General features: G+C 71.9%; 47 protein-coding genes and 2 pseudogenes (1 of these 49 running past the window's edge). 25 read left to right on the forward strand and 24 right to left on the reverse strand.

Features of this window, described 5'->3' with window-relative positions:
* From ACFVWU_RS17965 to ligD, 4 genes and pseudogenes are all read right to left on the reverse strand, one after another.
* Positions 1-248 (reverse strand): annotated as a pseudogene (locus ACFVWU_RS17965) (hypothetical protein); the annotation flags it as partial.
* Positions 249-347: 99 nt separating this feature from the next.
* Complete coding sequence (locus tag ACFVWU_RS17970; RefSeq protein WP_387621525.1) at positions 348-998, reverse strand: GNAT family N-acetyltransferase; 651 nt, start codon at positions 996-998, stop codon at positions 348-350.
* Positions 999-1036: 38 nt separating this feature from the next.
* A complete protein-coding gene (locus ACFVWU_RS17975) occupies positions 1037-1630 on the reverse strand; it encodes a class I SAM-dependent methyltransferase (RefSeq protein WP_387621528.1) in 594 nt (197 codons plus the stop codon).
* Between the two features lie 61 nt (positions 1631-1691).
* The gene (gene ligD / locus ACFVWU_RS17980) at positions 1692-2699 is read right to left on the reverse strand and encodes a non-homologous end-joining DNA ligase (RefSeq protein ID WP_387621531.1); all 1008 of its coding nucleotides are present in this window, start codon (positions 2697-2699) and stop codon (positions 1692-1694) included.
* A 66-nt stretch (positions 2700-2765) separates the two neighbouring features.
* On the opposite strand from ligD, the gene ACFVWU_RS17985 reads away from it, so the two are divergent.
* From ACFVWU_RS17985 to ACFVWU_RS17995, 3 genes are all read left to right on the forward strand, one after another.
* A complete protein-coding gene (locus tag ACFVWU_RS17985; protein WP_387621533.1) occupies positions 2766-3836 on the forward strand; it encodes an ATP-dependent DNA ligase in 1071 nt (356 codons plus the stop codon).
* A gap of 358 nt (positions 3837-4194) precedes the next feature.
* Positions 4195-5223, forward strand: coding sequence for an L-threonine 3-dehydrogenase (gene tdh / locus ACFVWU_RS17990; protein ID WP_387621536.1), 1029 nt, complete (start codon positions 4195-4197; stop codon positions 5221-5223).
* 29 nt (positions 5224-5252) lie between these two features.
* Complete coding sequence (locus tag ACFVWU_RS17995) at positions 5253-6446, forward strand: glycine C-acetyltransferase (protein ID WP_387621538.1); 1194 nt, start codon at positions 5253-5255, stop codon at positions 6444-6446.
* Between the two features lie 339 nt (positions 6447-6785).
* Here ACFVWU_RS17995 and ACFVWU_RS18000 read toward each other — a convergent pair whose 3' ends face one another.
* Positions 6786-8162: a hypothetical protein gene (locus ACFVWU_RS18000; RefSeq protein ID WP_387621541.1), complete on the reverse strand. Its 1377-nt coding sequence runs from the start codon at positions 8160-8162 to the stop codon at positions 6786-6788.
* 201 nt (positions 8163-8363) lie between these two features.
* Here ACFVWU_RS18000 and ACFVWU_RS18005 point away from each other — a divergent pair, with 201 nt between their 5' ends.
* The gene (locus ACFVWU_RS18005) at positions 8364-9275 is read left to right on the forward strand and encodes a LysR family transcriptional regulator (protein WP_387621543.1); all 912 of its coding nucleotides are present in this window, start codon (positions 8364-8366) and stop codon (positions 9273-9275) included.
* 26 nt (positions 9276-9301) lie between these two features.
* Here the strand turns inward: ACFVWU_RS18005 and ACFVWU_RS18010 are convergent, their stop codons facing one another.
* Entirely contained in the window at positions 9302-9973 is a 672-nt protein-coding gene (locus ACFVWU_RS18010; RefSeq protein ID WP_387621546.1) for a TetR/AcrR family transcriptional regulator, read from the reverse strand.
* 159 nt (positions 9974-10132) lie between these two features.
* Between ACFVWU_RS18010 and ACFVWU_RS18015 the strand changes: the two genes are divergently transcribed.
* On the forward strand, positions 10133-11629 hold the full coding sequence (locus ACFVWU_RS18015; RefSeq protein WP_387621549.1) for an MFS transporter: 1497 nt from the start codon (positions 10133-10135) through the stop codon (positions 11627-11629).
* 385 nt (positions 11630-12014) lie between these two features.
* Positions 12015-12944, forward strand: coding sequence for a Gfo/Idh/MocA family protein (locus ACFVWU_RS18020; protein ID WP_387621552.1), 930 nt, complete (start codon positions 12015-12017; stop codon positions 12942-12944).
* A gap of 150 nt (positions 12945-13094) precedes the next feature.
* Here ACFVWU_RS18020 and ACFVWU_RS18025 read toward each other — a convergent pair whose 3' ends face one another.
* From ACFVWU_RS18025 to ACFVWU_RS18035, 3 genes are read right to left on the reverse strand one after another with little or no spacing between them, the layout of a single operon-like run.
* A complete protein-coding gene (locus ACFVWU_RS18025) occupies positions 13095-14429 on the reverse strand; it encodes a Dyp-type peroxidase (protein WP_387621556.1) in 1335 nt (444 codons plus the stop codon).
* A 21-nt stretch (positions 14430-14450) separates the two neighbouring features.
* Positions 14451-15461, reverse strand: coding sequence for a hypothetical protein (locus tag ACFVWU_RS18030; protein ID WP_387621559.1), 1011 nt, complete (start codon positions 15459-15461; stop codon positions 14451-14453).
* A gap of 16 nt (positions 15462-15477) precedes the next feature.
* The gene (locus tag ACFVWU_RS18035; protein ID WP_387621562.1) at positions 15478-16011 is read right to left on the reverse strand and encodes a hypothetical protein; all 534 of its coding nucleotides are present in this window, start codon (positions 16009-16011) and stop codon (positions 15478-15480) included.
* A 273-nt stretch (positions 16012-16284) separates the two neighbouring features.
* Between ACFVWU_RS18035 and ACFVWU_RS18040 the strand changes: the two genes are divergently transcribed.
* The 6 genes from ACFVWU_RS18040 to ACFVWU_RS18065 are packed head-to-tail and all read left to right on the forward strand — an operon-like array spanning position 16285 to position 23422.
* Positions 16285-17898 carry a Dyp-type peroxidase gene (locus ACFVWU_RS18040; protein WP_387621566.1) on the forward strand — a complete coding sequence of 538 codons (1614 nt, stop codon included), beginning with the start codon at positions 16285-16287 and terminating at the stop codon, positions 17896-17898.
* A 2-nt stretch (positions 17899-17900) separates the two neighbouring features.
* Entirely contained in the window at positions 17901-19361 is a 1461-nt protein-coding gene (locus ACFVWU_RS18045; RefSeq protein ID WP_387621569.1) for an FAD-binding oxidoreductase, read from the forward strand.
* Positions 19362-19401: 40 nt separating this feature from the next.
* The gene (locus ACFVWU_RS18050; RefSeq protein WP_387621572.1) at positions 19402-19884 is read left to right on the forward strand and encodes a hypothetical protein; all 483 of its coding nucleotides are present in this window, start codon (positions 19402-19404) and stop codon (positions 19882-19884) included.
* A 15-nt stretch (positions 19885-19899) separates the two neighbouring features.
* Positions 19900-21891: a GMC family oxidoreductase gene (locus ACFVWU_RS18055; RefSeq protein WP_387621575.1), complete on the forward strand. Its 1992-nt coding sequence runs from the start codon at positions 19900-19902 to the stop codon at positions 21889-21891.
* Positions 21888-23060: a ferritin-like protein gene (locus tag ACFVWU_RS18060; RefSeq protein WP_387621577.1), complete on the forward strand. Its 1173-nt coding sequence runs from the start codon at positions 21888-21890 to the stop codon at positions 23058-23060. The genes ACFVWU_RS18055 and ACFVWU_RS18060 overlap by 4 nt, the downstream gene beginning before the upstream one ends.
* Positions 23057-23422 (forward strand): putative quinol monooxygenase, encoded by a 366-nt coding sequence (locus tag ACFVWU_RS18065; protein WP_387621581.1) that lies wholly within the window; start codon positions 23057-23059, stop codon positions 23420-23422. Before ACFVWU_RS18060 ends, ACFVWU_RS18065 begins: the two co-directional genes overlap by 4 nt.
* Positions 23423-23511: 89 nt before the next feature.
* Here the strand turns inward: ACFVWU_RS18065 and ACFVWU_RS18070 are convergent, their stop codons facing one another.
* Complete coding sequence (locus ACFVWU_RS18070; RefSeq protein WP_387621584.1) at positions 23512-24378, reverse strand: alkaline phosphatase family protein; 867 nt, start codon at positions 24376-24378, stop codon at positions 23512-23514.
* A 233-nt stretch (positions 24379-24611) separates the two neighbouring features.
* Here ACFVWU_RS18070 and ACFVWU_RS18075 point away from each other — a divergent pair, with 233 nt between their 5' ends.
* From ACFVWU_RS18075 to ACFVWU_RS18085, 3 genes are all read left to right on the forward strand, one after another.
* Positions 24612-24761 carry a hypothetical protein gene (locus ACFVWU_RS18075; protein ID WP_387621587.1) on the forward strand — a complete coding sequence of 50 codons (150 nt, stop codon included), beginning with the start codon at positions 24612-24614 and terminating at the stop codon, positions 24759-24761.
* Between the two features lie 234 nt (positions 24762-24995).
* The gene (locus tag ACFVWU_RS18080) at positions 24996-26876 is read left to right on the forward strand and encodes an endonuclease/exonuclease/phosphatase family protein (protein ID WP_387621590.1); all 1881 of its coding nucleotides are present in this window, start codon (positions 24996-24998) and stop codon (positions 26874-26876) included.
* Positions 26877-26949: 73 nt separating this feature from the next.
* Positions 26950-27459 carry a GNAT family N-acetyltransferase gene (locus ACFVWU_RS18085; RefSeq protein WP_387621592.1) on the forward strand — a complete coding sequence of 170 codons (510 nt, stop codon included), beginning with the start codon at positions 26950-26952 and terminating at the stop codon, positions 27457-27459.
* 28 nt (positions 27460-27487) lie between these two features.
* Here ACFVWU_RS18085 and ACFVWU_RS18090 read toward each other — a convergent pair whose 3' ends face one another.
* The 5 genes from ACFVWU_RS18090 to ACFVWU_RS18110 form a co-directional block, all read right to left on the reverse strand.
* Complete coding sequence (locus ACFVWU_RS18090) at positions 27488-29866, reverse strand: ATP-binding cassette domain-containing protein (RefSeq protein WP_387621595.1); 2379 nt, start codon at positions 29864-29866, stop codon at positions 27488-27490.
* Positions 29867-29956: 90 nt separating this feature from the next.
* Positions 29957-30370 carry a VOC family protein gene (locus ACFVWU_RS18095; protein ID WP_387621598.1) on the reverse strand — a complete coding sequence of 138 codons (414 nt, stop codon included), beginning with the start codon at positions 30368-30370 and terminating at the stop codon, positions 29957-29959.
* Positions 30371-30471: 101 nt separating this feature from the next.
* Positions 30472-31953, reverse strand: coding sequence for a class II fumarate hydratase (gene fumC / locus ACFVWU_RS18100; protein ID WP_387621601.1), 1482 nt, complete (start codon positions 31951-31953; stop codon positions 30472-30474).
* Positions 31950-33623, reverse strand: a complete 1674-nt coding sequence (locus ACFVWU_RS18105) for an NAD-dependent malic enzyme (protein ID WP_387621603.1) — start codon at positions 33621-33623, stop codon at positions 31950-31952. The genes fumC and ACFVWU_RS18105 overlap by 4 nt, the downstream gene beginning before the upstream one ends.
* Before the next feature lie 497 nt (positions 33624-34120).
* Positions 34121-35176: an alpha/beta fold hydrolase gene (locus ACFVWU_RS18110; protein ID WP_387621606.1), complete on the reverse strand. Its 1056-nt coding sequence runs from the start codon at positions 35174-35176 to the stop codon at positions 34121-34123.
* A gap of 373 nt (positions 35177-35549) precedes the next feature.
* Here ACFVWU_RS18110 and ACFVWU_RS18115 point away from each other — a divergent pair, with 373 nt between their 5' ends.
* The 4 genes from ACFVWU_RS18115 to ACFVWU_RS18130 are packed head-to-tail and all read left to right on the forward strand — an operon-like array spanning position 35550 to position 42038.
* Complete coding sequence (locus tag ACFVWU_RS18115) at positions 35550-37256, forward strand: acyclic terpene utilization AtuA family protein (RefSeq protein WP_387621609.1); 1707 nt, start codon at positions 35550-35552, stop codon at positions 37254-37256.
* Positions 37253-38851: an acyl-CoA carboxylase subunit beta gene (locus ACFVWU_RS18120; protein ID WP_387621611.1), complete on the forward strand. Its 1599-nt coding sequence runs from the start codon at positions 37253-37255 to the stop codon at positions 38849-38851. Before ACFVWU_RS18115 ends, ACFVWU_RS18120 begins: the two co-directional genes overlap by 4 nt.
* A gap of 14 nt (positions 38852-38865) precedes the next feature.
* On the forward strand, positions 38866-40851 hold the full coding sequence (locus ACFVWU_RS18125) for an acetyl/propionyl/methylcrotonyl-CoA carboxylase subunit alpha (protein WP_387621614.1): 1986 nt from the start codon (positions 38866-38868) through the stop codon (positions 40849-40851).
* A 14-nt stretch (positions 40852-40865) separates the two neighbouring features.
* Positions 40866-42038: an acyl-CoA dehydrogenase family protein gene (locus tag ACFVWU_RS18130; RefSeq protein ID WP_387621616.1), complete on the forward strand. Its 1173-nt coding sequence runs from the start codon at positions 40866-40868 to the stop codon at positions 42036-42038.
* A gap of 30 nt (positions 42039-42068) precedes the next feature.
* Here the strand turns inward: ACFVWU_RS18130 and ACFVWU_RS18135 are convergent.
* Positions 42069-42512 (reverse strand): annotated as a pseudogene (locus tag ACFVWU_RS18135) (class F sortase); the annotation flags it as partial.
* Positions 42513-42884: 372 nt separating this feature from the next.
* Here ACFVWU_RS18135 and ACFVWU_RS18140 point away from each other — a divergent pair.
* The 3 genes from ACFVWU_RS18140 (at position 42885) to ACFVWU_RS18150 (ending at position 47803) form a co-directional block, all read left to right on the forward strand.
* Positions 42885-44486 carry a 4-coumarate--CoA ligase family protein gene (locus tag ACFVWU_RS18140; protein WP_387621619.1) on the forward strand — a complete coding sequence of 534 codons (1602 nt, stop codon included), beginning with the start codon at positions 42885-42887 and terminating at the stop codon, positions 44484-44486.
* An 85-nt stretch (positions 44487-44571) separates the two neighbouring features.
* Positions 44572-45192, forward strand: a complete 621-nt coding sequence (locus ACFVWU_RS18145; protein WP_387621622.1) for a TetR/AcrR family transcriptional regulator — start codon at positions 44572-44574, stop codon at positions 45190-45192.
* A gap of 145 nt (positions 45193-45337) precedes the next feature.
* On the forward strand, positions 45338-47803 hold the full coding sequence (locus tag ACFVWU_RS18150; protein ID WP_387621625.1) for a SpoIIE family protein phosphatase: 2466 nt from the start codon (positions 45338-45340) through the stop codon (positions 47801-47803).
* A gap of 86 nt (positions 47804-47889) precedes the next feature.
* On the opposite strand, the gene ACFVWU_RS18155 is transcribed toward ACFVWU_RS18150, so the two are convergent.
* From ACFVWU_RS18155 to ACFVWU_RS18175, 5 genes are all read right to left on the reverse strand, one after another.
* Positions 47890-49455, reverse strand: a complete 1566-nt coding sequence (locus ACFVWU_RS18155; protein WP_387621628.1) for an MFS transporter — start codon at positions 49453-49455, stop codon at positions 47890-47892.
* Entirely contained in the window at positions 49452-50078 is a 627-nt protein-coding gene (locus ACFVWU_RS18160; RefSeq protein ID WP_387621630.1) for a TetR/AcrR family transcriptional regulator, read from the reverse strand. Before ACFVWU_RS18160 ends, ACFVWU_RS18155 begins: the two co-directional genes overlap by 4 nt.
* A 166-nt stretch (positions 50079-50244) precedes the next feature.
* Entirely contained in the window at positions 50245-50637 is a 393-nt protein-coding gene (locus ACFVWU_RS18165) for a cell division protein SepF (RefSeq protein ID WP_387621633.1), read from the reverse strand.
* Between the two features lie 272 nt (positions 50638-50909).
* Positions 50910-51425 carry a DinB family protein gene (locus tag ACFVWU_RS18170; RefSeq protein WP_387621636.1) on the reverse strand — a complete coding sequence of 172 codons (516 nt, stop codon included), beginning with the start codon at positions 51423-51425 and terminating at the stop codon, positions 50910-50912.
* 45 nt (positions 51426-51470) lie between these two features.
* The gene (locus tag ACFVWU_RS18175; protein ID WP_387621639.1) at positions 51471-52202 is read right to left on the reverse strand and encodes a TVP38/TMEM64 family protein; all 732 of its coding nucleotides are present in this window, start codon (positions 52200-52202) and stop codon (positions 51471-51473) included.
* Positions 52203-52466: 264 nt separating this feature from the next.
* Between ACFVWU_RS18175 and ACFVWU_RS18180 the strand changes: the two genes are divergently transcribed.
* The 3 genes from ACFVWU_RS18180 (at position 52467) to ACFVWU_RS18190 (ending at position 55254) form a co-directional block, all read left to right on the forward strand.
* Entirely contained in the window at positions 52467-53726 is a 1260-nt protein-coding gene (locus tag ACFVWU_RS18180; RefSeq protein ID WP_387621642.1) for a sensor histidine kinase, read from the forward strand.
* The gene (locus ACFVWU_RS18185) at positions 53711-54358 is read left to right on the forward strand and encodes a response regulator (protein ID WP_387621644.1); all 648 of its coding nucleotides are present in this window, start codon (positions 53711-53713) and stop codon (positions 54356-54358) included. The genes ACFVWU_RS18180 and ACFVWU_RS18185 overlap by 16 nt, the downstream gene beginning before the upstream one ends.
* An 80-nt stretch (positions 54359-54438) precedes the next feature.
* Positions 54439-55254, forward strand: a complete 816-nt coding sequence (locus tag ACFVWU_RS18190; protein WP_387621647.1) for a TIGR04222 domain-containing membrane protein — start codon at positions 54439-54441, stop codon at positions 55252-55254.
* A 13-nt stretch (positions 55255-55267) separates the two neighbouring features.
* Here ACFVWU_RS18190 and ACFVWU_RS18195 read toward each other — a convergent pair whose 3' ends face one another.
* From ACFVWU_RS18195 to ACFVWU_RS18205, 3 genes are all read right to left on the reverse strand, one after another.
* Complete coding sequence (locus ACFVWU_RS18195) at positions 55268-55810, reverse strand: HEAT repeat domain-containing protein (RefSeq protein ID WP_387621650.1); 543 nt, start codon at positions 55808-55810, stop codon at positions 55268-55270.
* A 68-nt stretch (positions 55811-55878) separates the two neighbouring features.
* Positions 55879-56649, reverse strand: a complete 771-nt coding sequence (locus ACFVWU_RS18200) for a dienelactone hydrolase family protein (RefSeq protein ID WP_387621653.1) — start codon at positions 56647-56649, stop codon at positions 55879-55881.
* 98 nt (positions 56650-56747) lie between these two features.
* Positions 56748-57671 carry the 3' portion of an MFS transporter gene (locus ACFVWU_RS18205; RefSeq protein WP_387621656.1) on the reverse strand. It continues 306 nt past the right edge of the window, so 924 of the gene's 1230 nt are visible here — the last part of the coding sequence; its start codon lies beyond the right edge, outside the window — the gene reads right to left on this strand; its stop codon occupies positions 56748-56750.

The raw sequence follows: 57671 nt of genomic DNA on the forward strand, positions 1-57671 counted from the left end.
AGGGCTCGCCCGCCGGGCGGGACGGTGTGGCCGCCGCGCGGGGTGTCGGAGACGATGCCGCCGGGGGTGGCGCCGGGGCGGTAGCAGGCGGTGGCGGTGCCCGCCGCGTTGAACAGCACCTCGACGCCCGGGTCGTCGTCGGTGGTGGTGTCCTCGAGGAAGTCGGGAGCCGGCGTCGGGGCGCCCCACTCGGGGGTGTACTCGACGATCTCGGACGGGTCGAAGCAGACGCCGCCGACGACGGTCACGTCCTTGTTGGCGGGGTCGGTGTTGCGCAGGCAGTGGCCGGCCCGGCCGGGGAGCCGGTTGACGCCGTCGACCTTGCGGCTGACCCGGGTCCGGGCCCGCTACGGCTGCCCCACCACCAGCAGCGCCTCCGCGCCGACCGCCTGGTAGCCCGCTGCCTGGAAGGCGCGGACGCTGGGGGCGTTGCCCGGGGCCTGCTGGGCCCAGACGACCCCGCCCTCCGGCAGCAGGTGCCGGGCGGCGGTGGCCAGCGCGCGGCCGAGGCCGCGGCCCCGGGCGTGCGGGTCGACCTCGACGGCCGCCTCCCAGCGCCCGGCCACGCCGCGGCCGAGGATCAGTACGCCGCCGTCGGCCTCGAACACCCGGACGTCCTCGCGGTAGCGCAGCGCCCGGACCACCCGGGGGTGCTCGCGGTCCTCGACCGGGCTGAGCGGCAGCGGCGGCTCGCCGGGGAGCCGGTCGGCGACGGAGAGCAGGTCGATGTTGTTGACGGTCCGCCCGGTGCGCGAGGCGAAGGCGGCCAGGAAGGGCGGACAGAGCGGCGCTGCCAGCGGGTCGCCCGGGTCGGCGGCCAGGGTGTCGTGCACCCAGGCCGGATCCTCGTCGGTGAACACCACGGCGTGCGCGGCGAAGGACACCACCCCGGCCTCGCGCGGCGAGGGCTGCGGCACCACCGTCACCGACCCGTCCGGCGGCGGGAACACCCCGCCCGCCGCGTCCGCCAGGATCTCGGCCAGTGTCCGTACGCTCATCGCAGTCCCCTCCCGGAAGTGTCGTCCCGCCCAGTTGATCAGCGTGCGCGCCGATGGACCAGCAGATAGCGCCAGAACAGCAGTTGGCGCAGCGTGAAGCCCGGCAGGTGCCGTGCCGCGTACGCCCGTACCTCGGCCAGGGAGGTCGTCGGCATCGCGACCGGGGCTGGCACGCCCGGCCTGGTGCCGCGTTCGCGCAGGTGGACGGCCAGGCGGCAGACGGCGTTCACCGGTACGGCGGCCAGGCCGATCAGCCGGTCCCGGGCCGTCTCCTCCCGGTAGCAGCCGAGCACCACCAGCACCCCGCCGGGCGCCAGCGCCTCCCGCAGCCGGTCGAGGGTGCCGATCGGCAGGTGGTGCAGGCTGGCCAGGCAGGAGATGTAGTCGTAGCGGCCGGGTGGCAGCTCCAGGTCCTCGATGTCCGCCTGGCGGAAGTGGATCCCGGACGCGTCGGCCCGGGCGGCGGCGATCACGGCGGCGTCGCGGTCCACGGCCTCCACCTCGACGCCCCGCCGGGCGAGGGCCCGGGCGAAGGCGCCCGTCCCGCAGCCGACGTCCAGCGCCCGGCGGGCCCCGGTGGGGAGCCTGCGCAGCAGCAACCGGTGGTAGTGGTCGTTGTGGTCGAAGGGCATCGCGCCAGTGTGCCAGGGCCCACCGCCTCCCGCCGCTGCTTTCCGCCCCCACCTCCCGCCGCTACTTCTTCCGAGCCCGGCTCGGCTGCACCCGGGTCGGCTCGCCCTCCGCCTTGGGGTGGTCGGGCGGGTACGGGAGTTCGCCGAGGCCCTCGTCGTGCAGCTGCTTGTCGTAGAGCTCCAGCAGGTCGTCCAGCCGGAACGCGTGCTGCTCCATCTCCGCGTTCAGGTCGCCGAGTTCGGCGAAGCGGGCGGGGACGGTGCGCAGGTCGAGGTCCTCGGGGGAGGCGTCGTCCAGCTCCTCCCAGCGCAGCGGGGTGGAGGCGGTGGCGCGGGGGCGGGCGCGCAGCGAGTAGGCGGAGGCGATGGTGCGGTCGCGGGCCATCTGGTTGTAGTCGACGAAGATCCGCTCGCCGCGCTCCTCCTTCCACCAGGCGGTGGTGACCTTCCCGGGCATCCGCTGCTCCAGCACCCGGCCGAGGGCGATCACCGCGTGCCGCCCGTCGGTGAAGGTCCACTCGGGCACCAGCGGGACGTAGACGTGCAGGCCGCGTCCGCCGGAGGACTTGGGCCAGCCGCGCAGCCCGTACTCCTCCAACAGGGCGCGCAGTTCGTGGGCGGCGCGGACGGCGTCGCGGAAGTCGGTGCCGGGCTGCGGGTCGAGGTCGATCCGCAGTTCGTCCACGTGGTCGGTGTCGGAGCGCCGTACCGGCCAGGGGTGGAAGGTGAGGCAGCCCAGGTTCGCCGCCCACAGCACGGCGGCCGGCTCGGTCGGGCAGATCTCGTCGGCGGAGCGGCCGCTGGGGAAGTTGATCCGGGCGGTGGGCAGCCAGTCCGGCAGGCCCTTGGGTGCTCGCTTCTGGTAGAAGAACTCGCCGTCCACCCCGTCGGGGAAGCGCTGCAGCGTGGTCGGCCGGTCCCGCAGCCCGCACAGCACCCCGTCGGCGACGGCCAGGTAGTACTGCGCGACGTCCAGCTTGGTGAAGCCGCGCTCGGGGTAGTACACCTTGTCCGGGTTCGACAGCCGGACGGTCCGCCCGGCGACTTCCAGTTCCACGGCTGAGCCCATGGCTCACACGCTAAGCGCGCCGCGCCCGGCGCGCGTCCCGAGGTGAACCCGGCGAGGATCGGTCGCATGGACCTGCCCGTGATGCCGCCGGTGGCGCCGATGCTCGCCAAGTCGGTGCCCAAGATCCCGCCGGGGATGCAGTACGAGGCCAAGTGGGACGGCTTCCGCACCCTCGTGTTCCGCGACGGCGACGAGGTCGAGCTCGGCAGCCGTACCGGCAAGCCGCTGACCAGGTACTTCCCCGAGCTGGTCGAGGCGTTCAAGCGCGAGCTGCCGCCCCGCTGCGTGCTGGACGGCGAGGTGGTGATCGCCCGGGACGGGCGGCTGCGCTTCGAGGAGCTCCTGGAGCGCATCCACCCCGCGGCGAGCCGGGTGCGGCTGCTCGCCGAGCAGACCCCGGCCTCCTTCGTCGCCTTCGACCTGCTCGCCCTCGGTGACGACTCGCTGGTGGACGAGCCGCTGTCGGTGCGCCGCCCGGCCCTGGAGGCGGCGCTCGCCGGGGCCGCAGACCCGGTGTTCACCGCCCCGGCCTCCACCGACCGCGACCTCGCCGGGACCTGGTTCGCCGAGTACGAGGGCGCCGGCCTGGACGGGGTGGTGGCCAAGCCGCTGGACCAGCCGTACCGGCCGGGGGAGCGGACCATGTTCAAGATCAAGCACGAGCGCACCGCCGACTGCGTGGTGGCCGGCTACCGCGAGCACAAGAGCGGCCCGGTGGTCGGCTCGCTGCTGCTCGGCATCTACGACGGCGAACGCAGGCTCCAGCACGTCGGCGTCTGCGCCGCGTTCTCGATGGCCCGCCGTCGCGAACTGGTCGAGGAACTGACGCCGTTGCGGATGGACGACCTGGCCGAGCACCCCTGGGGCGCCTGGGCGGAGGAGGCCGCCCACGCCGAGGGGCGGCTGCCGGGCGCGGTCAGCCGCTGGACCGGCGGCAAGGACCTGTCCTGGATCGCGCTGCGCCCCGAGCGGGTGGTCGAGGTCGCCTACGACCACATGGAGGGCAGCCGGTTCCGGCACACCGCGCAGTTCCGCCGCTGGCGGCCGGACCGCTCGCCGGAGAGCTGCACCTACGCGCAGCTGGAGGAGCCGGTCTCCTACGACCTCGGCAAGGTGCTGGGTGTCCGACGCATGTGACGGCTCATCAGAGGCGCCAGGGGCCTGACCCGGTGGACCGGGTCAGGCCCCGGAACGCGACGCCGCGGTGGCGAGCAGCCCGGTCGGGGCCAGGGCGGCGGCGGTGCCGCGGACGGCGCCCCGCGCTCGGCCGAACGGGTGAGCACCGGCATGCCGCCCCCATCCCGGGCCCCAGCTCGGGCACGATCGTTTAGCCCAGCTGTGGCCGCCCTTAAGAATTCCTCGATGGACCGCACCCGCCCTGACCAGGCAGATTTCTGCCTGCCCGGAGTGCGCCCGTCAACGGCGGTCGAACCGGGCCACTCGGCCTGCCCGACCCTCGAAGGCCGTCCCACCCGCACGTCAGGAGCCGTCGCCCGTGAAGGCACTCGTCAAGCAGAAGGCCGAGCCCGGTCTCTGGATGATCGACGTCCCGAAGCCCGAGATCGGCCCCGGCGAGGTGCTGATCAAGGTGCTGCGGACCGGTATCTGCGGGACCGACCTGCACATCCGCAAGTGGGACGGCTGGGCGCAGCAGACCATCAAGACCCCGCTGGTGCTCGGCCACGAGTTCGTCGGCGAGGTCGCCGAGATCGGCGCCGGCGTCGCGGACATCGCGGTCGGCGACCTGGTCAGCGGCGAGGGCCACCTGGTCTGCGGCAAGTGCCGCAACTGCCTGGCCGGCCGCCGCCACCTGTGCCGCAACACCATCGGCCTGGGCGTCAACCGCGACGGCGCCTTCGCCGAGTACGTGGCCCTGCCCGCCTCCAACGTCTGGGTGCACCGGGTGCCGGTCGACCTGGACGTGGCCGCGATCTTCGACCCGTTCGGCAACGCCGTGCACACCGCGCTGTCCTTCCCGCTGGTCGGCGAGGACGTGCTGGTCACCGGTGCCGGCCCGATCGGCATCATGGCCGCCGCCGTGGCCAAGCACGCCGGTGCCCGCAACGTGATGATCACCGACGTCTCCCCGTACCGCCTCGACCTGGCCCGCCAGGTCGGTGTGACGCTGGCGCTCAACGTCGCCGAGCACACCATCGAGGAGGGCCAGCAGAAGCTGGGCCTGCGCGAGGGCTTCGACGTCGGCCTGGAGATGTCCGGGCGCCCCGAGGCGATGCGGTCGATGATCGCCAACATGACCCACGGCGGGAAGATCGCCATGCTGGGTCTGCCCGCCGAGGAGTTCCCGGTGGACTGGGCCTCGATCGTCACCTCGATGATCACCATCAAGGGCATCTACGGCCGCGAGATGTTCGAGACCTGGTACGCGATGTCCGTGCTGCTGGAGGGCGGCCTGGACCTCAGCCCGGTGATCACCGGCCGCTACTCCGCCGACGCCTTCGAGGCCGCCTTCGACGACGCGGCGAGCGGCAACTGCGGCAAGATCATCCTCGACTGGACCGCCTGAGCACCCCGCTGACGCAAAAGGAGCCTGTTGTGTTCGACAACGTGCGCGCCGACATCGCCGCCACCCTCGACGAGATCCGCGAGGCCGGCCTGTTCAAGCCCGAGCGGGTCATCGGCACCCCGCAGAGCGCCGCGGTCACCGTCACCGGCGGCGGTCGCCCGGGCGAGGTGCTGAACTTCTGCGCCAACAACTACCTCGGCCTGGCCGACCACCCCGAGGTGCTGGCCGCGGCCAAGGACGCGCTGGACCGCTGGGGCTACGGCATGGCCTCGGTCCGCTTCATCTGCGGTACCCAGGACGTGCACAAGGAGCTGGAGGACCGCCTCTCGGCGTTCCTCGGCCAGGAGGACACGATCCTCTACTCCTCCTGCTTCGACGCCAACGGCGGCGTTTTCGAGACCCTGCTGGACGACCGCGACGCCGTCATCTCCGACGCGCTCAACCACGCCAGCATCATCGACGGCATCCGGCTCAGCAAGGCCCGCCGCCACCGCTACGCCAACCGCGACATGGCCGACCTGGAGCAGCAGCTCAAGGAGACCCAGGACGCCCGCCGCCGCCTGATCGTCACCGACGGCGTGTTCTCGATGGACGGCTACGTCGCCCCGCTGCGCGAGATCTGCGACCTGGCCGACCGCTACGACGCGATGGTCATGGTCGACGACTCGCACGCCGTCGGCTTCGTCGGCGCGGGCGGCCGCGGCACCCCGGAACTGCACGGCGTGATGGACCGGGTGGACATCATCACCGGCACCCTCGGCAAGGCGCTCGGCGGCGCCTCCGGCGGCTACGTCGCGGCCCGCCGCGAGATCGTCGCCCTGCTGCGTCAGCGCTCGCGCCCGTACCTGTTCTCCAACTCGCTGGCCCCGGTGATCGCGGCCGCCTCGCTGAAGGTGCTCGACCTGGTCGAGCAGTCCAACGAGCTGCGCGAGAAGCTGGCGGCCAACACGGCGCTGTTCCGCGGCAAGATGACCGAGGCCGGCTTCGAGATCCTGCCCGGCGACCACCCGATCGCCCCGGTGATGATCGGTGACGCGGCCAAGGCGGGCCGGCTCGCCGAGCTCCTGCTGGAGCGCGGGGTGTACGTGATCGGCTTCTCCTACCCGGTGGTCCCGCACGGCCAGGCCCGGATCCGGGTGCAGCTGTCCGCGGCGCACTCCACCGAGGACGTCGAGCGCGCCGTCGCGGCCTTCGTGGACGCGCGCGCCGCACTGGGGGAGTAGTCCCCGCCGGGCCCGGCAGGGGCCCGCACCGACTGCCCGCGGGCCGGACCGCTCGGAACCGGACCGGCCCGCGGGCGAACAACCGCCGTGCGGTGGAGGCGAATCGTCTCGCCTCCGCCGCGCGGCCCACCAACCACCTGCCGCACCCTCCCGCCACGGGGGTGGGGCGCCGGCCCGCACCGGCGCCCCACCCCCGTTCGCGGTTTCCGGGATCAGTCGTCCCGCCTTGGCCGTGGGCCGCCGGTCAACAGCTGAGATGGACTCGGTCGGAAAATACGTCAACTGTCGTAAGCGGCGCGAGGGCCGGGCCGGCTTCAGGCCCGGTCCCGAACCGGGAGATCACAGGCGGCGGAGGAACACGTCCGTGAAGGTGTTGGTGTCGCCCGCCACCAGGTTGCCGTCCTCCGCGTCGAAGACCACGGTGTCGCCGGTGGCGTCGATGCGCGGGTTGTAGGAGCCGCCGGTGGCCTGCGCGCCGTCCTCGGTGAGGCTGACCCGCTCGATCCGGCCGGTCCACAGGTCCCGGCGGAAGACGTCGGTCTGCTGGTTGGTGTCGCCCGGGACCAGGTTGTCGGCGTCGGAGTCGAAGTAGACCCAGCGGTCGTCGGAGGTCATCACCGGGTCGTAGGAACCGCCGGTGGTCGTGGTGCCGGGCAGGAAGGTGTTGATCCGGGTGCGCTTGCCGGTGGCCGGCTCAAGGGCGTAGAGGTCCATCCGGATGCCGTGCGAGCCGGGCTTGCCGGCGCCGTGGACCGGCAGGCCGTAGAGGGCGTAGCGGCCGTCGGCGCTGATCCGGGCGTCGATGCCGGTGCCGGTCAGGGCGCCGGTGTCGTCCAGGCTGGCGCCGGTGGTCCTGCCGGTGTCGGCCTTCCAGACGAAGTACGGGTAGAACCGGGGCCCGGCCAGTTCGGCCGTCGCGGCCGGGGTGGTGGTGCCGGCAGCGGGAGGCGGGACGAGGTTGCCGGCCCGGGAGGTGAAGCCGACGGTGCTGCCGTCGGCGCTGATGGTCGGGCCGAAGGAGTTGTTGTCGGCGGTGTTGCCGTCGAAGCCGGTGGTGATCAGCCGGGTGGTGTGGGTCCAGCGGTCGGTGACGAAGATGTTCTCCTTGCCGCGCCGCACGCCGGGGGCCAGGTCGGTGCGGTTGGAGGCGTAGGCGATGTAGCGGCCGTCCCGGCTCAGGGTGGGATTGTCGGCGCCGCGGACGGTCTCGTCGTCGGTGGTGGTGAGGTCGCCGGTGGTGATCAGCTCGGTGCGGCCGGTCCAGCGGTCGCGGACGAAGACGTCGCTCTGGTGCTTGGCCTGGCCGGGCACCACGTTGGTGGCGGTGGTGGTGAACGCGACGTAGCGGCCGTCGCCGCTGATCGAGGCGTCCGAGGTGGGCGCGTTCAGCCGCGCGCCGTCGTCGGCGACGCTGACCCGCTCGATGTGCCCGTTGCGAAGGTCCCGTACGTAGACCTCGCTGGCGTTCGGGGTGCCGTCGACGGGCAGCAGGTCGGTCGCGGCCGACGAGAACAGCGCGGAGCGGCCGTCGGCGCTCAGGCCGAGCGTGTTCGACAGGCCGTTGAGCTGCTCGCCCGTGGTGCCCTCGCTGACCCGGGCGGTGTCGCCCTTGGGCGGGCGGGCCTCGGCGGCCGGCATCGCGGCGCCGGCCACGACGGCGGCCGCCAGCACGCAGCCGGTACGGGCCAGCCGGCGGCGGGAACGAGCGGTGGTCATGGACATCCTCCCCTTGATGACGTGTGCCGGGCCCTCGAATCCCCGTGATCCCCAGCGGCCCGGCCCGGCCATGAGCCAAGCGTCGATCGAGCACGACGGTCAACGGGCCGAAGCGATCTCCGCCCGAAATACGCCACCGGTGGTACTGCCCCCGAAACGGCTCCCGGACGGTCCACTCCGTCGCGCTGGCAGAATTGGCCTGTGATCGACGCACGACGGCTGCGGACCCTGCGGGCCGTGGCGGACCACCGCACCGTGACCGCCGCGGCGGCCGCCCTCTACCTGACCCCCTCCGCGGTCTCCCAGCAGCTGGCCGCCCTGGAGCAGGAGACCGGCCATGACCTGCTGGCCCGCGAGGGCCGGGGCGTGCGGCTGACCGCCGCCGGGGAGATCCTGCTCGGCCACGCGGACGCCGTGCTCGCCCAGCTGGAGCGCGCCGAGGCCGACCTCGCCGCGTACAGCGCGGGCGTCGCGGGCGAGGTCACCGTCGCCTCCTTCGCCACCGGCATCTCGCACGTGCTCGCCCCGGCGATCGGCCTGCTCGCCGAGCGCGCCCCGGGCGTGCGGCTCAAGGTGCTGGACGCCGAGGGCGACGCCAGCCTGCCGATGGTGCTGGACGGCCGGGCCGACCTCGCCGTGGCCGTCGAGTACCGGGGCGCTCCGCGCGCCGACGACGCCCGGCTCACCCGGGTCCCGCTCTACGCCGAGCCCTTCGAGGCCGTCCTGCCGCTGGCGCATCCGCTGGCCGCCGAGCAGGGGCCGCTCGCCGTGGCCGCCCTGGCCGGCGATCCCTGGATCGGCCCCTACCCGGGCAACCCCTGCCACGACGTGGTGCTGCTGGCCTGCGAGCACGCCGGCTTCCAGCCCCGGCTGCTGCACTCCTCCGACGACTTCCGCGCCGTGGTCGCGCTGGCCTCGGCGGGCTCCGGTGTCGCCCTGGTGCCGCGGTCCGCGCTGCGCGGCGTGGACCTCTCCCGGGTCGCCGTCCGGCCGGTGGACAGCGAGCTGGCCACCCGGCGGGTCTTCGCCGCCGTCCGCGCGGGGGCCGACGGGCACCCGCTGATCCGCCCGGTGCTGGACACCCTCGCGGCGGCGGCGGCCGCCGGGGCCTGACCAACTGGCCTACGGGCGGAGGAAGTTCAGGGCCGTAGCGTCGCCAGCAGGCCGTCCACGATCGCGACCAGCCCCTCCTGCCGGGTGTCGGCGGCGGTCAGCTCCTCCCAGTCGCCGGCCAGCGAGGTGAGCCGGGGGAAGGCCGCCGGGTCGAGGGCGGCGAAGGCCTCGGCGCGGTACGGGCGCCCGGCCGGATCGGCGCGGCGGCGCCGGCGGCCGAGCCGGACGGTCAGCTCGCCGGCCGTGTAGTACCAGAGCACCCGGTAGACGTGGACGGCCTGTTCGGGGGTGAGCCCGGTGGCGATCGCCGCGTCCAGGATGTTCTCCACGATCCACAGCGCCGAGACCGCGAGCAGGTCGTCCGAGGCCAGCACCTCCACGATCCACGGGCACTCGGCCAGGATGTCGTACAGCACCCGGGCCGTGGCGATCAGCCGCTCGCGCGGGTCGGCGGGCAGCTCGGGCCGGGGGAAGGCCGAGGCGTGGCTCTCCAGGAGGAGCAGCAGCAGCTCGTCCTTGTCCTTGACGTGGTGGTAGAGCGCCATCGGGGTGCTGGAGAGTTCCTTGGCCAGCCGCCGCATGGACAGCTGCTCCGGCCCCTCCTCGGCCAGGATCGTCCGGGCCGCGGTGAGGATCGCCTCCCGGGACAGCTTGGGCGGTCGGCCGGTCCGGCGACCGGTCGGTGTGCTCTGTTCCATGCCCACATCCTCTCCTGTCCGCGCCGCGGCGGGTGCTGACGTCCCCTCCCCTGCCCGGCTGGCGGTCGCCCCGGTCTCCGGCTATGGTTTTCGTACGCGTAAGTTATACGCGTATAAAAACTATCGGAGGGGTCGATGGGATCGATGGGGGAGACGGAAGTGGCCAGGAACCACCGGGGGAGGGCGCTCGCCGCGGTGGCGCTGGCCCAGTTCATGGTCACGCTCGACATGACGATCGTGAACGTGGCGCTGCCGAGCATGGCGACGGGGCTGCACATCGAGCGCTCCCACCTGCCCTGGGTGGTCAACATCTACGCCCTCTGCTTCGGCGGCTTCCTGCTGCTCGGCGGGCGGATGGCGGACCTCTACGGGCAACGCCGGATGCTGGCCTGCGGCACGGTCGCCTTCGCGCTCGCCTCGCTCGGCGGCGGGCTGGCGCAGAACGAGGCCCAGCTGATCCTGGCCCGCGCGGTCCAGGGCGTCGGGGCGGCCGTCCTGGCGCCCGCCGCGCTCGCCGTCCTGACGCTGACCCAGCGCGAGGGCCGCGAGCGCACCCGGGCGCTCGGCGTCTACGCCGCCGTCTCGGCGGTCGGCGGTGGCGCCGGGGTGCTGATCGGCGGGTTGCTCGCCGAGTACGCGGGCTGGCGCTGGGTGATGTTGGTCAACCTGCCGATGGCGGTCGGCGCGCTGGTCCTGGCCCTCGGCGGGGTGCCCGGCGGCACCTTCGGCCGCCGCCGGGGCCGGCTCGACCTGGTCGGCGCGGTGCTCGCCACCGCGGGCGTGGGCCTGCTGATCCTCGGCGTGGAGCGCACCGGGCAGGTCGGCTGGGGCTCCGCCGTCACCCTCGGGACGCTGGCCGCCTCGGCCGTACTGCTGCTCGGCTTCGCGCTCTGGGAGCAGTACGGGCCGATGGCCGATCCGCTGATCCGGCTCGGCCTGCTGCGCCGACGCAACGTCCTCGGCGCCAACCTGTTCATGGCGCTGCTGGTCGGCGGCCAGTTCGGCGCGTTCTACTTCTCCACCCTGTACCTGCAGACCGTGCTCGGGTTCAGCGCGGCCCGGGCCGGGCTGGCCTTCCTGCCGCTGACCCTGTGCGTGGTGGTCGCCATCCAGATCTCCACCCGGCTGATGCGCCGGGGCGTGCCGGTCCGTCTGCTGCTGGTCCCCGCCGGGCTGGTCGGCGCCGCGGGCTTCGCCTGGTGGGCGGCACTGGAGCCCTCCGGCGGATACCTGGGTGACGTCCTCGTCCCCTCGATGGTCGCGGGCCTCGGCATCGGCTTCTCCTTCGTCCCGCTCACCGCGGCCGCCACCGGCGGACTCCCGCCGCAGGAGGCCGGGACGGCCTCGGCGCTGCTCAACTCGGCCCGGCAGATCGGCGGCGCGATCGGCCTCGCGGTGCTGGTGACGGCCGCCACCGCCCGCACCGACCACCGACTGGCCGCCGGGGCCGAGGCCAGTGCGGCGGCGACCGACGGCTACTCGCTCGGCTACCTGCTGGCGGCCGGCTTCCTGGCGGCCGCCGCGCTGGCCGCGGCGGTGGTCCTGCCCGGGCGGCGCACGCGGACGGCCGGCGTTCGCGCCGAGCCGGCCGGTTCGGAGTCGACCGCTTCCGGCCCGGCCGCCGAGCGCCGACCGGTGGGTGACACGGCCCGTTGAGCCCGGCTGTGCGGGGCCTCGGAGGAGACCCCGCACAGCCGATCGGTCGTCACGGCGCGATGGCGTGGCAGAAGCTCACCGCCGGGGTGGAGCTCTCCTCAGGCGGCCGGAGGAGCTGAAGCCGCACCGGAGGCCGAGTGAGAGCCGCCGGTTGAACGACGTCCGGAGCGGCTGATCACCGGCGAGTTCCGGCAGGGCTCATGAGGCGTCGTCCGCGGAAAGCCGTGCGGGGCCCGTGGAGAGAGCCTCCGCCTGCGTGATCCACACCCTGGCCAGGGAGGTGATCGCGCCGAACGAGGGGGGTGCCCGCGGTGGGTTGGTGGCGCAGGGGAGCTGGTGAATAGGGTGGGGGTGATGGTGTCGGCGCGCATTCGTGGAGAATCCGATGATTTCGCTCTCTGTTCCTGACGGCCTTCTTCCGGTGGGAATCGTCGGGCTTGGTGACATTGCGCAGAAGGCGTATCTGCCGGTTCTGGGCGGGTTGCCGGGGTTGGATCTGCGGTTGATGACCCGGGACGGGGCGAAGCTGGACCGGATCGGTGATGCGTACCGGATCGGCGCCGAACACCGGTTCACCGACCTCGGTGAGCTGATCGGCAGCGGCATCCGCGCCGCCTTCGTGCACGCCGCGACCGACCAGCACGTGCCGATCGTCGAGCAGCTGCTCACCGCCGGGGTCGACGTCTACGTGGACAAGCCGCTGGACCACACCCTGGACGGCGCCCGCCGATTGGTCGGGCTCGCCGACCGGACCGGCCGCTCGCTGATGGTCGGCTTCAACCGGCGCCACGCGCCCGGGTACGTCCAGGCCAAGGAACGGCCGCGTGACCTGATCGTGCTGCAGAAGAACCGGGAGGGCCTGGCCGAGGCCGCCCGCTCACTTGTCTTCGACGACTTCATCCACGTCGTCGACACCCTGCGGTTCCTCGCCCCGGGCGAGATCGAGCACGTGGACGTTCGCTCCCGCACTCGCGACGGTCTGGTCGAGCACGTCGTCCTGACTCTCGCCGGGGAAGGCTTCACGGCGCTGGGCCTCATGAACCGGGTCTCCGGTTCGACCGAGGAGGTCCTGGAGGTCTCCGGCGGCGACTCCAAGCGCGAGGTGCGCAACCTGGCCGAGGTGATCGACCACCGCGGCCAGCCCACCGTCCGCCGACGCGGTGACTGGGTGTCCGTCGCCCGCCAGCGCGGTATCGAGCAGTGCGTGACCGGCTTCCTGGACGCCGTCCGCACCGGGAAGACGATCGACGCCCACGACGCCCTGCGCACCCACGAACTGTGTGAGCAGATCGTCGAGCGCATCGAGACCGTCTGAGGCTGGTGGTGCGGCGGCGGCCGTCCAGCAGCCCGGCTTGGCCCGGCGCGTCCGCGCCCGCGCAGATGCCGGCGACCGTGCCGCCCGCCGCGTGGTGGGCGGCCGGCTTCTGCAGGGTGGCCGGGCTGTCCATGGCGCTGGTCCGCCCTGTCAGTCGTGGAGGTCTCCGAGCCAACGCATGGCGCTCAGGCTCGGCAGGAAGCAGTACTCGCCTCCGCGGGTGACGACGAAGCGGGGCAGTGGGGCGAGTCGGCGCCGGACGGGCCGCCGGGGGATGGTGTAGCCGGTCTGTCCGTCCGCGGCGCCGACGACGGGGTCCTTCGTGCTGCCGGCCCCGAAGAAGACGCCGTCGTTCATCCACTCCGACTGGACGAACTCGAACTGTCGGCCCAGGTGGGCGCCGATGAACGCGAACATCAGACCGCGGTCCGCTCCGTCGTCCTCCAGCACGCCTTCGGGCAGTGGCGGTCCGTAGACGGCGCCGCGCCGGATCATGCGGTGCAGCCGTACCTCGCCGGCCACCGAGGCGTCGCGCGGGTTGGCCCGGCGGATGTGGCAGCCGCCGGGAGTGGTGAATCCGATCGGGTCGTCCTGCTCGTACAGGAAGGTGTTGCGGCGGTGGCGGTCGGCGCCGAGGGTGGGGTCGTCGTGCTCCGGGGCGAGGGCCAGAGGAGCCCCGCTGCGCCACCGGCCCATGATCTTCGCGGCGATCAGTTCTTCGTCCTGGGCGCCGGTGGAGTTGTCCTTCAGGTAACGCCTGAACGCGGCGACGTCCTGGTGGAGTTTACGGAAGACCGCGTAGCTGCCGTTGCGCCCGAGCACGGCCGGCTGAGGTGTCTGGACACCGCCGATCTCATCCGGGTAGCCGAGGACGAACTCCCCGCTCTTCAGAGGCACTTCCAGCCCATTGGACCCTGGAATGCCGCTTCCTCCGACGGCCGGATGGCTGACGCCGTCGAGGTAGCCGAAGTGTTCCTTCTCGGTGGGCAGCGCGTAGCAGTCCTGTCTCCAGATCGCCGCCACGCCGGGCAGGCGGTCGTAGGCGGGCCGGGCGCGGTCCATGGCTGCCGCCAGGCGCGGGGGGTCGGGCGCGACCGCCGTGATCACCACATGGACGTCGCGGGTGCCGAGGGGTGCTTCCCAGTGCTGTGGGCTGCCGGCGCCCTCGTCGCGCAGTGCTCGTGCGCGGGCCGCCATGCCCTGCCGGAACTCCCAGGCGAACGACTCCAGCGATGAGCGTGGCACCCCCAGGGCCTGCAGACCCCAGTAGGTGACGGCGACACTGACCCAGGTGTCCCCCAGGGGGCTTGAGGTGTCGCCGGCGGAGGTCGCCGCCGCGCTCGCGCGCCGCATCAACTCCCGCCCCTGGGAGCGGTCGTCGATGCGGAAGACCAGGTACGTCGCCGCGTACGGCGTGGGGCGTGGGCTGAGGACCCCGCGCTGGATGTCGTCGAGTTCGAGTGTGACGTCCGTGGGTGCGCTCACGTCGGCCTCCCTGCGGCATCGCTATGAGACGAGGTTGCGCCAGAAGTTCCGCAGGCTGTCGTCCGCGCCGAAGAGCGTGCTGAAGATCGTGGAGTCGGCCAGCAGCACATCGGCCGCGCGATCGTCGCCAGGGGGCATCCACAGGAACATGTTGAACTCGGTGTTCCCGTCCTCGGTGAACGGATGGGGCCGGGAGGTGTCGATCGGCTGCCGGGCCAGCACGTGGATGGCCGTCGCCTCATCGGTCGTCACCGCGTAGTGCGGCAGGTGCATGTGGAAGTTGAAGTTCGTGACCCCGTTCAGCCACCCCCTCTCATCCAGATCCCTGACGGTCGACAGAGGAGCGATCCGGTTGTCCTCACCGATGGCGGGACGCAGCCCGTACCGGTTGATGACGGGCACGTCCAGGCCCTTCATCAGGTCGCGGACGTAGGTGGCGAACCGTTGCTGGCGAGGCACCAGGGGATCGCCGTGGTGGCGGTACTCCACCTCCCGCACGGACAGATCGTCCGACGCACCGACGTCGTGATGGGGCCCCAGGACCAGGCGGGCGTCCTCCCGCGCGAGGAAGGCCCGCAGTGCCTCGATCTCCCCCGGCTGCGCCTCCTGCCTGGTGATCATGTGGTCCAGTCCGAAGACGAACAGGACGTCCGTGTCGTCGAGTACCCGCTCATCGAGCGGGGTGTGGAAACCGGCCTGGTCGATGCGCTGGTAGACGGGGACGGGATGTCCGGTGACCTCTGCGGCGAAGTCCTGGAACGGCAGCCAGGCCCAGAAGAACAGCTCCAGCGATCCCGCGATGGTCTGCTGGAACCGATAGGGGTCCGACCACTTCGGGTCCTCGTAGGCCGGCCACGCCACCCGTCGGACCTCGGTCATGGTGGAGAACCGGTTGTCCAGCTCGGCGGCGTTGCGGCCCGCCTCGGCGGGATAGCTCCACGAGACGTAGACGCTCACACGACGCCCGGCAGGGGTGTACGTCCGGGGAATGTGCCGCTGGTTGTAGACCCGCGCTGTTGTGGCCTCGCTCATCGCCCAACTCCCAGCCTCACTGCATCTGGTCGAGCATCTCCGACAGAGCGCTCTTGATCCGAAGGGCCTTCTTGATCTCGTCCGCCGTCACGTACGGATACTCCCCGTACTCGATGAAGCTCGGACAGTGGTGCTCGCGGACGAATCTGACGAACGCCTCCGGATTGGTCCGCCAGTCCTCCGGGAACCCCTCCAGATGCTCGAACGCCGTGCTCACGCCCGCTTTCGAGAACAGAGCGACGGCGTCCTCGGTGTACTTGTCGAAGTCGGTGTCGAAGATCCCCTGGTACATGAAGCGGGTGTCGTCGTCGAAGAGGACCCAGCGCAGGTAGTGCAGCTTCAGCGGCGCCAGAAGGTACGGATCCTGTTCCAGCGCCTCGGCCAGTGCGGAGCCGTACTGGCGCATCGCATCGGCGTGGCCGGACTTGACCCGCGCGACGATGGTGAACCCGTAACACGCCGGAGTCCTCGGGAAGACGGGCCCGTACTTCCCCTGTTCGAGATGATCCGTCTCCTTGGGGAGGACGACCGCCTGGGGCTTGATCTCCATGTGCACTCCTCCCGCCGACCGGTGGGCCGGGACGATCCCATCTTCCCGCCCCATCACCAGGCGCGCCTGCCGAACGACACCTGGCTCAAGGGCCTGGGGTCCCGCGAGTTGCGCTGCGCGAGTGGTGTTGCGCGCCGGACCTTCGCGCCCGTCCGTATCCAAACAAAACCGCACGTGGAAGCCGTTCTGTCGCCCCTCGCACATGCCGTCGGGAAGCGTGTCGCCGTGCTGCGCTCGGCTGCGGTCGGCCGCGCTCGGCTCCATCGTGTGGGTATGGCCATCGACCTGAAGCAGACCGCGATCGATCCCGACTTGCCGACCGTCCCGCCGACCCGCAACACCCAGGAGGCCGTCCGGGCGGCCCTGGGAGACACCCAGGGAAACATCCTCAAGAGCCACGGTCGCGACCACAGCCGCCACCTGTTCATCACCTTCGCCACCGGGAACGCCGACGACCGGCAGAAGGCGCGGCAGTGGCTGGCCTCGCTGGCCCGACCCGAGTACGTGACCTCGGCCCTGACGCAGTACGAGGAGGCGAACAGGTATCGGGACACGCTGAAGACGATCGCTCGGAACGGCGCGGTCGGCCCCGCTGACCGGATGGCGATGATCCTCTCCGCCAGCACGGTCTTCGTCGGCGCGATGGTCTCGGCCGCCGGGTACCGGGACCTCCGGCTCGGTGCGGACCTCACGCCCGACGACCCGTCCTTCGGAGCCGGGGCCAAGAGCAGGGTGACGATCCTCAACGACCCGCCGGTGACCGCGTGGGAGCCCACTTTCCAGTCCACCCTGCACGCGCTCGTCATCGTCGCCGACGACGATCCGGCGCAGCGCATCGACCCGCTCGTGGCGGAGCTGAAGCGGCAGCTCGCGGCGATCGGCGCCACGGTCGCCGAGGAGACCGGCACCGCCATGCGCTTCGACGCTCAGGGCGACCCCGGTCCCACCGGGACGGTCCACGAGCACTTCGGCTTCGCGGACGGGGTGAGCCAACCCCTCTTCTTCGCACGGGACATCGAGCAGGCGAGGACGCGGGGCGGCGGCATCGACAGGTACGACCCGAGTGCGCCGCTGGACCAGGTGCTGGTCAAGGACCCGGCGGGCGGGAGCGACGGCTACGGCTCCTACTTCGTGTACCGCAAGCTGGAGCAGGACGTGCCGGGCTTCCGCGACGACGAGAAGGCCCTGGGGCTGGAGATCGCCAAGCAGATCGATCCCAAGGCACAGGAACCCGCGGACGCCGACATCGCCCTGGCCGGGGCGTACATGGTCGGCCGGTTCAAGGACGGGACCCCGGTGGTGGACCAGCGGGTGCCGGGGCTGGCCTCGCTGCCGAACAACTTCACCTACGACAGCGACGTCGACGCGGTGCGCTGCCCTTTCGCGGCCCATGTCCGCAAGACCAACCCGCGCGGCGACAAGCAGCGCCAGTTCGGGGTGCCGCTCACCCAGGAGCGGGCCCAGCGGATCGCCCGTCGGGCCATCAGTTTCGGTCCCGCGACGCTGGACCCGGCGCCCACCGACAAGGTGGGACTGCTGTTCCTGTGTGCGCAGAGCAGCATCGCGGACCAGTTCGAGTTCATCCAGGCGATCTGGTCGGACTTCGAGGACTTCCTGCGCCCCGGCACCGGACTGGACGCGGTGATCGGCCAACTGCCCGCCGGGCAGCCGCGGGACAAGGCGGTCGAGCAGCCCTGGCCCAAGGTGTACGGCTCCCACAACCAGCTGGACTTCTCGGTGCAGCCGCCGGTGCCCACGGACTGCTTCTTCCCGAAGCGGGTCGGCCAGTGGGTGACCATGCGCGGCGGCGAGTACTTCTTCGTGCCGAGCCTGAGCGCCCTGAAGAGGTTCGGCACCGTGGTGGAGCCGGCCGGGAACGGGGCCTGACCGTGTGCAGCCACCAGGGGGCCGTCGACGAACTCGCCCGGAACCTCAGTGGATACGTCTGCGAGCCGGGCAGCCCCGATTACGCCAGGGCCGTGGAGATCGACAACGGCCGCACCCGGACGCCCCCGGCCAATGTCGTGCGGGCCAACTCGGTCGCCGACGTCGCCCGGACCATCGCGTTCGCCCGGGAGCTCGAACTGCCGATGACCGTCCGCGGCGGCGGCCACAGTGCCGCCGGGTACTGTCTCAACCGGGGCGGTGTCGTGCTGGACCTCGGGCTGATGAAGGCCATCACGCTGGACCGGGACAGCAAGCGGCTGCGCGTCCAGATGGGCGCCATCTGGAGCGACGTGTACGGGTACGTCGCCCGCGACGCCGCCCCGCTGATCCCGGTCGGCGGCGGCTGTCTGACGGTCGGCCTGCCCGGCTTCCTGCAGGGCGGCGGCTACAGTTTCGTCTCCCGCTCCTACGGGCTGGGCAGCGACAACGTCACCGAGATCAAGCTGGTCGACGCCGCGGGCCGCCTGCGCACCCTGACCGCCGACGCTTCCGACGAGGCAGACCGGGACCTGTTCTGGGCCTGCCGCGGCGGGGGCGGCGGCAACTTCGGCGTGGCCGTCGAGATGACCCTCCAGCTGCACACGCCCGCGGCCGCGACCGTGATGGGCGGCGAGCTGTCCTACCCGCTGGAGCGCGCCCAGGAGGTGATCGCCGCCTACGACGCGTGGGCGAAGGACGTCCCCCAGGCGATGGCCGCCTACGGCTACGTCGGCCGCGATCCCGACCCGGCCGAGCCGACCCGGAAGATCCCCACCTTCCGGATCACCCCGGTCTTCAACGGGGAGTACGCCGACGGCGTCGACCTGCTGCAGCCGATGCTGCGGCTGAAGCCCTTCAACGTGAGCATCTACTCGATGCCGCTGCCGACCTGGGAGGCCACCATCGGCCGCTCCACCCTGGTCGGCGACCGCCAGGCCTACATCCGCTCCGGGATGATCGGCGAGGGCGGCTGGCACAGCGACATGATCGAGGCCGTCGAGGACGCGATGCGCAAGGCCCCCTCGCCCGACAGCTTCGTCGTGTGGACCCACGGCCGCGGCAAGGTCCGCCACCCGGACGGCGACAACCACGGACCCTACCCGCACCGCGACAAGCGCTACGTCTTCGAACTCAAGGCCATCTGGAACGACCCGGCCGACACCCGCACCAACGTGGAGTGGGCCTTCGACTTCGGCGAGGCGCTCAGCGCCGACTTCCACGGCGCGTACGTCAACTACATCGACCCGCTGCAGAAGGACTGGGCCGTGGCCTACTACGGCGACAACCTGGCCCGGCTGAGGGCCGTCAAGGCGGCCGCGGACCCCAGCGGCTTCTTCCGCTTCCAGCAGTCGGTCGACTCGACCTTCGAGCCGGACCTCAGCCGCCCGCTCGACCTGAGCCCGATCAACCGCACCATCTGCTGACCCGCAGTCCCCGGGAGAAACCCGTGACCAGGAGCAACTCGTGACCAAAGGGAACCCGACCCCCGATCCCCAACAGATCTTCACCGAACTCTCCGTGGCGCTGACCGGCTTCGACCGGGCGGAGCTGGCCGGCACCGGCCTGATCGAGACCTACTACACCACCCTGCTGCGGATCATCGGCGAACGCGAGGCCGGACACCTGTTCCAGGCCGCCGCCGAGGCCCTCGCCGCAGACCGGAGGAACCGCGACGGCGAGGCCCTGCGGACGCAGGTCGTCGAGAACCCGCGCTACTCGCCCGTCATCGTCAGCCTGATCAAACTCTGGTACCTCGGCAGTTGGTACCCGCTCTCCGGTGGCTACCGCGACGTCAACGGATCGACCGCCGACGACGTCGAGCACGTCGTGTCGCCCCAGGCCTACCGCGAGGGCCTGGCCTGGGTCGCTGCCGGAGCCCACCCCATGGGTGGCAAACCGCCCGGCTTCGGCTCCTGGGCGGAACCGCCGACCCTGCCCGTCTGCTGAGCCCGAGGAAGCGCCATGAGTACCAACGACTACGACATCGTCATCGTCGGCGGCGGCATCTCCGCGGCCACTCTCGCCAAGACGGTCATCGAGAAGGCCGCCGCCCAGAACCCGCCCAAGCACCCGCGCATCCTCATCCTGGAGGCCGGCCGGGCCACGGCCATGAGTGCCGACAAGTACGACACCTATGTGGAGGCGTACCAGGAGGTGGTCGCCAAGGTTCCCAACTCTCCCTACCCCGCGAGTGGTTCCGCGCCGCAGCCGGACGTGCTCGACATCGGTCGGCCGATCATGGGCCCGGACGGCGAGACCAGAGTGCCCAGCGACAACGGGTACTTCGTCCAGATGGGCCCGCTGCCGTTCGGGAGCGACTACGCCCGCTCCCTCGGCGGCACCACGCTGCACTGGCTCGGCACCTGCCTGCGGATGCTCCCCAACGACTTCAGGATGCGGGACACGTACCAGCGCGGCGTCAACTGGCCGTTGAGCTACGAGGACCTGAAGCCCTACTACGAACGGGCCGAGTGGGACATCATCGGCGTCTCGGCCGACGTCGAGGACCAGGTCTACCCCGGAATCGGCGGCGACCCGAAGAAGTACTTCAAGAGCGCCGACACCGAGAAGTTCCCCGACGGGGTCTACCACTTCCCGATGGAGCGGATCCCCAGCAGCTACCTCGACCAGTACCTGGCCAAGAAGACCGCCGGCCTGGTGGTCGAGCTGACCGACGAGCACGGCAGGCCGCACTCCTTCCCCATCGAGATCAGCAACACCCCCGTCGGCCGCAACTCCCAGCCCAACCAGGGCTACCAGGTCGTCGGAGCGGTCGGGAACTTCGACCACGGGCAGCGCTGCGAGGGCAACTCCAGCTGCATCCCGATCTGCCCCGTCCAGGCCAAGTACAACGCGCTCAAGACGCTCTACCAACTGATCATCAAGTACCCGGACCGGGACCCGGAGGAGGGCGGCCCGCTCAAGGCCAGGGTCGCCATCCGCAGCCAGTGCGTGGTCTCCCGCGTCCAGCACACCCAGCAGAAGGGCAGGACCGGGACGGTCACCGGGCTCACCTACCAGACGTACTTCGACGACGGCAGCGCGCCGGTGGAGCACACCGTCACCGCCGACACCTACGTCCTGGCCGCCAACGCCATCGAGAACGCCACCCTGCTGCTCGCCTCCGACGCCGCCAACAACAGCGACCAGGTCGGCCGCAACCTGATGGACCATCCGCTGCTGCTCACCTGGGGCCTGCTGGAGGACAGCGTCGGCGCCTACCGCGGCCCCGGCTCCACCTCCGGCATCCCCGCCTTCCGTGACGGCTCCTTCCGCTCGGAGCGCACCGCCTTCCGCGTCGAGATCGGCAACTGGGGCTGGAACTTCCCGGAGAACGCCCCCTACGACACCGTCCACGACCTGGTCGGCGGCGGGGAGAGCGGAAAGGTGGGCCTCTACGGCAGGGAACTGCGGGAACGGCTCGGCGAGATCCTGCCCCGCCAGTTCCGGATCGCCTGGGAGCTGGAGCAGGACCCCGAACCGACCAACCGGGTCACCATCGACGACCGCTACAAGGACCGGTTGGGAAACCACCGCCCCGTCATCCACTACGACCTCTCGCCGTACATGCGCGCCTCACTGCCCTGGGCCGCGGAGGCGAGCCGGCAGCTGTTCACGCAACTCGGCATCGGCGACAAGGTCCGGCGCCCCGACTACCGGCCCGGCGACTACACCCACTACGACCCGAACGACCCGTCGGCCGTGACCTACGAGGGCGTGACCTACTGGGTGCGCGGTGCGGGACACGTCGTGGGCACCCACCGGATGGGCGCCGACCCGGCCACCTCGGTGGTCGACAGCCACCAGCGCAGCCACGACCTGCCCAACCTCTACATCGTCGGCTGCGGCAGCATGCCGACCCTGGGCACCTCCAACCCCACGCTCACCATGACCGCGCTGGCCATCCGAACCGGCGACCGGATCGCCGAGCAGCTGAAGGGGAAGGACGCATGACCGAGCCCACCAGGATCACCGACCTCAAGGACCTCAAGGCCGCCCTGCAACTGGCCATCGGAGTGGAGCTCAGCACCATCCCGGTCTACCTCACCGGCCTCTACTCCATCGAGGAGGGCCGCAACACCGACGCGGCGCAGACGATCCGCAGCGTGGTCATGGAGGAGATGCTCCACATGACGCTCGCGGCCAACGTCCTCAACGCCCTCGGGGAGGTCCCCAGCCCCGAGCCGGTCGACTTCCAGGACCACAGGAACCTCAGCCCGATCCCCGCCTACCCGCTGGACAGCCCGTTGATCTCCGGCATCGGCACACTCGAACTGCTCCCGCTCACGCCCCAGGCCGTGGACAGCTTCGTCCGGATCGAGCACCCCCTGCACGGCGCCGCCACCCTGAGCGACATCCCCGTCGAGCCGGGTGGCTTCCGTACCATCGGCGAGTTCTACGACGCGGTCGACGCGGCCCTGAGCGACCCGGCGATCTGCCCGGACGACATCTTCGCGCCCGTCCGCCAGATCCCGGACAGCGACTACTACGGCGGAGCCGGCCACGTCATCGAGGTGAAGGACCGCGCCACCGCGCGCGCGGCCGTCCTGAAGATCATCGACCAGGGTGAGGGCCTGCCCGAGGAGTACCTGCGCCTGCCCGCGAAGACGGTCACCGACGCGGACCGGCTCGGCTCCGGCTGGCAGATGTACTCCCACTACGCCCGATTCCGCGAACTCCAGACCGGCCGCAGGTTCCGCACCGACCAGTCGGCCGACCAGAACCCCGAGGGATCCATGCTGCTGGTCGACTACAGCGCCGTCCAGCCGGCGCTGTACACCCCGCGCAACGGCGAGTCCGACGGCAGCCCCGAAGGCTCCGCCCTGGACACCTTCGACCTGGCGTACTCGCAGCTGGTCGACTCCCTCTACCGCGCCTTCGCCGGTGAGCCGACCAAGGACGTCGACCCGCTGGAGCGGAACGCCGATCGGGAGCGGCCCTCGCTGCGGCGGGCCGTCCACGCCATGTACGCGTTGAAGAACACGGCGATCGCCCTGATGCGCACCCCGAACCCGGCGAAACCCGGGCACACGCTCTGCCCCCGCTTCTCCTACGTGCCGCCCGGCGGAGACCGGGACAAGCTCGTCCAGCACGTCGAGGGCCGAGGAGGGCAGTACCGGTGATCTCCATCGTCACGAAGTGGTGGTGCGTCCCCGGCCGGGAGCAGGAGGCGGTGGCCGCGCTGACGGACCTGGTGCGGCAGGTGGAGGACGGCGAGCCCGACACCCTGATGTACTGCCTGCACACCGCCGAGGTGGAGGGCTCCCTGCCGCCGCCCACCCCGAACGAGGTGATCTTCATGGGCGCGTGGACGAGCCGCGAGGCCTTCGACGACCACCGGAACGGCAAGATCTTCACGGACTGGCTGGAGCAGCACCTCGATCTGTTCGTCCAGAACGACAACAGACTCTACGTCAGCGCCGAGTTCGCCAACCGCTTCGCCGGCTTCGTCCGCGGAGCGGCCATCGGGGAGGGGAAGCCGTGAAACCTGTACAACTTGCCGTGTGACGCCGGGACTCGGTGGTGTGGTGACAGGCCGCGCTTGGGACTTGGGGGTCGTGGCGGAGCCGGCTGTCAGTTCCAGATGCCGGTGATGTCGGAGGCGGTGGCGGCGTTCGCGGCGTGCGTGCTCAGCCCGGTGAGATCCTCCAGAGTGCGCAGCACGTTGTAGTGGGTGCACCGGGTCGCGGTGGAGCTGCCGGGGGCCACGTGCTGGCCGTAGAGGATGGTCGGGATGTGGTTGGCGGCCTTCAGGTCGTCCTCGTCGAAGGTGACGACCAGAAGGCTGTTGTGGGTCCGCGCCCAGGCCGCGTAGGCGCCGAGGTTGTTCTTGACCCAGCTGTCACCGGTCGTCACCGGGCAGTTGTGCATGTCGTCGCAGAGGTTCGGGATGACGAAGGACACCTCGGGCAGGGTGGTGTAGTCGGTCGGGAACTGGGCGAGGGTGTGGGCAGTGCCGAGCGGCACGTTGCTGAAGCCGAACCACGGGGCGTGCTTCTGCGCGTAGTCGCCGCTCTTGCACACCGACGAACCCTGCTCCGGCAGGCTCTCGTTGTAGCTGCCCCAGGTCTTGCCGGCCGCCATGAGCTCGGAGCCGAGGTTGGTGGCGGAGCTGAAACCGGGGGTGACGCAGTTGTCGTCGGTGACACCCTGGGTGGAGCCGGAGAACAGGGCGTAGTAGTTCGGCTGGCTCGGGTGCGTGATGCCGTGGGACTCGGTGAGGTGGGCCCCGCCGGCCATGAGTGTGTTGAGGTAGGGGGCGTCGGGGCTGCCGACGATCTGGTTGTCGGCGTGGTTCTCCATCACCACGACCACGACGTGGTCAGGAGTCGGTAGCGCGGCGGCCTGTGCGGCACTGCCGCCGGCGGCCCACAGGCCGATCGAGCCGGCGGCGAGGCCGAGGGCTGCCAGGGGGTGTCGCAAGAGTCTCCTGGAATGCATGGCCGACCTTCCGGGTGGAGGGCTGGGGTGCCGCGCTTGATGCCGTACGGCGAGGGGCGGCGACGGGCCCGGCTGTGCGAGCCTGGATTCTCCGTCGGCGGTCAGGCGCGTCCACTTGGGCGGGACGTCGCGACGCTCCGGACGGCGGCACGCCCGCTGCCGGCGCGGACCGTTCCACAAGGGCAGTGCGGTTGCCGCCTTCCAGCACAGCACAGACCTCGACGAACGGCACGGTGAGCTGTCAGCAGTGCGTGACCGGCTTCCTGGGCGCCGTCCGCACCGGGAAGACGATCGACGCCCACGACGCGCTGCGCACCCACGAGTTGTGCGAGCTGATCGTGGAACGGATCGGGCAAAGCCGAGCAAAAGCCAGGGAAAGCTGAGGGAAAGCTGGAAGCTCGCTGGGAGTGGGCTGAATTGACGTGTCATCAAGTCACCTGGCCGGAACCGACAGTTCATTGACGGGGTCTTGTCGGGGCTTTTTCTACGCGCGTATCTTGAGGGCGTCGCGGGGGGCGGGTGTTCGTCCCCCGCTTTCTCTCCCCCCTCTCTCTACGCGAGTAGTGCCCGCTACGCGAGCCGGTAGCGCCCGCTGCACGAGCTAGGAGTCATGCCCGGTGACCACCGCCCCCGCACCCCGCCCCCGCAGAGCCGCCCTGCTGCGCGCCGCGATCCTCCCGGCCGCGCTGGCCGCCTCGCTGGTGCTCGTCCCGCTGCCGGTGGCCAACGCGGCCGGCGCGGCGACGCCCGCCCCGCCCGCCCCGACCGAGGCCGGGTCGCTGCGGATCCACGACATCCAGGGCGCCACCCGGATCTCCCCGCAGGTCGGCAAGCCCGTCACCGGCGTGCCCGGCATCGTCACCGGCCTCCGGGCGTACGGCAGTTCCAAGGGCTTCTGGATGCAGGACCCGAACCCGGACGCCGACCCGGCCACCAGCGAGGGCATCTTCGTCTTCACCGGCGCCGCCCCGACCGTCAAGGTCGGCGACTCGGTACTGGTGAGCGGCAAAGTCACCGAGTACTACCCGAACTACTCCGGCGGCTCGCAGTCCGTCACCGAGCTGTCCGGCCCGGCCGTCACCGTCGTCTCCTCCGGCAACCCGCTGCCCGCCCCCGTGGTGGTGGACACCCGCGACATCCCCGGCACCTACGCCCCGTCGGCCGGCCCCGACGGCACCGTCGACTCGGTGCCGCTCAACCCGGAGAAGTACGCCCTGGACTTCTACGAGTCGTTGGAGGGCATGCTCGTCCAGGTCAAGGACGTCCGGGTGATACAGGCGACCGACAAGTACAACGAGCTGTGGGTCGCCGCCGACCGGCAGGACCAGCGCAGCAAGCGCGGCGGCGTGCTGTACGAGTCCTACCGCGAGCCCAACGTCGGCCGCCTGATGGTGCAGCAGCAGGCGCCGGTCTCCCAGCAGCCCTTCCCGGTGGCCAACGTCGGCGACGAGCTGACCGGCACCACCACCGGCCCGCTGGACTACAACGCCTTCGGCGGCTACACCCTCGTCGCCGGCACCATGGGCACCCTCAAGGACAACCACCTCCAGCGCGAGGTGACCGCCAAGGCCGGCGAGCGTGAACTCACCATCGCCACCTACAACGTGGAGAACCTGGCCGCCACCAACCCGGACGCCAAGTTCGCCGAGCTGGCCCAGGGCGTCGTCACCAACCTGCGCTCGCCCGACATCGTCGCCCTGGAGGAGATCCAGGACGACAACGGCGCCAAGAACGACGGCACGGTGGACGCGAGCCAGACCGTCGCCAAGTTCCTCGCCGCGATCAAGGCGGCCGGCGGCCCGGCCTACGAGTGGCGCTCGGTCGACCCGCAGGACGGCAAGGACGGCGGCGAACCCGGCGGGAACATCCGCCAGGTCTTCCTGTTCAACCCCCAGCGGGTCTCCTTCACCGACATCCCCGGCGGCAACGCCACCACCGCCGTCGGCGTGACCGGCACCGGTGCCGCCACGGCGCTGACCGCCTCGCCCGGCCGGATCGAGCCCACCGACGAGGCGTGGACCAACAGTCGCAAGCCGCTGGTCGGGCAGTTCTCCTTCCGTGGCCAGAAGGTCTTCGTGATCGCCAACCACTTCAACAGCAAGGGTGGCGACCAGGGCATCGACAGCCGCTTCCAGGCCCCGACCCGCAGCTCCGAGGTGCAGCGGATCAAGCAGGCCACCGTCGAGCAGGCCTTCGTCGCCAAGCTGCTGGCCGCCGACAAGGAGGCGCGGATCGTCTCGGTCGGCGACTACAACGACTACCAGTTCTCGCCCGCGCTGGCCGCGCTCACCAAGGACGGCGTGCTGCGCGACCTGGTGAACGAGCTGCCGGAGACCGAGCAGTACTCGTACGTCTACCAGGGCAACTCCCAGGTGCTGGACCACATCCTGGTCAGCCCCGAGGTCGGCTACGCCAAGTACGACGTGGTGCACATCAATGCCGAGTTCGCCCAGCAGGCCAGCGACCACGACCCGCAGGTGGTCCGGATCAAGCCCTGACCCGAGCTGCGGCTATCCTGCCTCCGCCGCCGGTGACCGCCGGCGGCGGAGCTTCTGACGGGGGTCGACGAACGTGGAGTACCGGATCGAGCGGATCGGCCGGGAGGACTGGCAACGCCTGCGGACGGTGCGGCTGGCCCAACTCCTCGACACGCCCATGGCGTTCGGCGAGCCCTACGAGTACGCGGAGCATCAGGGCGAGGGCAACTGGCGGGCCCGGACGAACTGGCTGAACGAGCCCGGCAAGATCGGCCTGGTCGCGGTGGACGATTCGGACGAGTGGGTCGCCACCATGCTGTCGATCCCCAGCAAGGAGCGGGCCGGGGCGGTCGATCTGATCGGCGTCTGGGTCGACCCGGCCCACCGCGGCCGCGAACGCGGCGTCGCCGACGCCCTGTTGGACGCCGTCATCGACTGGGCCCGCACCGGCGGCGCCGAGCGGATGCTGCTCGGGGTGCACGAGGAGAACCACCGCGCGGCCGCCTTCTATCTGCGGCGCGGCTTCACGTACACCGGCGGCGAGACGCCGTACGTGCTGGACCCGGAGGCCCGGATCCTGGAGATGGCCCTCCCGCTGGACTGACATCCCGTACGGGAGGGCCCTGGGCGCCTCAGCCGGCGACGTACTCCGCCAGGTGCTCGCCGGTCAGCGTGGACCGGGCCGCGACCAGCTCGGCCGGGGTGCCCTCGAAGACCACCCGGCCGCCGTCGTGCCCGGCGCCCGGGCCGAGGTCGATGATCCAGTCCGCGTGCGCCATGACCGCCAGGTGGTGCTCGATCACGATCACCGACTTTCCGGAGTCCACCAGCCGGTCCAGCAGCCCGAGCAGCTGCTCGACGTCCGCCAGGTGCAGGCCCGTGGTCGGCTCGTCCAGGACGTAGACCCCGCCCTTGTCGCCCATGTGGGTGGCCAGCTTCAGCCGCTGCCGCTCGCCGCCGGACAGCGTGGTCAGCGGCTGGCCCAGGCTCAGGTAGCCGAGGCCGACGTCGGCGAGCCGCTCCAGGATCCGGTGCGCGGCCGGCAGCCTGGCCTCGCCCGCGCCGAAGAACTCCTCCGCCTCGGTCACCGACATCGCGAGCACCTCGCTGATGTCCCGGCCGCCGAGGTGGTACTCCAACACCGAGGACTGGTAGCGCCTGCCCTCGCAGTCCTCGCAGGTGGTGGCCACCCCGGCCATCATCGCCAGGTCGGTGTAGACCACGCCCGCGCCGTTGCAGGTCGGGCAGGCGCCCTCCGAGTTGGCGCTGAACAGGGCCGGCTTCACGTCGTTCGCCTTGGCGAAGGCCTTGCGGATCGGATCCAGCAGGCCCGTGTACGTTGCCGGGTTGCTGCGCCGCGAGCCCTTGATCGCACCCTGGTCGACGTACACCACGCCCTCGTCGGAAGCCCCTGACTGTTGACCCAGCGAGCCGTGGATCAGCGAGCTCTTGCCGGAGCCGGCGACGCCGGTGACCACGGTCAGCACCCCGAGCGGGACGTCCACGTCCACGTCCCGCAGGTTGTGGGTGTTCGCGCCGCGGATCGCCAGCGTGCCGCCGGGCTCGCGGACGGTCTGCCGCAGCGCCGTCCGGTCGGCCAGGTGGCGGCCGGTGACGGTGCCGCTGGTGCGCAGCCCGTCCACGTCGCCCTCGAAGCAGACCGCGCCGCCCGCCGCCCCGGCGCCCGGGCCGAGGTCCACCACGTGGTCGGCGATCGCGATGGTCTGCGGCTTGTGCTCCACCACCAGCACCGTGTTGCCCTTGTCGCGAAGGCGCAGCAGCAGGCCGTTCATCCGGCTGATGTCGTGCGGGTGCAGGCCGGTGGTGGGCTCGTCGAAGACGTACGTGGTGTCGGTGAGCGAGGAGCCCAGGTGGCGGATCATCTTGACCCGCTGTGCCTCGCCGCCGGAGAGCGTGCCGGAGGGGCGGTCGAGCGAGAGGTAGCCGAGGCCGATCTCCACGAAGGAGTCCAGGGTCTGCTGGAGCGCGGTGAGCAGCGGCGCCACCGAGGGCTCGGCCAGGTCGCGGACCCAGTCGGCGAGGTCGCTGATCTGCATCGCGCAGGCGTCGGCGATGCTGACCGCCCCGATCTTGGAGGAGCGGGCGGCCGCGCTCAGCCGGGTGCCCTCGCACTCCGGGCAGGCGGTGAAGGTCACGGCGCGCTCGACGAAAGCCCGGATGTGCGGCTGCAGGGCGTCCTTGTCCTTGGACAGCATGGACTTCTGGAGCTTGGGGATCAGGCCCTCGTAGGTGAGGTTGACGCCGTTGATCTTGACCTTGGTGGGCTCCCCGTACAGGAAGTCCTGTAGCTCCTTCTTGGTGTACTTGCGGATCGGCTTGTCCGGGTCGAGGAAGCCCGAGTTGGCGTACACGCCGACCGTCCACCAGCTGTCCGGCTTCCAGCCGGGGATGGTGATCGCTCCCTCGGCGAGCGACCTGGAATCGTCGTAGAGCTGGGTGAGGTCGATGTCGGAGACGCTGCCGCGGCCCTCGCAGCGCGGGCACATGCCGCCGGTGATGCTGAAGCTGCGCCGCTCCTTGACGGTCTTGCCGCCGCGCTCGACGGTGACGGCGCCGGCGCCGCTGATCGAGGGGACGTTGAAGGAGTACGCCTTGGGGGAGCCGATGTGCGGCTTGCCGAGCCGGCTGAACAGGATGCGCAGCATCGCGTTGGCGTCGGTCGCGGTGCCGACGGTGGAGCGCGGGTCGGCGCCCATCCGCTGCTGGTCGACGATGATCGCGGTGGTCAGCCCTTCCAGGACGTCCACCTCGGGGCGGGCCAGGGTGGGCATGAAGCCCTGGACGAAGGCGCTGTAGGTCTCGTTGATCAGCCGCTGCGACTCGGCTGCGATGGTGTCGAAGACCAGTGAGCTCTTGCCCGAGCCGGAGACGCCGGTGAACACGGTCAGGCGGCGCTTGGGGATGTCGACGGTGACGTCCTTGAGGTTGTTCTCGCGCGCTCCGTGCACGCGGATCAGGTCGTGGCTGTCGGCGACGTGCGGCTCGGCCATCGTTGTCTTCGCTCCCTGGCTGTCGGTCGGGTTGTGCGGTGGGTCGATCGGGGCCCGCCCCGAGGGGTCACCCCCGGGGCGGGCGGAGGCTCAGCGCACCTCGTTGAAGCGGATCATGTTGCCCGCCGGGTCGCGGAAGGCGCAGTCGCGGATGCCGTAGGGCTGGAGGGTCGGCTCCTGCACGAGTTCGGCGCCGCCGGACTTCAGCCGGTCGAACACCCCATCCAGGTCGGCGGTGGCGAGCACCAGCCGGGCGTAGGTCCCCTTGGCCATCATCTCGGTGATGGTACGCCGCTCGTCCTCGGTGATGCCCGGATCGGCGGTCGGCGGCTCCAGCACCAGCGAGACGCTCGGCTGCCCGGCCGGCCCGACGGTGATCCACCGCATCGGGCCGCCGCCGACGTCGTTGCGCACCTCGAAGCCCAGCAGATCGCGGTAGAAGGCGAGCGAGGCCTCGGGGTCGGTGTGGGGGAGGAAGGTCCAGTGAATGGTGATGTCGTCCATGCCTGCAACGCTAGGGGCGTCCCCGGCCCGGGCGCTTCTCGAATCCTGATCGGTCCGTCCGGCCGGGTCGTGACCGGTCCGCCCCGGCCACCGGGGCTGTCCTACGCCTGACCGACCATGGCGGCGGGTCGGACGATGCGGTCGAACTCCTCCGCGCTGATGTAGCCGGAGGCCAGTGCCGCCTCGCGCAGGGTGCTGTCCTCGTCGTTGGCCTTGTGGGCGATCGCCGAGGCCCTGTCGTAGCCGATCACGGGCGAGAGGGCGGTGACCAGCATGAGTGACCGGTCGACGTAGCTGTCGATCTGCTCCCGGTTGAGCTGGGTGCCCTCGATGCAGAACTCGCGCATCTTGGTGCAGGCGTCGGCGAGGATGGTCGCGGCGTGCAGGAAGTTGTCGATGATGACCGGGCGCATGGCGTTCAGTTCGAAGTTGCCCTGGGAGCCGGCGAAGGCGATGGCCGTGTCCTCGGACAGCACCTGGATGCAGACCATGACCATCGCCTCGCACTGGGTCGGGTTGACCTTGCCGGGCATGATCGAGGAGCCCGGCTCGTTCGCCGGGAGGATGAGTTCGTCGAGGCCGCAGCGGGGTCCGGAGGACAGCCAGCGGATGTCGTTGGCGATCTTCATCAGCGGCACGGCCAGGGCCCGCAGCCCGGCGGAGGCGCCGACCATGGCGTCCAGGCCGCCCTGGGCGGCGAACTTGTTCTGCGCGGTGATGAACGGGTAGCCGGTCGCGGTGGCGATCTCGGCGGCGACCTGCTCGCCGAATCCGGGTGGGGCGTTCAGCCCGGTCCCGACCGCGGTGCCGCCCATGGCGAGTTCGTTCAGGCCCTCGGCGGACCTGGTGACCTGGTTGATGGCTTGTTGCAGCTGGCGGGCGTAGCCGGACCATTCCTGCCCCACGGTGAGGGGAACGGCGTCCTCCAGGTGGGTGCGGCCGATCTTCACCACGTCGTGCCACTGCTGTGCCTTGGTCTCGATGGCTTGTCGCAGCGCCCGCACGCTGGGCAGCAGGTGCTCGTGGATCTCCTTGACCGCAGCGATGTGCATGGCGGTGGGGAAGGTGTCGTTGGAGGACTGCCCCAGGTTGACGTGGTCGTTGGGGTGGATCGGGGACTTGCTGCCCAGCTCTCCGCCGAGGAGTTGGATGGCACGGTTGCTGATCACCTCGTTGGTGTTCATGTTGGACTGCGTACCGGATCCGGTCTGCCACACGAACAGCGGGAAGTGATCGTCCAGTTCGCCCGCGATGACCTCGTCGGCCACCCGCTGGATCAGGTCGGCCTTCCAGGCGGGCAGCCGCCCGGCGCGCCCGTTGACGCGGGCGGCTGCTTTCTTGACGTAGCCGTAGGCGTGATAGACCGCTTTGGGCATCCGGTCGTCCCCGATGGAGAAGTGGATCAGGGACCGTTGCGTCTGGGCGCCCCAGTAGCGGTCCGCGGGGACGTCGACGGCGCCCATGGAGTCCGTCTCCCGCCGGGTCCCGGTCGCCGGCAGTCCGACGGGGAGGTCAAGGATCCTCGGGGCTTCGTCCTGACCGGCCGACCCGGTCCGGTCCACGCCGTGGTGCTCCGCGGTCATGACGTCGCTCCGTCGGCGTAGACCGGCTGCCACATGGCCTCCCGGACGGCCTTTGCGGCGTCGGTCGGCTTACAGGTGGCCACGCCGTCGTCGAGTGCCGCCTGGACCACCGCGGTCGCGGTGATCGCCGAGGACTCCCGGAGGTTCTTCACGGGAGGCAGCAGGGAGGCGCCCGGCCCCGACAGGTCGACCTGGTCGGCGACAGCCTGCGCGGCCGCGAGCAGCATGCCCGCGGTCACCTGGGACGCGCCGGAGACGATCGTGCCCAGGCCGAGTCCCGGGTAGAGCAGCGCGTTGTTGGCCTGCCCGATCCGGTAGGTCACACCGTCGTGTTCCACGGGCGGGACGGGGATGCCGGTCGCGACGAGCGCCTTGCCCCCGGACCAGGCGATGACGTCGGCGGGCATGGCCTCGATGCGGGAGGTGGGGTTGGAGATCGGGAAGATGACCGGCCGCTCGGTACCCTCGGACATGGCCTCGACGACCTCGCGTGTGAAGGCGCCGTGCACGGTGGAAGTGCCCAGCAGGATCGTCGGGTTGACCCGCCGAACCGTTTCCAGGAGCGGGATCGAGCCGTCGTGCCGCTCCCAGTCCGCGACCTCGGCCGGATCGCGCGCGTAGGTCTGCTGGAAGTCGCGCAGGTCGGACATGTCCCGGGTGAGCAGCCCTTGCTTGTCGATCAGCCACACCTGGGCGGTGGCCCGCTCCGGATCCGCGCCGTCGCGGACCATCGCGTCGCGCAGCTGATCCGCGATGCCCACCCCGGCGGTCCCGGCGCCGAAGACGACCAGCTTCTGGTCCCGCATCCGCACACCGGTGACCTTGACCGCGGACAGTGCCGCGGCCAGCGTGATGGCTCCGGTGCCCTGCATGTCGTCGTTGAAGATCCGATAGCGGTCGCCGTACTGCTCCAGGATCCGCCGTGCGTTGCTGGGACCGAAGTCCTCGAAGTGCAGGAGCGCATCGGGGAACGTGGACGATGCCGTCTCCAGGTACTTCTCGATGAACGCGTCGTAGTCGGCGCCGCGGACCCGGGGGTGCCGGTTGCCCAGATACAGCGGGTCCTCCAGCAACGATGTCCGATCCGTGCCGACGTCCAGCGACACGGGAACGACGCGGCGCGGGTCGATGCCGGCGGCCGCCGTGTACACCGCGAGCTTGCCGACCGAGATCAGGATGCCTCCCACGCCCCAGTCACCGATGCCCAGGATCTCCTCCGCGTCGGTGCACACGATCAGGTCGACGTCCTGGGGCCCGAGTTGAAGCGTGGCGAAGGCCCTCTGCATGTCGTCGGGCCGGTCGATGGACAGGAAGATGCCACGTGGGCGCCGGTACTCGTGGGAGTACTTCTCGATCGCCTCGCCCACGACGGGGTCGTAGACGATGGGCAGCAGCTCTTCGATGTGCTCGGTGAGGAGCTTGAAGTAGAGGGTTTCGTTGCGGTCGTGCAGCTGTTCCAGGTAGACGTTCTTGGCCAGGTCGTTCCCCTGGACCTGCAACTGCCGGTAGGCACGTTGAGCCTGCCGGTCGAGCGCGAGCACTCCGGAAGGCAGCCGTCCGGTGAGGCCGAGGGCTTCCCGCTCCTCCTGTGTGAAGGCGACGCCGCGGTTGCGCAGCGGATCCACCAGGACGCTGGGGACAGCGGGGGCCCGCACGTGGCTCTCGGTCATGAGGTCCTCCTCCATGCGCATGCCGTCTCGTCTCCGACCGGGATGACCGGGGGACCGGGATGACTGAGGGGGTACGAACACCCCCGTGCGCAGATGTTCGGTTCCGGGCGCCGCCGGACAGTCGGCATTGCCGCCGCCGGTGGCCGGCGGTCCGGAACCGCCCTCGTTATCGCCGTCGTAATCGCCTTCGTCATCGCCGTCGTCGAGCCCGGAGCGCGGGCTCGGTCGGCAGGCACGCGCAGACGTGGCCACCGCCTCACGGCCCGGCGGAGCACGGGTTCAGCAGGGTGAAGGTTCGTCAGGACGGCGCGGCGCCGGTTGCTCGACCGCTCGCAGGAGCGCCGCGCGGCGAGACGCCTCCGATGTCGCCGCGGCGCCTCATCCGCGACTCTGTCTTCAGGCTAACCACCAGCCGACCGGCCAGCGACTTCAGCCAGGACGATGTCGCTGGTCGTGGTGCAGCCGATCATGCGACTCTCCGAAGTCCAGTGGCGCGGTCAGAAGCCGTCGACTTCGACGACGGCCGCCGCGAAGGCCTTCGGCGCCTCCTGCGGGACGTTGTGCCCTGCGTCCAGGGTCTTGTGCGCGTATTTTCCGGTGAACTTCTTGCGATAGGTCGATCCGTTTCCCGGGGGTGTGAACGGATCGTGCGCACCGTCAATGGTGATCGTCGGCACCTTGATGACGGGGGCTGCGGCGAGGCGTTCCTCGAGGGCGTTGTAGCGGGGCTCACCCTTGGTCAGGCCGAGTCGCCAGCGGTAGTTGTCGATCACGATTTTGACGTAATCCGGATTGTTGAACGCGGCGGCCGTGCGATCGAAGGTCGCCTCGTCGAAGTTCCAGGTCGGGGAGTTGAATTTCCACACGAGCCTGGCCAGGTCGCGTCGGTACTCCTGGAGGCCGAGCACGCCCCTGTCGGTGGCGAAGTAGTACTGATACCACCACGCCCATTCACTCTTCGGTGTCGTCGGCAGCTTGTTGGCCTCGACGTTGACGATCAGGTACCCGGTCGTGGAGATCAGTGCCTTGCAGCGCTCCGGCCACAGGGCCGCGATGATGTCGGCCGTCCGTGATCCCCAGTCGTATCCGGCGAGGATGGCCCGGTCGATCCTGAGGGCGTCCATCAGGGCGATGAGGTCGAGAGCGAACGCCGACTGTTGGGCATTTCTGGGCGTTTCACTCACAAGGAACCGCGTCGTGCCATGGCCGCGCAGATAGGGGACGACCACCCTGTACCCCTTCGCCGCGAGCAGGGGCGCGACCGCGACATAGCTGTGAATGTCGTAGGGCCAGCCGTGCAGGAGTACGACCGGCCGTCCGTTCGCGGGTCCGGCTTCGACGTATCCCACGCTCAGGTCGCCCGCATTGATCTGCTTCACCGGACCGAGGAATCCGCTGCTCCCCGGACCGGTCGCGGAAGGCGCCGCAAGCCTTCCCGTTTCGGACTGCGCATGTGCGTCACCGGTCATACCGAGTTGGGCCGCCACGGCGGTCGCGGCAGCAGCGCCAAGGAATTTACGACGGCTCTGGCTGATTCCCTCGGGCATTTCCATCGATGAACCTCCTCGCCTGAGGCGACACCGGCGGGCCGCCGATCGCGCGACGCGGTGAACGTGGCACAGCGAATCGGCCGGCCGGCGCAATTCGGCTGACGTCCGTTCCCGGTTTCCGTCATTTTCGTGGGCCCTCGCGCCGGCGCCTCGCCTCTGCCATGCAACACCCGTCGGAGTGACGTCGCAACAGCGGTGAGTGACGTACGGATCGCGGGGGCGCCCCAGGCGGGAGGCACAGCCCGAGTCGCCCGGGCCGTGGCTGAGACGGCAGCAAAACAAGCAGGCATGATTGCTTTTTTTCGTGGCCGGTGCCACGCTGCTGCCCGGCGGCGCTCGAGCGGGGTGTCGCCAACACACCGGCAGGGGAGGCGCATTGGCGCGCGCACGCTCGGTACTGCGGATCGGCAATGCCTCGGGGTTCTACGGGGACCGCTTCGCGGCGGTGCGGGAGATGCTCACGGGCGGGCCGCTGGACGTGCTCACCGGGGACTACCTCGCCGAGCTGACCATGCTGATCCTGGCCCGGGACCGGCTGAAGGACCCGTCGCTCGGGTACGCGAGGACCTTCCTGCGCCAGATGGAGGAGTGCCTCGGCCTGGCGCGCGAGCGGGACGTGAAGATCGTGGTGAACGCGGGCGGTCTCAACCCGGCCCGACTTGCCGACGCGCTGCGGCAGCTGGCGGAGCGCCTGGGCATCAGGGCGGCCGTCGCCCACGTCGAGGGTGACGACCTGCTGCCGCGCCGGTCCGAACTGGGCCTGCCCGAGGGCCTGTTGGCCGCCAATGCCTACCTGGGTGGCTTCGGCATCGCCGCCTGCCTGGCCGAGGGCGCGGACGTGGTGGTCACCGGACGGGTCACCGATGCCGCGCTGGTGGCCGGGCCCGCGATCGCCCACTTCGGCTGGACGGCCGCCGACCTCGACGCCCTGGCCGGGGCGGTGGTGGCCGGGCACGTCCTGGAGTGCGGAGCGCAGGCCACCGGCGGTAACTACGCCTTCTTCCGCGAGCACGACGTGACCCGCCCCGGCTTCCCACTGGCCGAACTGCACGCGGACGGCTCCAGCGTGATCACCAAGCACCCCGGCACCGGCGGCGCCGTCACCGTCGGCACCGTCACCGCCCAACTCCTGTACGAGACCGGCGGATCGCACTACCTCGGCCCGGACGTCACCGCCCGACTGGACACCGTCCGGCTCGCCGAGGAGGGCCCGGACCGGGTGCGGATCTCCGGCGTGCGCGGCGAGGCCCCGCCACCCACCCTGAAGGTCGGGCTCAACCGCCTCGGCGGCCACCGCAACGAGGTGGTCTTCGTGCTCACGGGTCTGGACATCGAGGCCAAGGCCGACCTGGTGCAACGGCAGTTCACCGCCGCCCTGCCGCCCGGGGCCCGCCCGGCCGAACTGCGGTGGACCCTCGCCCGCACCGACCACCCGGACGCGGCCACCGAGGAGACCGCCTCCGCGCTGCTGCGGCTCACCGCCCGCGACCCGGACCCGGCCAAGGTCGGCCGCGAACTCGGCAAAGCCGCCGTCGAACTGGGGCTGGCCGGATACCCGGGCTTCCACCTCACCGCCCCGCCCGGCCCGGGCGCGCCGTACGGCGTGTTCACCGCCGCGTACGTCGATGCCAAGGCAGTCGAGCACACCGCCGTCCTGTCGGACGGTCGCCGGATCGCCGTCCCGCCCGCGCCGGCGACCTCCCAACCGCCGGAAGCCGCCGCGGAGTTGCCCGAAGCGCTGCCGACCGGCCCGACCCGCCGCGCCCCACTCGGCCTGGTGGCCGGCGCCCGCAGCGGGGACAAGGGCGGCGACGCCAACCTCGGTGTCTGGGCCCGCGGCGAGGACGGCTGGCGCTGGCTCGCACACACCCTGACCGTCGACAAGCTGCGCGAACTCCTCCCCGAAACAGCGGGGTTGACCGTCACCCGGCACCTGCTGCCGAACCTTCGGGCGGTCAACTTCACCGTCACCGGGCTGCTCGGCGACGGCGTCGCCGCCCAGCACCGCTTCGACCCGCAGGCCAAGGCCCTGGGGGAGTGGCTGCGCTCCCGCCACCTCGACATTCCGGAGGCCCTGCTGTGACAGTCCTGACCACCCGCGTCGACCCGGCCGGGCCCGACTACGCCGAGCACCGCGCCGCGATGGTCGCCAAGCTCGCCGAGCTCGACGCCGAGCACGCCAAGGCGCTGGCCGGCGGTGGCCCCAAGTACGTGGAGCGCCACCGCAAGCGCGGCAAGCTGCTGGCCCGCGAGCGGATCGAGCTGCTGGTCGACCCGGACTCCCCGTTCCTGGAGCTGTCCCCGTTGGCCGCCTGGGGGAGCGACTACCCGGTGGGCGCGGCCCTGGTCACCGGCATCGGCGTGATCGAGGGCGTGGAATGCGTGATCACCGCCAACGACCCGACGGTGCGTGGCGGCGCCAGCAATCCGTGGACCCTGCGAAAAGCCCTGCGGGCCAACGAGATCGCGCTGAACAACCGCCTCCCGTTGGTCAACCTGGTCGAGTCCGGCGGCGCCGATCTGCCGAGCCAGAAGGAGATCTTCATCCCCGGCGGCGCCCTTTTCCGGGATCTCACCCGGCTCTCGGCCGCCGGAATCCCCACCGTGGCCGTGGTGTTCGGCAACTCGACGGCCGGCGGCGCCTACGTGCCGGGCATGTCCGACCACACCGTGCTGGTCAAGGAGCGCGCCAAGGTGTTCCTCGGCGGCCCGCCGCTGGTGAAGATGGCCACCGGCGAGGAGGCCGACGACGAGTCGCTGGGCGGCGCCGAGATGCACGCCCGCGTCTCCGGGCTGGCCGACCACTTCGCGGTGGACGAGGCGGACGCGCTGCGGATCGCCCGTCGGATCGTCGCCCGGCTCGACCACCGCAAGCCCGGCCCGGGCGCGGACCCGCTCGCCGAGCCGCCGAAGTACGACGAGGAGGAGCTGCTCGGCATCGTCCCGGGCGACCTCAAGGTGCCCTTCGACCCGCGCGAGGTGATCGCCCGGATCGTCGACGGCTCCGACTTCGACGAGTTCAAGCCGCTCTACGGCACCAGCCTGGCCACCGGCTGGGCCCGCCTGCACGGCTACCCGGTCGGCGTCCTGGCCAACGCCCAGGGCGTGCTGTTCAGCGCGGAGTCCCAGAAGGCCGCCCAGTTCATCCAGCTGGCCAATCAGCGCAACACGCCGCTGCTGTTCCTGCACAACACCACCGGCTACATGGTCGGCAAGGACTACGAACAGGGCGGCATCATCAAGCACGGCGCGATGATGATCAACGCCGTCGCCAACTCCACGGTCCCGCACCTGTCCGTGCTGATGGGCGCCTCCTACGGAGCGGGCCACTACGGCATGTGCGGCCGGGCCTACGAGCCGCGCTTCCTGTTCTCCTGGCCGAGCGCCAAGTCCGCGGTGATGGGCCCGCAGCAGCTCGCCGGGGTGCTGTCGATCGTCGCCCGGCAGTCGGCCGCCGCCAAGGGGCAGCCGTACGACGAGGACGCGGACGCGGCGATCCGGGCGATGGTCGAGCAGCAGATCGAGGCCGAGTCGCTGCCGGTGTTCCTGTCCGGCCGGCTCTACGACGACGGCGTGATCGACCCGCGCGACACCCGTACGGTGCTCGGCCTGTGCCTGTCCGCGATCCACAACGCGCCGGTCGAGGGCGCGCGCGGCTACGGCGTCTTCCGGATGTGAGAGGGCTACCGACGATGACTTCCAAGACTCCGATCACCAACCTGCTGGTCGCCAATCGAGGCGAGATCGCCCGCCGGGTGTTCCGCACCTGCCGGGAGCTCGGCATCGCGACCACGGCCGTGCACTCCGATCCGGACGCCGCCGCCCCGCACGTGCGGGAGGCCGACGCCGCCGTCCGGCTGCCCGGCGCCGCGCCCGCCGACACCTACCTGCGCGGCGAACTGATCGTGCGCGCCGCGCTGGCCGCCGGGGCCGACGCCGTCCACCCCGGCTACGGATTCCTTTCCGAGAGCGCCGAGTTCGCGCGGGCCGTGCTGGACGCGGGCCTGGTCTGGGTCGGCCCGCCGCCGGCCGCGATCGCCGCGATGGGCTCGAAGACCGCCGCCAAGCGGCTGATGGCCGAGGCCGGGGTGCCCGTCCTGGGGGCGCTGGCGGAGCCGACCGAGGCCGACCTGCCGGTGCTGGTCAAGGCCGCGGCGGGCGGCGGCGGTCGCGGCATGCGGGTGGTCCGTCGACTGGCGGACCTGCCCGCCGAGTTGGCGGCGGCCCGGGCCGAGGCGGCCAAGGCCTTCGGCTCGGACGAGGTGTTCTGCGAGCGCTACCTGCCCACCGGGCGGCACGTCGAGGTCCAGCTGCTGGCCGACGCGCACGGCACGGTCTGGGCGGTCGGCGACCGCGACTGCTCGCTCCAGCGGCGGCACCAGAAGGTGGTCGAGGAGGCCCCGGCCCCCGGTCTCCCGGCGGACGTCCGGGCCGCGTTGCACACGGCGGCGGTGAACGCCGCCCGGGCGATCGGCTACGTCGGCGCCGGGACGGCCGAGTTCCTGCTCGCCGAGGACGGCCGGTGCTACTTCCTGGAGATGAACACCCGCCTCCAGGTCGAGCACCCGGTCACCGAGGCGGTCACCGGACTGGACCTGGTGGCGCTCCAACTCGCCGTCGCCGAGGGGGAGGAGCTCCCCGGGCCCACCCCGCCGCCGACCACCGGCCACGCGATCGAGGCCCGGCTGTACGCCGAGGACCCGGCCAAGGACTGGCAGCCCGCCACCGGCACCCTGCACCTTCTCGAACTTGCCCACGACCACCAGGAGTTCACCGGAGCCGGACCAGGGACAGGTGCCGGAACCGCCGTCGGCTCCGGCCTGCGCCTGGACTCCGGCGTCGAGTCCGGCAGCGAGATCACCCCGCACTACGACGCGATGCTCGCCAAGGTGATCGCCTGGGCGCCGACCCGCGCCGCCGCCGCCCGCAAGCTGGCCGACGCGCTCGCCCGCGCGAGGATCCACGGCCCGTCCACCAACCGGGAGTTGCTGGTCCGAGCGCTGCGGCATCCGGCCTTCCTCGCCGCACGCCTGCACACCGCCTTCCTCACCGAACACGCGGCCGAGCTCACCGCCCCGGACACCAAGGGCGTCGGACGCGCCGCGCTGGCCGCCGCCCTCGCCGACGCCGCCGCCCGTGCCACCGCCCTGCCCTCCGGCTGGCGCAACCTGCCCTCCCGGTCGCAGGTCAAGCGCTACCGGGCCGCCGACGGCACGGAGTCGGAGGTCCGCTACCGCCACACCCGGGCCGGCCTGCTGGCCGAGGACCACCCGGACGTGGAACTCGTCGAGGCCACCGCCGAGCGCGTCGTGCTGCGCGAGGGCGAGGTCCGACGCCCCTACCGCGTCGCCCGCTACGGCGGCCGGGCGCAGCAGGTGTACGTCGACACCCCGACCGGCAGCACCGCGCTCACCGCCCTGCCGCGCTTCCCGGACCCGACCGCCCAGACCGACCCCGGCGCCCTGCTCGCCCCGATGCCCGGCACCGTGCTCCGCACCACCGCCGCCGTCGGGGACGCCGTCACCGCCGGGCAGCCGCTGCTCGTGCTGGAGGCGATGAAGATGGAGCACCGCGTCACCGCCCCCGCCGACGGCATCCTCGTCGCACTCCTCGCCACCCCCGGCCGGCAGGTCGAACTCGGCACCCTGCTGGCCGTCGTCCAGACCACCGAAGCCTGAGGAAGGACCCCCGCATGTCCGCCATCGGCAGTCAGCTCCTCGAAACCCCCGAACGCAAGGCCCTGCGCCAGGCCGTCGGCGACCTCGGCCGCCGCTACGGCTCCGCCTACTACCTCGCCAAGGCCCGGGCCGGCGAGCCCGCCGAGGAACTGTGGGCGGAGGCCGGCAAGGCCGGCTACCTGGGCGTCAACCTGCCCGCCGAGTACGGCGGCGGAGGCGGCGGCATCACCGACCTCGCCATCGTCCTGGAGGAACTCGGCACCGCCGGCTGCCCGTTGCTGCTGCTGATCGTCTCCCCGGCGATCTGCGGCACGGTGATAGCCCGCTACGGCACCGAGGAGCAGAAGCGGCGCTGGCTGCCCGGACTGGCCGACGGCAGCCGCAAGATGGCCTTCGGCATCACCGAGCCGGACGCCGGCTCCAACTCGCACCGGATCTCCACGGTCGCCCGCCGGGACGGCGAGGACTGGCTGCTGACCGGCCGCAAGGTGTTCGTCTCCGGCATCGACCACTCCGACGCCGTGCTGTTCGTCGCCCGTACCGAGGACGCACGCACCGGCAAGCTCAAGCCCTGCCTGTTCGTCGTCCCGCGCGACACCCCCGGCTTCGAGTACCGGGCGATCCCGATGGAGCTCGTCGCCCCGGAGAAGCAGTTCCAGGTCTTCCTGGACGACGTCCGGCTGCCCGCCGACGCGCTGGTCGGCGACGAGAACGCCGGCCTGCTCCAGCTGTTCGCCGGCCTCAACCCGGAGCGGATCCTCACCGCCGCCTTCTCGCTCGGTCTGGCCCGCCAGGCCCTCGGCAAGGCCGTCGAGTACGCGAAGACCCGGACCGTCTGGTCCACCCCGATCGGCGCCCACCAGGGTCTGGCCCACCCGCTGGCCCAGTGCGCGGTGGAGATCGAGCTGGCCCGGCTGATGACCCAGAAGGCCGGGCTGCTCTACGACGTGGGGGAGGACCTGGCCGCCGGGGAGGCCGCCAACATGGCCAAGTACGCCGCCGGGGAGGCCGCCGCCCGTACCGTCGACCAGGCGGTGCAGACCCTCGGTGGCAACGGCCTCACCCAGGAGTACGGGCTGGGCGCGCTGCTGGCGGCCACCCGGGTCGGCCGGGTCGCGCCGGTCAGCCGGGAGATGGTGCTCAACTACGTGGCCCAGCACACCCTGGGCCTGCCCAAGTCGTACTGACCGTCCTGGGCGCCGCTGTCCCGGTCGGGGTCACCGCACCGCGGTCAGGTGGGCGAACGCCACGGTGTCGGACTCGTACCCGGAGTGCCGGTCGGACCTCCCGCCGCAGGTGATCACCCGCAGCTCGGCCCGGGTGCCGCTGCCGCCGTACACCTGGGCGTCCGGGAAGTCCTTCTTCGGGAACACCTTCACGGAGTCGACGGTGAACACCGCGGTGCGCCGGTCCTCGCGGGCCACCTCCACGGTGTCGCCCGGGCGCAGCAGCCCGAGCCGGTAGAACACCGCCGGCCCGCTGCGGGTGTCGGCGTGCCCGACCACGATGGCGTTCCCGGCGGCGCCGGGCGCGGCGCCGTCCCGGTACCAGCCGGTCAGGTTGCGCTGCTCCACCGGCGGGGTGTTCAGCTGCGGGGCGGCGTCCAGCCCGAGGCCGGTCACCGTGGCGTCGACCTTGATCGCGGGGATCCGAATCCGGGTCGGCGCCGACGACCAGCGCCGTGCCGGCGATCACCTCGGCCGTGTTGGCCCCGGAGGTTCCGCCGCCACCGGTGCCGACGTCGCCGTGCGGCTCGTGACGGGTCGGCGAGGCGCGGGCGGACGCCAGGGAGGAGGAGGTGGGTCTCACGGGGGGTTGCTCCAGGGGCCGGGGCCGCACCCGGGGGCGGGCGGCCGTGGTGCACACCGTCCGGGTGGGCGCCCCCGGGAGCAAATGTGCCACGCAAGCCCCGCCCCCGGTTCTCCACAATGGACGAGCGACTCCCCTGACTGTCCGTATGCTCCTGAGCGCGCCCCGTACCGACTCCGTCACTGGTTTTGTTGCTGCATCAACTTCCTTGCTGGAGGCTCACCTTGGTGTTCCGAAGTGAATTCCCGGACGTCCCCGTGATCGACCTGCCGATCCACGACGCGGTGCTCGGCTCCGCCGCCGAGTACGGCGAGCGGCCGGCCCTGATCGACGGCCTCACCGGGGAGCAGGTCAGCTACGCGCGGCTCGCGGCCTCGGTCGAACGGGTCGCCGCCGGACTGGCCGGAGCAGGGGTGCGCAAGGGCGACGTGGTCGCCCTGTTCAGTCCCAACTCGATCGTCTATCCGATGGCCTACTACGGCACCACCCGGGCCGGCGCCACCGTCACCACGGTGTCCTCCCTGTCCACCCCCGTCGAACTGGCCGGACAGCTCCGCGACAGCGGCGCCCGCTGGCTGATCACCGTCTCCCCGTTTCTGTCGACCGCCCGTGCGGCCGCCGAACAGCTCGCCGCCGACGGCCGCCCGCTGAGCGAGATCATCGTGCTGGACGGCGCCGACGGCCACCGCTCGCTCGCCGACCTGCTCGCCGCCACCGGCCCCGCCCCGGAGACCGCGATCGACCCGGGCGAGGACGTCGCCGTGCTGCCCTACTCCAGCGGCACCACCGGCCTGCCCAAGGGCGTGATGCTCACCCACCGCTCGATCGCCACCAACCTCGCCCAGACCGACGCCCTCTACCGCCCCGCCGTGGGCGAACGGGTGCTCGCCGTGCTGCCGTTCTTCCACATCTACGGCCTGGCGGCCCTGCTCAACCAGCCGCTGCGGTGCGGCGCCACCGTGGTCGTGCTGCCCCGCTTCGACCTGGAGCAGTTCTGCCGCGCGATCGAACAGCACCGGGTACAGGCCCTGGTGGTGGCCCCGCCGATCGCTCTCGCCCTGGCCAAGCACCCGGTGGTGGAGCGCTTCGACCTCTCCTCCGTCGAGTACCTGCTGTGCGCGGCCGCCCCGCTGGACCAGGCCCTCGCCGAGGCCTGCGCCCGCCGCCTGGGCCTGCCGCACCTGCTCCAGGGCTACGGCATGACCGAGCTGTCTCCGGTCACCCACGTGGTCTCCCCGACCGAGCGCGACCCCTCGCCCGGCTCGGTCGGCCGGATGGTCCCCTCCACCGAACTGCGGGTCACCGCCCTGGACGGCAGCGGCCGGGACCTCGGCGCCGGCGAGCGCGGCGAGCTGTGGATCCGCGGCCCCCAGGTGATGAAGGGCTACTTCGGCCGCCCCTCCGACACCGCCGCCGTGATCGACGCCGAGGGCTGGCTGCACACCGGCGACATCGGTTGCGTGGACGAGCGCGGCTACCTGCACATCGTCGACCGGGTCAAGGAGCTGATCAAGTACAAGGGCTACCAGGTCGCCCCCGCCGAGCTGGAGGCCGTGCTGCTCGGCCACCCGCAGATCACCGACGCCGCCGTGATCGGCGTCCCGGACGCCGACGGCACCGAGTGCCCCAAGGCCTTCGTGGTCCGCGCCCCCGGTAGCGACCTGACCGCCGAGGAGGTCACCGGCTACGTGGCCGGGCAGGTCGCCCCGTACAAGAAGGTCCGCGCGGTGGAGTTCGTCGACGCCGTCCCCAAGTCCGCGGCCGGCAAGATCCTCCGCCGCGAGCTGCGCGCCCGCGAGGCCGCACGGGCCGAGGCGGCGAGCTGAACGGGGGCCCTGACCGGCGAAGACCGCGGCCCGTCTGTGAGGATCGACCCGCCGCGCCCCGACCGGAACAGGAACCGCCCCCGCCATGACCAGCCACCCCGCCGTCCGCACCCCCCAGCAGGACCGCAGCCGCGCGACCCGGGCCCGGCTGCTCGCGGCCGCCGTGGACTGCCTGGCCGAGCTCGGCTGGCAGGGCTCCACCGTCGCCATGGTCGCCGAGCGGGCCGGTGTCTCCCGGGGCGCCGCCCAGCACCACTTCCCGACCCGGGAGGACCTCTTCACCGCGGCCGTCGAGTACGTCACCGCCGAGCGGCTGGCAGCCGTCCGCGCCCACGCGGACGACCTGCCGGCCGCCGGCCCCGACCGCACCCGGGCCGTGGTCGACATGATCGTCCGCCTCTACACCGGCCCGGACTTCCGCGCCGCCCTGCACCTGTGGACCGCCGCCGCCACCGAGGAGGCCCTGCGCGAGCGGATCGTCGCCCTGGAGGGCCGGGTCGGCCGGGAGGCCCACCGGGCCGCCGTGGAGTTCCTCGGAGCCGACGAGACCCGCCCGGGCGTGCGCGAATCGGTGCAGGCCACCCTCGACCTCGCCCGCGGACTGGGCCTGGCCAACCTGCTGACCGACGACAGTGTTCGACGTTCCGGAGTGATCCGGCAGTGGGCGGGCCTTCTGGAGAGTACGCTGCGCCCGGTACGCCCATGACGCCCGTACATCCGGAGCGGCCGGACACCCCTGACCAAGGGGTCGCCGGGCGGCCGATGTCCGTGCAGTCTGGAGAAGAAACCCGGCCGGCACCGACCGCGAGGCCCACCCGGCCGGGCACGAGCCGAACCGGGGTGCTGCCTGAATGCACGGACACGAGTGGGACGCGACCGACGCCGCCGGCCTCGCAGCGGGCGGCGCCTCCGCGCGCCCGGAGGGCCACCGACTGGTCCCGCTCGCGACGGCCCTGCTCCAGAGCGACGGCCTGATCCTGCACTGGAGCGATGACGCCGAGGCCCTGCTCGGCTACACCGCCGAGGAGGCCGTCGGCAGCTACGCCGCCCGGCTGCTCGCCGACGACACCGACCGCCCCGAGGTGCTCGAGATCTTCCAGCGGATCATGGCGGGCACCGGCACCTCCTTCGTCTTCCCGGTCCGCCACCGCGACGGCCACAAGGTCGAGCTGGAGTTCCGCACCTACCCGATCGCCGGCCCGAACGGCACCCTGCTGCTGCTCGCCACCGCCTCCGACACCCGCGCCCTGCACGAGATCGAGGCCGACCTCGCCGTCCTCGACGGCATCTTCGGCCGCTCGCCGATAGGGATGGCCGTCTACGACACCCAGCTGCGCTTCGTCCGGATCAACGAGGCACTCGCCCGGATGAACGGCGTCCCGGTCGCCGGCCACCTCGGTCGCCGGATATCCGCCGTCCTGCCCGGCATCAACACCGTCGAGCTCGAGCAGATCATGAGACAGGTCCTCAAGACCGGCAAGCCCGTCGTCGACGCCCGCTCGCACGGCCGCGTCCCCGGGGACCCCAAGCGGGACCACGCCTGGTCCGCCTCCTACTTCCGGCTGGAGGACTCCACCGGAAAGGTCTTCGGCGTCGCCTCCTCGATCATCGACGTCACCGAGCGCTTCCAGGCCGAGGCCCGCGCCGCCCGCGCCCAGGAACGGCTGACCACCATCGCCGAGGCCACCGCCCGGATCGGCACCACCCTCGACCTCCAGCGCACCGCGGAGGAACTGATCGAGGCCGTCGTCCCCCGGTTCGCCGACTTCGCCACCGTCGACCTGCTGGAACCCGTCCTGCGCGGCGCCGAGCCCACCGCGATCCCCTCCGACCGGTCCGTCACCCTGCGCGCCGTCGCCGTCGGGGAGAGCTACGAGTCCGGCCTCGTGCACGCCGTGGACGTCGTCGGCGAGACCTCCGAGTACGCCCCCGACCGCAGCTACACCCAGTGCCTGCGCAGCGGGAGGCCGCTGCTGCGCGCCCACGTGGACGAGGAGGTGCTGCGCGGACTGGTGTCCAGCGAGGACCGGGTCGCCCCCGGGATGGCGGCCGGCATCCACTCGTACCTGATGGTGCCGATCACCGCCCGGGGCATGGTGCTCGGCGGCTCCGAGTTCATCCGGATGCGCAACCCCGAGCCGTTCACCGACGCCGACGTCGCGCTCGCCGAGGAACTGGTCGCCCGCACCGCGCTGGCCCTCGACAACGCCCGGCTCTACCGGCGCGAGCGGGAGACCGCCCTGACCCTGCAGCGCAGCCTGCTGCCGCAGGAGATCCACCGCACCCTCGGCCTGGAGATCGCCTACCGCTACCTGCCCAGCAGCGTGGTCAGCGAGGTCGGCGGCGACTGGTTCGACGTGGTGCCGCTGTCCTGCGGCCGGGTCGCGCTGGTGGTCGGCGACGTGATGGGCCACGGCATCCGGGCCGCCGCCACCATGGGCCAGCTGCGCACCGTCGCCCGCACCCTGGCCACCCTGGACATGCCGCCCGAGCAGGTCCTCACCCGACTGGACGAGACCGCCTCGGGCATCGGCGAGGGCCAGTTCGCCACCTGCATATGCGCGGTCTACGACCCGCTGGAGCGCACCGTCCAGGTCGCCTCGGCCGGGCACCTGCCGCCGGTGTGGGTCGACACCGACGGCACCGCCCGCACGATCGAGGTGCCGCCCGGCGTGCCGCTGGGCGTCGGCGGGGTCGCCTTCGAGTCGATCGGGTTCACCCTCCCCGAGGGCGGCATGCTCGCCCTCTACACCGACGGCCTGGTCGAGCGGCGCGGCCAGGACCTGGACGACGGCATCGACCTGCTCGCCCGCACCCTGTCCCAGACCGGCCGGACGCTGGAGGAGAGCTGCGACGCCGTGCTCGGCGCGCTGGTCACCGACGGCACCGAGGACGACATCGCGATGATCATGGCGCGGGCGCTGCCGGTGGCCGCCGACCGGATCGCCACCCTCCCGCTCGCCGGCGGCGGCAAGCTGCCCGGCAAGGCCCGCCGCTTCACCCGCGCCACTCTGGAGGGTTGGGGCCTGAGCGCGCTCTCCGACTACGCCGAACTCATGGTCAGCGAGCTGGTCACGAACGCCCTGCTGCACGCCGAGGCACCGCGCCGACTGCGGCTGTTCCGCGACCGGGTGCTGACCGTCGAGGTCTCCGACGCCGGCGGCCAGACCCCGCAGCTGCGCCCCTTCGCCGAGCAGGACGAGGGCGGGCGCGGGATGTTCCTGGTCAGCGAGCTGGCCCAGCGCTGGGGCAGCCGGCTCACCCGGGACGGCAAGGTGGTCTGGGCCGAGCTGGAGCTGCCCTTCGGGGCGTCCTGAGGCGTGCACGCAGGCCCCCGGGAACGGGCGTTCCGCAGACGAGAACGGCCGTTCCCGGATGGAAACGGCCGTTCTCGTCCGCGTTCCTACGCGCCGACCTTCTGCGGCTCGGCGACCTCGACCGGCTCGGCCGCCGTCGGGGCGGACAGCCCGCGCAGCAGTCGCCAGGCCAGGACGGCCGCGCCCACCAGCAGCACGCCGGCGACCATCCCGGCGCTGTTCATGCCGTGCACGAAGGCGTCCTTGGCGCTCGCCAGCAGCGGCTGGGCCACCTCAGCCGGCAGCCCGCGCGCCTCCTCCACGGCCGAACCGAGCGACTCACCGGCCCGGGCCGCGGTCTCCGCCGAGACCCCGGCCGGCACGGACAGCCCGTTCGCGTAGATCGAGCCGACCACCGAACCGACCAGCGCGATGCCGAGCGCGGTGCCCAGTTCGTACGCCGTCTCGGAGGCCGCCGAGGCGGCCCCGGCCTTGTCGGCGGGCGCGGCGCTCAGCACCAGGTCGGCGCCGAGCGTGTAGACCACGCCCTCGGCCGTGCCGGTCAGCAGGAAGGAGACGGCCAACAGCAGGTAGGTGGTGTCCTGTTGCAGCCAGCCCAGCACGCCCGCGGCCAGACCCATGGCGAGCAGACTGGCCGCCAGTGCCTTGCGGACGCCGAAGCGCCGGGCGATCCGGGCGGTCAGCAGACCGCCGACCACCGAGCCGGCGAAGGCCGGAAGCTCCGCCAGGCCCGCCTGGAGCGGCTCGTAGCCGCGGACCAGCTGGAGGTACTGCGAGACCACGAAGATCACGCCGCTCAGGCCCACCAGGGAGATCAGCGAAGCGGTGACGGCGGCGGTGAACCGCCGGTCGCGGAACAGCCGGACGTCCAGCAGCGGGGTCTCCAGCCGCAGCTGGCGGCGGACGAAGACGGTCAGCGCGGCGGCGCCCAGGAGGAAGGTGACCGGGATGTCCCAGCGGGCGGGGCCGTGCGCGGCGCCCTCCTTGACCGCGTACACCACGCCGATCACACCGGCCATCGACAGCGCGACGCTCAGCACGTCCCAGCGGCCCGGCTTCGGGTCCCTGGACTCCGGCAGCAGCCAGGCACCGGACACCAGCAGCAGGAGCAGGACCGGGATGTTCAGCAGGAACACCGAACCCCACCAGAAGTGCTCCAGCAGGGCCCCGCCGACCACCGGCCCGAGCGCGGCGCCGGCGGTGGCGGCCGCGCCCCAGATGCCGATCGCGGTGGCCCGCTCCCGGTCGTCCGGGAACAGGCCGCGGATCAGCGACAGGGTGGAGGGCATGATCGTCGCCCCGGCGACGCCGAGCAGCGCGCGGGCGAGGATCAGCCAGCCCGGGCCCGGCGCGTAGGCGGCCAGCAGCGAGGCGGCGCCGAAGGCGGTGGCGCCGGACAGCAGCAGCTTCTTGCGGCCGATCCGGTCGCTCAGCGCGCCCATGCTGACCAGCAGGCCGGCCAGCACGAAGGAGTAGGAGTCGCCGATCCAGAGCAGCTGGGTGCCGCTGGGGCGCAGCGTCTCGCTGATGGACGGGAGGGCGAGGGAGAGCACGGTCGCGTCGAGGGCGACCACGGTGACGGCCAGCACCAGGACGGCGAGGCCGGTCCAGCGCTGGCGGGCGGTCAGAAGGGCGGGAGCCGTCAAGCTCATGGGATATCGGTTTCCGGTTTCCGGTCCGAGGTGCTGTGGGTCGGGCCAACGGGGATGTGGGCCGTGGGGGCGGGGGTGTCCGGCCGGCGCAGCGCGCCGCCGAGGAACAGTTCGGCGAGCGAGAAGGCGGCCTCGCGCGGGGCGAGCCGACCGTCCTGGATGGCCCAGCCGATGCCGGCGACGAGGTCGAAGAAGGCCTCGCTCAGCCAGGCGGCGCTCAGTTCGATCCGGAAGACGCCCTGCTGCTGTCCGCGGAGGAAGAGCGCGTGCAGCCGGGCGATCTGGACCTCCCAGAGGTCGTTGATGTCGTCGTGGTCGTAGAGCTGGTTCTCGCCGGCCAGGAAGGCGCAGAGCATGGCGTCGGGGACGGAGGCGTCCACCAGGCGCCGCAGCGCGGCCTCGGCGTCGCCATCCTCGGTCGCGGCGGTGTCCAGGGCGGCGGCGAAGCGCTCCAGGCCGAGTCGGCCGACCTCGCGGATCAGCGCCTCGCGCCCCGGGAACAGCCGGTGCAGGGTGGCGCGGCTGATGCCCGCCGCTCGGGCGATCTCGTCCATGTGGGCGGTCGGACGGCGGGAGAGCACGCCGACGGCGGCTTCGAGGACGGTCTCGCGGTCGGTGGCCATGCGTCGAGTCTAGACGAAGTGAGACATCAATGTCTCAAAATTACTTCCGTCGTCTCAGATGATCCGCGGCTGCCCGGGCCCCGAGCAGCAAAAACCGGGGACGGCGGGTGTGCCGTCCCCGGTCGGGGCGTTGCGTGGCCTTACGGCCGGCTCAGCTCTGGTTGGCTCAGCTCTGGTTGTAGAACCCGGTCTCGTCGAGCGGGCGGTCGATCACCATGACCTCGACGTCCGCCGGGGTGAGCAGGAAGACCCGGCGGGCGATCCGCTCGATGCCGCCCCGCGTGCCGAAGATCAGACCGGAGGCGAAGTCGACCATGCGCTTGGCCTCCGCCTCCTCCATCTCGGTGAGGTCCATGACCACCGGGGTGCTCGCCCGGATGTGCTCGCCGACCGTGCGCGCCGCCTCGAAGCCCGTCGGCCGCAGGGAGACGATCTTCGCGGGCGCGGGGACGGCGGAAACCGTCTCCTGCTCCACCCACTCGTCGTCGTACACAGCGGCCGGGTAGTTCCCCGAGGGCATCAGCCACCCGTTGTGGTGCTCGTCGCGAAGTGCTCCCATGCCGCGCCTCCCTGCCTCGTCCCGTCCTGGTCCCCCCGGGGGGTGCGTGTCCTTCTTGACACGTCATCCACTCGTCGGAACTGTCCGAGTATCGCACTGTTCACCGGTCCCGTGCCCGCTCGCGACCCCCGTACGAGTCGTGCCGTGCCGGAAGCCCGGGCGGACCCGGGCAAAGGAAGCGACGCGGCGCAGCTCCGTACGGTTGCGCGCGTAGACCTTATCGGTAGCGGTCACTGCTTAATTGACCTTCTGTCAACAATGTGGAAACGATTTCATTCGCCGGTGGAGCCGTCCACCAGTTCGCGCAGAAGATCCGCGTGGCCGTTGTGCCGCGCGTACTCCTCGATCATGTGGACCAGGATCCAGCGGAGCGTCACTTCCCGGTCGTGGCGCAGTCGCTTGCCGACGGTGTCCAGCGGCAGGCCGGCCGAGGCCTCGCGGGCGGCCGCGATCTCGGCGCGCCAGAGGGCGAGGTCGGCGGCGACGTCGGCGGTGTCGACGTTGTCGAAATCGCCGTCCGGGTCCTGCGCGGTCCAGTAGTGGCCGGTGGCGACCTCCTCGCCGCGCAGGACGCCCTGGAACCAGTGCCGCTCCACCTCGGTCATGTGCCGTACCAGGCCGAGCAGGGAGAGCGTGGACGGCGGGACGGAGCGCAGTCGCAGCTGGTCGTCGGTCAGACCCTCGCACTTGAGGGCGAGGGTGCTGCGGTGGTAGTCGAGCCAGGCGGTGAGCATGGCGGCCTCGTCGGCGGCCATCGGCGGGTCCACCCGCGGGTTGAGTTCGGTCATGCCGGCCATCGTGGCCCCCGGCGGCGCGGCGGCGCGACCGATTTGTCAGCCGGCCTGGATCCGGCGGCGGGCCGCGGCCGCGCGCCAGAGGCCGACCAGGCTGCCGATCACCAGCAGGGCGATCACCCCGGCGGAGACCAGGAACGCCGCCGAGCCCGGCTGGTCCGCGCTGGCGGCGGCAGTGACGTAGACGGCGGTGGTGGGCACCACGCCGATCGCGGTGGCGAGGAGGAAGGGCAGGAAGCGGACCCCGGAGAAGGCCGCGCCGTAGTTGCCGGCCTGGAAGGGCAGGCCGGGCAGCAGCCGCAGCACCAGGACGCTGCGGAAGCCCTGCTCCGTGAAGCGCTGGTCGAGGGCGCCCAGCACCTTGCCGCGCAGATAGGGCTTCAGCGCCTCCCGGCCGAGGCCGCGGCCCAGGGCGAAGGCCATCGCCGCGCCCAGGGTGGTGCCGAGCACGGCGAGCAGCACGCCCTGCTGGATGCCCAGCAGCAGTCCGGCGACGGCGTTCAGCGCGGGGCGCGGGACGAAGGCGAGCGTGCCGACCGCGTAGACGAGGGTGAACAGCGGTGCGAACCAGTAGCCGGGCATCCGGTTCGCCAGGCCGCCGGAGAGCAGGTCCGTCGGGCTCCACAGCAGCAGCGACCCGGCGCATGCCCCCAGCAGCAGCACGAGCAGGCCGAACCGCCACCAGGCCGAACGGGCCGGGCGCTCGGAACCGGGCTCGGAACCGGGCTCGGCGGCGCTCGGCAGGGGGGAGGTCGTCAGGGCTTCGGGCACCGCCCGAGCCTAACCGGTGCCCGAGCCCGGCCGGTCCGCCGGTTCGCCGGGGCGAGGGACGACGCCGGGGCCAGCGTCGACGCCGGTGATCGCACTCGGCATGATGTCGGCCGGGGATCTCGCCGCGGTCGGGTCGGGGGTGCCGGTGTCCGGCTGGACGCACGGTCGGGTGGGGCTGGCCACACTCCCCGCCCGAACGGGGCGGACGCGGGCTCCGCGCGGTGCAGAGTGGGGAGCACCGACGGAAGGCGAGGAAGGGCGGCCATGGGGCGACTGGGGGCGTGGGCGGCGCGGGCCGCGGCGGGGTTCGGCCGGGCGTGCGTGGTCGCGGCCGTGACCCTGTCGGCCCCGGCGGTGTGGGCGGGCGCGGTGGCGCTCGGGGTCCACTGGGGGCCGGCGAACCCGTGGTCCTGGCTGCTGCCGGTGGTGCTGGTGTGCGCGGGCACCCTGGCGCTGGGCCGCCCGGTGTGCCGGGCCGTGCGTTCCCTGGTCGCGCGGTGGGACGGCACCGTCATCGACGCCGGGTACCGGCAGGCCCCGCCGGTGGTCCGGATGTCCACCGGGTTCTGGTGGAACGGCTTCAGCTACGAGAAGACCCGCCGCGACGCCTTGATGGACCAGCACTGGCGGATCCGCTGGCGCGACCCCGCCAACCTGCGTGACCTGCGGTTCGTCCTGATCGCGCCGCTCACCGCGGGCCTGGTCGCCGCGCTGCCGCCCGCCGGGGTGGCCGCGGCGGTGCTGGGGCTCGGCCGACCCGGGAGCGCGGCCCGGCTGGCCGGGGCGCTCGGCGTGCTGCTCGCCGTCGGCTGCGCCCCGTACGCCTGGCGGGTGGTGGTGCCGGTGGCCGTGCGCTTCCTGCGGCCCACGGCGGCGATGGCGCTGGCGGAACGGGTGGCGGAGCTGACCGCCCAGCGCGCGGACGCGACGGTCGCCCAGGCCGCCGAGATCCGCCGGATCGAGCGGGACCTGCACGACGGGGCGCAGGCCCGGCTGGTGGCGCTCGGGCTCTCGCTGTCGACCGCGCAGCGGCTGGTGGAGCGCGACCCGGAGCAGGCCAAGGCGCTGATGCGGGACGCGCAGGCCGGGGCGAAGGCCTCGCTGGCCGAACTGCGCGGGCTGATCCAGGGGATCAGCCCGCCGGTGCTGACCGAGCGCGGACTGGTCGACGCGGTGCGGGCCCTGGCGCTGGACCTTCGCCTCACGGTGACCGTCGAGGCCGAGACCCCGGTGCGGGTGGACGCGCCGATCGAGTCCGCCGTCTACTTCGGCGTCGCCGAGCTGCTGACCAACGCCCTCAAGCACGGCCGGGCGACCCGGGCGGGCGTGACCTTCCGTCAGGACGAGCTCGGATTCGTCGTCGAGGTCGAGGACGACGGCTCGGGCGGCGTCCGGGAACGGCCCGGCGGCGGGCTCGCGGGCCTGCGCCGCCGCCTCGGCGCCTTCGACGGAACTCTGGAGATCACCAGTCCGCCCGGCGGACCGACCCATGTCAGGATGACGGTGCCATGCGAATCCTTGTAGCCGAAGACCTCTACCTGCTGCGTGACGGGATGGTCCGTCTGATCGAGGCGTGCGGGCACGAGGTGGTGGCCACCGCCTCCACCGGGCCCGAGACGCTCGAAGCGCTGCGCACCCACCGCCCGGACGCGTCCGTGGTCGACGTGCGGATGCCGCCGACCCAGTCGGACGAGGGCCTGCGGGCGGCGCTGGCCGCGCGCAAGGAGCTGCCCGGGCTGCCGGTGCTGATCCTCTCCCAGCACGTGGAGCAGCTGTACGCGCGGGAGTTGCTGGCCGACGGCTCCGGCGGGGTCGGCTACCTGCTCAAGGAGAGCGTGTTCGACGCCGACCAGTTCATCGGCTCGCTGGAGCGGGTCGCGGCCGGCGGGACGGCGATGGACCCGGCCGTCATCGCCAAGCTGCTGTCGGCGAGCCCGCCGGAGCGGGGGCTCAGCCAGCTCACCGAGCGCGAGTACGAGGTGCTGGGCCTGATGGCCGAGGGGCTGTCCAACCAGGCCATCGGGCGGCGGCTGTTCCTCAGCGACAGCGCGATCAGCAAGTACACCACCTCGATGTTCGGCAAGCTCGGCATCGCCGACGACGATGACACCAACCGCCGGGTGCGGGCCGTGCTCACCTACCTGAACCAGCCGTGAACCGGTCGGCGCGGTAGGGGAGTTGCCCTGCGGCGCGGGTGTCCCCACACTGGGGTGACCTGACCGGAGGAGGTGACGTCGTGTGGGCCTTCGCGGGGTTCCTCCTCGTTTCGGCGGCGTACCTGGTCTGGACGGTCCTGTGGTGCCGGTCCGCGCAGGAGGAGCTGTACCGGGTCGAGCGGAGCGTCACCGAGCCGGCCGGTCCTGAGCTGGAGCTGTACGAACTGGCCGCGGTGGCGGACAACTTGGCGGTGCTGCTGCTGTTCGAGGCGTATGAGCGCGGAACCGTGGGCGTGAGCGCCTCCGGTTACCTGACGGCAGAGGGTCGCTCCGGCGGCCGCAGCTTCTACTCGGCTCTGCTGGCGGGGATCGAGGCCCGGCCGGGCGCGGATCTGCTCACCGTGGTGCCCGAGTTGAATCGTCAGCCCGAACTGGTGGAGGTTCACCGGGAGTTGGCCGCGCGGGGGCTGCTCCGGGACGCGGAGCTGCGCCGCCGGCTCGACCGGGCGGTGAGCTGGGGGGTCGGCTCCTACCCGCTGATCGTGCTGCTCGGAGTGGCCGGCGCCATCTGGGCGGCGGCCGAGCACCGGAACGTCCTGATCCCGCTGGGGGCGTTCGCGTTGCTGCTCGCGGTCGCGGCGCTGGTCGGCGACCGGGCGTTCGTGGAGAGCCACCAGCACCGGACGGTGCACGGCGACCGGGCGCTTCGTGCTGGTGGCGACGACCGCCGTCGGGACCTCTCGGGTCAGGTCGCCCTGCACGGGTTCTCCGGCCTCCCGGAGGAGCACCCGCTGCGCGGCTCGTACCGCGCGTGCGTCGAGCGGGCGGTCGAAGCGGAGCGCGTCCGGGCGGCCTGGGACCACGACAACAACGGCGGTGGCAACGGCGGGATCTGAGGGGCCGGCCCCGTCATTTGGACGGGCGCGGGGCGGTCCGCTCGTAGATGGCTCCTCCCGGGGCGTACCAGCCCGCCTTCTTCCGGACGGCCGGGCTCGGGTCCTGGGCCTGCGACACCCGCAGGGCGGTGACCGCGCGGGCGTCGGTGTGGGCGAACTTGCCGACCAGCTCGGCGGCCCTGGCCCGGACACGCGGGTCGGGGTCGGTGGCCAGGTGGCGCAGCGCCGGTCCGAGGACCAGGCCCGCGCCCGGTGCGCAGGTGTCTCCCTTGCAGCGGTCGCAGGCCAGGGCGTGGAACGCGGCGATCCTCACCTCGGCGTCGGGATCGTCGGCCATGGCGATCAGCTGGTCCATGGACTCGGTGTCGACCAGGTGGTCCAGCAGTCGGCAGCAACCCTCCCGGACAGCCGCGCTGTGGTGGGACAGGCCGGCCCGGACGGCGTCCAGCGCGTCGTCCTCGCGCCGGAGCAGCTCCCGGTAGGCCGCCACGGCGCGCTGCGGGTCGCCCAGGCAGGAGACGAGGGCGTCGTTGTCGGTCCTGACGAATCCGAGCATGACCGCAGTGTCGAACCGGGCGGCCCGGCCACGCAACGGGATTTCGGTCGGCGGCTTTGAGACGGTTTTCAGCCGGCCGCGGCCAGGAAGGCCAGTAGCCGGTCCCAGGCGTCCCGGGCGGAGGTGGCGTGCTCGACGGCGGACAGCTCGAAGAAGTTGTGCGGCGCGCCCGGGTAGGTGACGAACTCGTGCGGGCAGCCGGCCGCCGTCAGCGCGGCGTCGAAGGCCTCGACGGCTGCGGGTGGGATGTGGGCGTCGGAGCCGCCCCAGAGGGCGAGGATCGGGGCGGTGAGGCCGGCCGCGAGCTGGGTGGGGCCGGGGGCGCCGTCGATGGCGTCCGGGTAGCCGTAGAAGCCGACGGCGCCGGCCAGCCCGAAGCGGGGCGCGGCCGCCCGGAACGCCTGGCGGCCGCCGAAGCAGAAGCCGAGCGCGACCACCTCGGCCGGACCGACCGTGCGCAGCCGGGCCAGGGCAGCGGTGAGGTCGGCGTCCAGGGTTTCCGGGGTGAGTGCGAGCAGGTGGGGGAGCAGGTTCGGCAGTTCGCCGAATTCCGGCGGGCGGTTTTCCGGGTCGGCTCCGGCGGTGCGGCCGTAGTAGTCCGGGACGAGCGCCGGGTGGCCCTGTTCGGCGAGTCGGGCGGCGGTGTGCCGGTAGAAGGCGGAAAGGCCCTTGTTGTCCGGCAGGACGAGCACGCCGACGCCGGTGGCCACCTCCGGGTGGGCCAGGAAGGCGGCGAACTCGGTGCCGTCCGTCGAGGTCAGGGTCAGGTCGGTGGCCTCGGCCAGCGCCCATCGGGCGGGGCTGAAGGCGGGCGGAGCGGCGTCCGGGTCGTAGCACATGCCTCGGGAATTCCCCTCACGGATGGCGAAACCGCCGGGCGCTGGAGCGCGCCCGACGGTTGGCGATATTAGCGGGGAATTCTCTCAAGGAATTTCCATCATATCGCGGAGAGATCTTTTCCGGAAGTGCTTTCCGATTTCAATGCGGTCACATTCTCGGCGAAATTCGGTTCGGCCCGGCGCAGTGCCCCGGCGCTCAGCAGCAGGGCGAGGACGAGCAGGGTGACCAGCCCGAAGGAGACGGTGAGCGACGTCGCCTGGGCGAGGGCGCCGATCACGGCGGGGGCGATCAGGCCGGAGGTGTAGGTGACGGTGGCGACGCCCGCGATGGCCTGGCTGGGGTTGCTGCCGATCCGTCCGGCGGCCGCGAAGGCGAGCGGGACGATCACCGCGACACCGACGCCGATCAGCGCGAAGCCCGGGATGGCCACCGCCGGGTGGTCGGCGGCCACCACCAGCACCCCGCCGACGGTGGCGATCGCCCCGCCCAGCCGGGTGGCGCGGACGGCGCCGAGGCGGCGGATCACCACGTCCCCGCCGAGCCGGCTGACCGCCATGGTGAGCGAGAAGGCGGTGTACGAGGCGGCCGCGACGGTGGCGGAGGCGCCGGTGACGTCCTTCAGGTAGACACCGCTCCAGTCCATGGAGGCGCCCTCGGCGAACACCGCGCAGAAGCCGACCAGTCCGATCACCAGCGAGCTGCGCGGCGGCAGCGCGAAGCGCGGCGGCGCCTGCGCCTCCTCGGGCGCCCGCAGGTCGGGCAGGCCCCGGCAGACCGGCTGGGCGAGGGCGAGCAGGACGAGCGCGGTGACGGCCAGCTGGAGCCGGGCGTCGAGGTCGAGGTGGGCGGCCAGGATGCCGAAGCCGGAGGCCAGCAAGCCGCCCGCGCTCCACATCCCGTGCAGCCCGGACATGATCGAGCGGCCGAGCCGCTGCTCGATCTCCACGCCCTGGGCGTTCATCGCGACGTCCGCCATGCCCGCCGTGGCGCCGTACGCCAGCAGGACCGCGCACAGCACCGG

The organism is Kitasatospora sp. NPDC058190, from assembly GCF_042883685.1.
Classification (GTDB): Bacteria; Actinomycetota; Actinomycetes; order Streptomycetales; family Streptomycetaceae; genus Kitasatospora.

Bases quoted from the DNA above. Each gene is read 5' to 3' on its own strand.
- ACFVWU_RS18035 (WP_387621562.1), bottom strand. From the start codon at position 16,011: ATGGAGATCAAGCCCCAGGCGGTCGTCCTCCCCAAGGAGACGGATCAT.
- ACFVWU_RS18170 (WP_387621636.1), bottom strand. From the start codon at position 51,425: ATGACCGAACTCAACCCGCGGGTGGACCCGCCGATGGCCGCCGACGAG.
- ACFVWU_RS18130 (WP_387621616.1), top strand. From the start codon at position 40,866: ATGTCCGCCATCGGCAGTCAGCTCCTCGAAACCCCCGAACGCAAGGCC.
- ACFVWU_RS18180 (WP_387621642.1), top strand. From the start codon at position 52,467: ATGGGGCGACTGGGGGCGTGGGCGGCGCGGGCCGCGGCGGGGTTCGGC.
- ACFVWU_RS18110 (WP_387621606.1), bottom strand. From the start codon at position 35,176: ATGGAAATGCCCGAGGGAATCAGCCAGAGCCGTCGTAAATTCCTTGGC.
- ACFVWU_RS18055 (WP_387621575.1), top strand. From the start codon at position 19,900: ATGAGTACCAACGACTACGACATCGTCATCGTCGGCGGCGGCATCTCC.
- ACFVWU_RS18040 (WP_387621566.1), top strand. From the start codon at position 16,285: ATGGCCATCGACCTGAAGCAGACCGCGATCGATCCCGACTTGCCGACC.
- ACFVWU_RS18010 (WP_387621546.1), bottom strand. From the start codon at position 9,973: ATGGAACAGAGCACACCGACCGGTCGCCGGACCGGCCGACCGCCCAAG.
- ACFVWU_RS18020 (WP_387621552.1), top strand. From the start codon at position 12,015: ATGATTTCGCTCTCTGTTCCTGACGGCCTTCTTCCGGTGGGAATCGTC.
- ACFVWU_RS18150 (WP_387621625.1), top strand. From the start codon at position 45,338: ATGCACGGACACGAGTGGGACGCGACCGACGCCGCCGGCCTCGCAGCG.
- ACFVWU_RS17970 (WP_387621525.1), bottom strand. From the start codon at position 998: ATGAGCGTACGGACACTGGCCGAGATCCTGGCGGACGCGGCGGGCGGG.
- ACFVWU_RS17975 (WP_387621528.1), bottom strand. From the start codon at position 1,630: ATGCCCTTCGACCACAACGACCACTACCACCGGTTGCTGCTGCGCAGG.
- ACFVWU_RS18030 (WP_387621559.1), bottom strand. From the start codon at position 15,461: ATGAGCGAGGCCACAACAGCGCGGGTCTACAACCAGCGGCACATTCCC.
- ACFVWU_RS18195 (WP_387621650.1), bottom strand. From the start codon at position 55,810: ATGCTCGGATTCGTCAGGACCGACAACGACGCCCTCGTCTCCTGCCTG.
- ACFVWU_RS17985 (WP_387621533.1), top strand. From the start codon at position 2,766: ATGGACCTGCCCGTGATGCCGCCGGTGGCGCCGATGCTCGCCAAGTCG.
- fumC (WP_387621601.1), bottom strand. From the start codon at position 31,953: ATGACCGCGGAGCACCACGGCGTGGACCGGACCGGGTCGGCCGGTCAG.
- ACFVWU_RS18125 (WP_387621614.1), top strand. From the start codon at position 38,866: ATGACTTCCAAGACTCCGATCACCAACCTGCTGGTCGCCAATCGAGGC.
- ACFVWU_RS18165 (WP_387621633.1), bottom strand. From the start codon at position 50,637: ATGGGAGCACTTCGCGACGAGCACCACAACGGGTGGCTGATGCCCTCG.
- ACFVWU_RS18145 (WP_387621622.1), top strand. From the start codon at position 44,572: ATGACCAGCCACCCCGCCGTCCGCACCCCCCAGCAGGACCGCAGCCGC.
- ligD (WP_387621531.1), bottom strand. From the start codon at position 2,699: ATGGGCTCAGCCGTGGAACTGGAAGTCGCCGGGCGGACCGTCCGGCTG.
- ACFVWU_RS18070 (WP_387621584.1), bottom strand. From the start codon at position 24,378: ATGCATTCCAGGAGACTCTTGCGACACCCCCTGGCAGCCCTCGGCCTC.
- ACFVWU_RS18060 (WP_387621577.1), top strand. From the start codon at position 21,888: ATGACCGAGCCCACCAGGATCACCGACCTCAAGGACCTCAAGGCCGCC.
- ACFVWU_RS18000 (WP_387621541.1), bottom strand. From the start codon at position 8,162: ATGACCACCGCTCGTTCCCGCCGCCGGCTGGCCCGTACCGGCTGCGTG.
- ACFVWU_RS18155 (WP_387621628.1), bottom strand. From the start codon at position 49,455: ATGAGCTTGACGGCTCCCGCCCTTCTGACCGCCCGCCAGCGCTGGACC.
- ACFVWU_RS18200 (WP_387621653.1), bottom strand. From the start codon at position 56,649: ATGTGCTACGACCCGGACGCCGCTCCGCCCGCCTTCAGCCCCGCCCGA.
- ACFVWU_RS18185 (WP_387621644.1), top strand. From the start codon at position 53,711: ATGCGAATCCTTGTAGCCGAAGACCTCTACCTGCTGCGTGACGGGATG.
- ACFVWU_RS18095 (WP_387621598.1), bottom strand. From the start codon at position 30,370: ATGGACGACATCACCATTCACTGGACCTTCCTCCCCCACACCGACCCC.
- ACFVWU_RS18090 (WP_387621595.1), bottom strand. From the start codon at position 29,866: ATGGCCGAGCCGCACGTCGCCGACAGCCACGACCTGATCCGCGTGCAC.
- ACFVWU_RS18160 (WP_387621630.1), bottom strand. From the start codon at position 50,078: ATGGCCACCGACCGCGAGACCGTCCTCGAAGCCGCCGTCGGCGTGCTC.
- ACFVWU_RS18105 (WP_387621603.1), bottom strand. From the start codon at position 33,623: ATGACCGAGAGCCACGTGCGGGCCCCCGCTGTCCCCAGCGTCCTGGTG.